Origin of the sequence: Niveispirillum irakense DSM 11586 (assembly GCF_000429645.1) — a bacterium.
Lineage (GTDB): Bacteria > Pseudomonadota > Alphaproteobacteria > Azospirillales > Azospirillaceae > Niveispirillum > Niveispirillum irakense.
In genome coordinates this window covers 151427-197563 of sequence record NZ_KE386936.1, presented here as the reverse complement: position 1 = coordinate 197563, position 46137 = coordinate 151427, and the positions used below count along the sequence as shown (strand labels likewise).

The 46137-nt window shown below is 62.0% G+C and carries 30 protein-coding genes (1 of these 30 running past the window's edge); 11 read left to right on the top strand and 19 right to left on the bottom strand.

Features of this window, described 5'->3' with window-relative positions; translation table 11 throughout:
• Positions 1-700: 700 nt before the first annotated feature.
• Positions 701-2134, top strand: a complete 1434-nt coding sequence (locus G473_RS0124010; RefSeq protein ID WP_029015190.1) for a mannose-1-phosphate guanylyltransferase/mannose-6-phosphate isomerase — start codon at positions 701-703, stop codon at positions 2132-2134.
• Here G473_RS0124010 and G473_RS28720 read toward each other — a convergent pair.
• On the bottom strand, positions 2119-3177 hold the full coding sequence (locus G473_RS28720) for a glycoside hydrolase family 113 (RefSeq protein ID WP_154667572.1): 1059 nt from the start codon (positions 3175-3177) through the stop codon (positions 2119-2121). The genes G473_RS0124010 and G473_RS28720 overlap by 16 nt on opposite strands.
• Before the next feature lie 74 nt (positions 3178-3251).
• Between G473_RS28720 and G473_RS0124000 the strand changes: the two genes are divergently transcribed.
• Genes G473_RS0124000 through G473_RS0123980 form a run of 5 tightly spaced genes read left to right on the top strand, consistent with a single transcriptional unit; the run spans position 3252 to position 10442 of the window.
• Positions 3252-5246, top strand: coding sequence for a hypothetical protein (locus G473_RS0124000; RefSeq protein ID WP_029015189.1), 1995 nt, complete (start codon positions 3252-3254; stop codon positions 5244-5246).
• A 21-nt stretch (positions 5247-5267) separates the two neighbouring features.
• Positions 5268-7139: a glycosyltransferase gene (locus tag G473_RS0123995; RefSeq protein ID WP_035709270.1), complete on the top strand. Its 1872-nt coding sequence runs from the start codon at positions 5268-5270 to the stop codon at positions 7137-7139.
• Complete coding sequence (locus tag G473_RS0123990) at positions 7136-8698, top strand: hypothetical protein (protein ID WP_029015187.1); 1563 nt, start codon at positions 7136-7138, stop codon at positions 8696-8698. Before G473_RS0123995 ends, G473_RS0123990 begins: the two co-directional genes overlap by 4 nt.
• Positions 8695-9639 (top strand): response regulator, encoded by a 945-nt coding sequence (locus tag G473_RS29700; RefSeq protein WP_051330676.1) that lies wholly within the window; start codon positions 8695-8697, stop codon positions 9637-9639. Before G473_RS0123990 ends, G473_RS29700 begins: the two co-directional genes overlap by 4 nt.
• Entirely contained in the window at positions 9639-10442 is an 804-nt protein-coding gene (locus G473_RS0123980; RefSeq protein ID WP_029015186.1) for a hypothetical protein, read from the top strand. Before G473_RS29700 ends, G473_RS0123980 begins: the two co-directional genes overlap by 1 nt.
• Before the next feature lie 51 nt (positions 10443-10493).
• On the opposite strand, the gene G473_RS0123975 is transcribed toward G473_RS0123980, so the two are convergent.
• The 5 genes from G473_RS0123975 to G473_RS0123955 form a co-directional block, all read right to left on the bottom strand.
• Positions 10494-11720, bottom strand: a complete 1227-nt coding sequence (locus G473_RS0123975; RefSeq protein ID WP_029015185.1) for a histidine-type phosphatase — start codon at positions 11718-11720, stop codon at positions 10494-10496.
• A gap of 36 nt (positions 11721-11756) precedes the next feature.
• A complete protein-coding gene (locus G473_RS0123970) occupies positions 11757-14741 on the bottom strand; it encodes a TonB-dependent receptor (RefSeq protein ID WP_029015184.1) in 2985 nt (994 codons plus the stop codon).
• On the bottom strand, positions 14722-15708 hold the full coding sequence (locus G473_RS0123965; protein ID WP_029015183.1) for a FecR family protein: 987 nt from the start codon (positions 15706-15708) through the stop codon (positions 14722-14724). Before G473_RS0123965 ends, G473_RS0123970 begins: the two co-directional genes overlap by 20 nt.
• Positions 15708-16220: an RNA polymerase sigma factor gene (locus G473_RS28710; RefSeq protein ID WP_051330674.1), complete on the bottom strand. Its 513-nt coding sequence runs from the start codon at positions 16218-16220 to the stop codon at positions 15708-15710. The genes G473_RS0123965 and G473_RS28710 overlap by 1 nt, the downstream gene beginning before the upstream one ends.
• A 289-nt stretch (positions 16221-16509) precedes the next feature.
• A complete protein-coding gene (locus tag G473_RS0123955; RefSeq protein WP_035709265.1) occupies positions 16510-19251 on the bottom strand; it encodes a TonB-dependent receptor in 2742 nt (913 codons plus the stop codon).
• A gap of 425 nt (positions 19252-19676) precedes the next feature.
• Between G473_RS0123955 and G473_RS0123950 the strand changes: the two genes are divergently transcribed.
• From G473_RS0123950 to G473_RS0123935, 4 genes are all read left to right on the top strand, one after another.
• Positions 19677-20429, top strand: coding sequence for an ImuA family protein (locus G473_RS0123950; RefSeq protein ID WP_029015181.1), 753 nt, complete (start codon positions 19677-19679; stop codon positions 20427-20429).
• Complete coding sequence (locus G473_RS0123945; RefSeq protein WP_029015180.1) at positions 20344-21867, top strand: DUF6504 family protein; 1524 nt, start codon at positions 20344-20346, stop codon at positions 21865-21867. The genes G473_RS0123950 and G473_RS0123945 overlap by 86 nt, the downstream gene beginning before the upstream one ends.
• Positions 21864-25022, top strand: coding sequence for an error-prone DNA polymerase (locus G473_RS0123940; protein ID WP_029015179.1), 3159 nt, complete (start codon positions 21864-21866; stop codon positions 25020-25022). Before G473_RS0123945 ends, G473_RS0123940 begins: the two co-directional genes overlap by 4 nt.
• A gap of 1234 nt (positions 25023-26256) precedes the next feature.
• Positions 26257-32181, top strand: coding sequence for an autotransporter domain-containing protein (locus G473_RS0123935; protein ID WP_154667571.1), 5925 nt, complete (start codon positions 26257-26259; stop codon positions 32179-32181).
• A gap of 342 nt (positions 32182-32523) precedes the next feature.
• On the opposite strand, the gene G473_RS31245 is transcribed toward G473_RS0123935, so the two are convergent.
• The 12 genes from G473_RS31245 to G473_RS0123880 all read right to left on the bottom strand — a co-directional run bounded on the left by G473_RS31245 (position 32524) and on the right by G473_RS0123880 (position 44271).
• Positions 32524-32661, bottom strand: coding sequence for a helix-turn-helix domain-containing protein (locus G473_RS31245; RefSeq protein WP_161631039.1), 138 nt, complete (start codon positions 32659-32661; stop codon positions 32524-32526).
• A gap of 589 nt (positions 32662-33250) precedes the next feature.
• Positions 33251-33901 (bottom strand): transposase, encoded by a 651-nt coding sequence (locus tag G473_RS30100; protein WP_210163398.1) that lies wholly within the window; start codon positions 33899-33901, stop codon positions 33251-33253.
• Complete coding sequence (locus tag G473_RS31240; protein WP_425411592.1) at positions 33858-34250, bottom strand: transposase family protein; 393 nt, start codon at positions 34248-34250, stop codon at positions 33858-33860. The genes G473_RS30100 and G473_RS31240 overlap by 44 nt, the downstream gene beginning before the upstream one ends.
• A gap of 145 nt (positions 34251-34395) precedes the next feature.
• On the bottom strand, positions 34396-35553 hold the full coding sequence (locus G473_RS0123920) for a lipopolysaccharide biosynthesis protein (RefSeq protein ID WP_245580326.1): 1158 nt from the start codon (positions 35551-35553) through the stop codon (positions 34396-34398).
• A gap of 272 nt (positions 35554-35825) precedes the next feature.
• Positions 35826-36401: an acyltransferase gene (locus G473_RS30935; protein WP_084438627.1), complete on the bottom strand. Its 576-nt coding sequence runs from the start codon at positions 36399-36401 to the stop codon at positions 35826-35828.
• 41 nt (positions 36402-36442) lie between these two features.
• Complete coding sequence (locus G473_RS0123915) at positions 36443-37129, bottom strand: HAD family hydrolase (protein ID WP_029015176.1); 687 nt, start codon at positions 37127-37129, stop codon at positions 36443-36445.
• A gap of 76 nt (positions 37130-37205) precedes the next feature.
• The gene (locus G473_RS0123910; protein ID WP_154667570.1) at positions 37206-38063 is read right to left on the bottom strand and encodes a phytanoyl-CoA dioxygenase family protein; all 858 of its coding nucleotides are present in this window, start codon (positions 38061-38063) and stop codon (positions 37206-37208) included.
• Between the two features lie 54 nt (positions 38064-38117).
• Complete coding sequence (locus G473_RS0123900; RefSeq protein WP_084438623.1) at positions 38118-39203, bottom strand: class I SAM-dependent methyltransferase; 1086 nt, start codon at positions 39201-39203, stop codon at positions 38118-38120.
• Positions 39204-39265: 62 nt separating this feature from the next.
• Positions 39266-40159, bottom strand: a complete 894-nt coding sequence (locus G473_RS0123895) for a class I SAM-dependent methyltransferase (protein ID WP_084438621.1) — start codon at positions 40157-40159, stop codon at positions 39266-39268.
• A 168-nt stretch (positions 40160-40327) separates the two neighbouring features.
• Positions 40328-41944 carry an N-acetylneuraminate synthase family protein gene (locus tag G473_RS28700; RefSeq protein WP_210163396.1) on the bottom strand — a complete coding sequence of 539 codons (1617 nt, stop codon included), beginning with the start codon at positions 41942-41944 and terminating at the stop codon, positions 40328-40330.
• A 68-nt stretch (positions 41945-42012) separates the two neighbouring features.
• A complete protein-coding gene (locus tag G473_RS0123885) occupies positions 42013-43107 on the bottom strand; it encodes a Gfo/Idh/MocA family protein (protein ID WP_035709259.1) in 1095 nt (364 codons plus the stop codon).
• Between the two features lie 213 nt (positions 43108-43320).
• Positions 43321-44271, bottom strand: coding sequence for a Wzz/FepE/Etk N-terminal domain-containing protein (locus G473_RS0123880; protein WP_029015171.1), 951 nt, complete (start codon positions 44269-44271; stop codon positions 43321-43323).
• Positions 44272-44467: 196 nt separating this feature from the next.
• Between G473_RS0123880 and G473_RS0123875 the strand changes: the two genes are divergently transcribed.
• The gene (locus G473_RS0123875; RefSeq protein ID WP_029015170.1) at positions 44468-45190 is read left to right on the top strand and encodes an acylneuraminate cytidylyltransferase family protein; all 723 of its coding nucleotides are present in this window, start codon (positions 44468-44470) and stop codon (positions 45188-45190) included.
• A 63-nt stretch (positions 45191-45253) separates the two neighbouring features.
• Here G473_RS0123875 and G473_RS28695 read toward each other — a convergent pair whose 3' ends face one another.
• Positions 45254-46137 carry the 3' portion of a WcaI family glycosyltransferase gene (locus G473_RS28695; RefSeq protein ID WP_245580323.1) on the bottom strand. The gene runs 421 nt beyond the window's last position, so the window shows 884 of its 1305 coding nt (coding positions 422-1305); its start codon lies off the right edge, out of view; it ends in the stop codon at positions 45254-45256.

Sequence of the window (46137 nt, the reverse complement as noted above, 5' to 3'; positions counted from 1 at the left end):
CCTGCCGCCGGAAGGCATCCGTAAACGCCTCCCCGAGCTTCAATGAGGCCCCGGCATTTCAGCCGGGGAAAGGGCCCCCCTTGGAACCGCTTACAGGACAACAAGAAATTGCCGGATTTGCGAGCGGGTCTTCAAGGCAGGGGGTTTGGCATGGCCAACGGGGCATCAAAAAGATGTACCATGTCCAAGAATCGCAGCAATCCCAATCACTTGGGCGCTTGCGAGCGGGTCCCGGGTTTTGGCGGGTATTGAGCCGCTCGCGCCAGCGACCGGCAGAAACCCCTGACATCACCCGGACTGCGGTTTGATTGCCCCCGCGTTTACCGCCTGGCTTTCGCGCCGCTTCTCCACGCCATCGGCAGTGCCGGTGCCGCAGACCCGGTTGTGATCTTCCGATGCCTTGATCTCCCGGTCAAGCCGTATGGACTGGCGACGGGACTGAAGGAAAGAGAAATCGGCCCTCCGGCCTGCCCGGTCCGGGGCCAAGCGCCAGCCTATCTGGAAAACACCCGGAACCCCCTGACCTGCAAGATCTGGTTCGATCTATCCCGCCGGATAGGGGTTTCCACGTAGAACCACAGGCCTTAACCATGGTCTAATTCACACATCACATCATAATATTATTGGCTATATCGGTATCCATTTTCCAATAATTCATGATCATTGAAAAAATGGATAATGGTATTGAATTGGGGGGCGCATGACTGGCATTGACACTGATATCGTGACGCCGGTGATTCTGTCCGGGGGCAGTGGTTCCCGGTTGTGGCCCCTGTCGCGAGAGAATTATCCCAAACAATTTCTCCGCCTCACTTCCAACCGTAGCCTGTTGCAGGAAACGGTTATCCGCTGCCGGGATGCCGGGTTTGGCAGCCCGATGCTGGTGGCCAGCGATGCCCACCGCTTTGTTGTGGCGGAGCAGTTGCGCGAGATGGACCTGGCATCGCGCGCGCTGGTGCTGGAGCCGATTGCCCGCAATACCGCGCCGGCCATCTGTGCCGCCGCCCTGCTGCTGGCGGAAGAAGACCCCGACCGGTTGATGCTGGTGCTGCCCGCTGATCATATCATCGCGGATGCCCCGGCCTGGACCGATGCCATCCGCCGGGCCGTGGCGCCGGCGCGCGATGGCATGCTGATGACCTTCGGCATTGTGCCGGAACGGGCGGAAACCGGCTTTGGCTGGATCCAGCGCGGGGAGGGGCTGCCCGGCGGGGCCGGTGCCTTCCGCATCCAGGAATTTGTGGAGAAGCCGGTCAAGGCCAAGGCGGAAGCGCTGCTGGCGGGTGGGGAGCATGTCTGGAACAGCGGCATGTTTCTGTTCAAGGCATCCATGCTGGTTTCGGAACTGGAACGGTTTGAGCCGGCGCTGGTGGCGGCGGTGCGGGCCGCCGTGACGGGCCGGCAGAAGGATATGGATTTCGTGCGGCTGGCGCTGGACGCCTTCGCCCAGGCGCCGTCCATTTCCATTGATGATGGCGTGTTTGCCCGCACCGATCATGCCGCCATGGTGCCCTGTTCCATCGGGTGGAACGATATCGGCTCCTGGGCGGCGCTGCATGACATTGTGGAGCGCGATGCGCAGAACAATGTCGCCATCGGCGATGCGCTGATTGAACGGTCGGAAGGATGCTATGTCCGCACCGATGGGGTGCTGACGGCGGTGGTGGGCCTGCGCGATATCGTGGTTGTCGCCACTTCAGACGCCATCCTGGTCGCGCACAAGAACGAGGTCCAGGACGTGAAGGCCATCGTGCAGCGGCTGAAAAAGGCCAAGCGCACGGAGGCGGAAAGCCGCCCGCGCCAATATCGCCCCTGGGGCTATTTCCAGCCCGTGCATGCCGGTGACCGGTTCCAGGTGAAGCGGCTGATGGTGAAGCCGGGCGAGAAATTGTCGCTTCAGAAGCATTTCCACCGGTCCGAACATTGGGTTGTGGTGAACGGCACCGCCCTGGTGACGCGCGACGGGGAACAGTTCCTGGTGCGGGAGAATGAGTCCGTTTATCTGCCGCTGGGCAGCACCCACCGGCTGGAAAATCCGGGCCGCATCCCGCTGAACCTGATTGAGGTGCAGTCCGGGGCCTATCTGGGTGAGGATGATATTGAGCGGATGGCGGATGATTATGGCCGGGAATAATCCTTGGCTGCTTCAGCCAGGGTCGCCGCCCACGGGTCGCAGCGGCCGGTGAACCAGCAATGAAGCACGTCCTGCGCCCGCTTGCCCTGGATGGTGAAATCGGTGTCCGTCGGGCCGCCGATACCAGGATCGCTGAACCAGCGATAGACCAGCATGTCGCCAATGCCCCGCTGGTCCAGCGCGGCCAGCCAGCGGGCCAGCACGCGCGCCTGCACATTTTGGTCGGGTATGGCCTCGCGCTCCTCCGGGCTTTCCCAGGGTTTTACCTGGGCGGCCTGGGCGGAGCGCAGGCCCAGTTCGGCCACCCAAAGCGGTTTGCCGATGCCATCACGCCATGCCACCAACTGGTTGGCATGGCGGGCAATCGCGCCTTCAATCCCGGCCTCATCCGCCCCCAGCGGCGGGTACAGGCTGACGGAAGCCGCATCCAGCAGGCCCCAGAAGGGCACGCGCGCCACCTCCCCATCCCAATGGGCGACATAGGTCAGCAGGCCCGGATAGAGCGGGCGCAGGCGGGCAATCAGGCTTGCCCATTCCGGGCGATGGCTGGTGCCGCGCAGTTCCGTGCCGATGGCCAGCGCTTCCGCCTTTTCCGCCGCCGCCAGCCGGGCCAGCGTCTCCAATGCGCTGCCATAGCCGCCAAACCAGTCCGCCCAGCCCTGTTCGCCGCCCTGCGGCTCTACGGCACCGGCCCAGGTTTCCGGCACCCAGACATGGGGCTTGACCATCACTTTCAGCCCGATGGCGCGGGCCTGACGGATACCGACGCGCAACTCCTCCAGCCCGAAATCACTGCCAGGGCCGATCTGCGTGGCCTGCGGGCTCGCCTGCCACAGGAACGGGATCAGCGCCACACTATCGGCCCCCAGATCCTTCAACGCCTGCAGCGACCGGCCACAGGCATCGCTTCCCAAGGGGGCCTGGGGGGTGCGGGTCAGGTTGGCCCCCCGCCAGGATGGGGGCGGCGGGGCCATTCCACCGGCCCGCACCGGCAGGGCCAGCAACGGCAAGGCCCCCAGCAACACCCGACGCCCGATCGCCATCTTTGCACCCATCCTTTTCCCTTCCGCCTGCATCGCCGCCCGGCCGCCAGGACCTGCCCTACAGGAACAGCCCCATGAAGACCATGTTTCAGGCCGTGCTTCTGCTGACCGCCGCCGCCATCGCGCTGCCGGGGGCCGCCCTTGCCGCCCCGCCGACCGCCAAGCCATCGCCAACCGCTTCGGTGGTGACCGCCAGCCCGGCATCAACGGCGCGTCTGGTGGAACGCACGGTGACCCTGGCCGATCTGGGCTTTGCCGAGGGGATCAGTTTCACCGGCTTTTCCGGTCGGCGCGACCTTTATTTCCCCCTGCCAGTTGGGGTGCCCGTGCGGGATATCAAGCTGGCCGGCGGGATAGAGGCACAGGCGCCGCAGCCGATCCGGGCATCGATGCAGATCCTGGTGGATGACCGGCCGCGCTGGAACGCCATGCCGGCGGAAGGGGGCGGGGTGCAGCCGCTGGCGCTGGATATTATCCATGGCGATGCCGGGCGGCCCTTCGTGAAGGTCAGCTTCCTCTATGGTGCCGCGTGGAGCGAGGATCGCTGCATGGATCAGCGCCTGCCCGGCGGTTACGCCACGCTGCGCCCGGATACGGTGCTGCACTATCGCTTCGACCCTGCCGCCATCACCAGCGTGCGCGATGCGCTGGCCGTGCTGCCGCGCAAGGTCCGCATCGCCCTGTCCGCCGGCAATGCCAGCCGCGACCATTATGAAGCGGCGCTGGCGCTGGGGCTGGAACTGACGCGCCAGGGCCGGACGGTGGAATTTGTGCGCCTGCCGACGGTCCCGGCGGCGGGTATTGCGGCAGAATTCGCCATCGCGCCGATGGCGGAACTGGCGGCCCTGGTGGGCACGCTGCCGGCGGGGGCGGAAGCCAATGGCACGGTGCGGCTGGTGGGTACCGGTGGCCTGCCCGTCATTGCCCTGACCGAGGGGGCCGATGTCGGTACGGTCGGCTATCTGGCCAGCGGCTGGCACCGGCTGGCCGGTGGCGCTGCATTGACCCCGCATGCCGGGCAGGGCGTGCCGGCGGAAAAGGACCGGCTGGGCTTTGCCGCCCTGGGCCTGGGCGATGGTATCCGGGAGGTGGCCGACCGGGGCGAATGGGATCTGCGCTTTGATTACGCCGCCGTGCCGAAAGGGCAGAAACCGTCCGCGCTGGACATTACCCTGACGCCGGGGGCCGCCATTGGCGGTGACCCGCAACTGGCGCATATTTTCGTCAATAACCTGCTGCTGCGCAGTGTCAGTCTGGCCGATGGCGGGGCCACGCGCCGCCTGTCGGTGCCGCTGCCCGACGGGCTGGTCGGTCGCAGCAATGCGCTCCGCGTCGTGCTTCAACGCCAGACCAAGGGCGGCGACTGCAAGGAAGCGCCAATCGCGTCGCCGGCCCAGCTTCTGCCCGATAGCGGTGTGGTGATGGCAGGCGATACCGGCGCGCCTGGTGATTTCTTTGCCCTGGGGGCCGCCTTTGCCGATGGGCTGGATGTGGTGGTGCCGGCGGCGGTGCTGGCCGATCCTGCCGCCACCCTGGCCCTTGCCACCCGCGCCCTGGACGGGCTGGTGCAGGATAGCGAGGGGCTGCGGGTGGTGGTGGATGATGGCAAGGGGGCCGCGACCGGCCGCCCCTTCCTGCTGCTGCCGGGGGTGAAGGTGCCGGCGGGCCTGCCCGTGGCGCTGGACCAGGGGGCCGTGAAGGTGGTGGACCGCCAGGGCCGCACCCTGCTGGATGTCACCGGCGCGCCGACGCTGCTGCTGGCCCAACTGGCGCAGGAAGCCGGGCAGGCGGGGCTGGTTTTGCAGGCAACCGGTGCCGGGCCCGTACCGCTGCCCGAGACATTGCCGCTGGATCGCGGCACCGTCGCCTTTGCCGATACGGATGGCCTGCTGATGGCCATCGACACGGTGCGTGAACGGGCGGTGAAGGTGGAAATTGGCGATAACAGCGCCTGGGCCGACTGGCTGGACCGGTTCCGTATCCTGCTGGTGGCCGGTATCTGGGTGCTGCTGACGGTGCTGGTGGCCGGCGGCTTCGCCAAATGGTATCGCGCCCGCAACAAGTCCTGAAGCCGGGAAGGGCTTGCCATCATGGATTTTGCTCCCCCGATCGGTGAATTGCTGGTGGCGCGGGACCTGCTTCGGCTGGATCAGCTTGAACAGGCGCTGGAGCTGCAGAAGAAATGGAAGGTCCGCTTTGGCGATATCGTCATCTCCCAGGGGATGGTGAAGCCGCGCGACTTCTACCGCACCCTGGCCGACCGGTTCGGTCTGGCCTATCTGGACCTGATGGAAAACCGGCCCGACCCGACGCTGGCCAAGCCCGAACTGATGCAGGATTATGCCCGCCTGCTGGTGCTGCCCTGGCGGCACCAGGGGGACAGGGTGATTGTTGCCACCGCTGATCCGGGGCCGGAAACGCTGCTATTTGCGCGGCGTCAATTCGGCCCCGATGTGTGGATGGTGGTGACATCGAAATTCGATATCCTCTGGAACCTGCAGCGCACCTTTGAGGCGGAATATAGCCACGATGCCGTGTTCGGGCTGGCCGACATGGACCCGGAAAATTCGGCCAAGCAGGTGGTCACACCCCAGCAGGGCCTGTTCCTTTATGCCTGCCTGTCCATGCTGCTGGCGGGGCTGGCCTTTGCCCCCATCGCCACGCTGATCACGCTCAATCTGGTGATGGCGGTCTTCTATCTGGGCAATTTCCTGCTGAAGACGGTGCTGGTCTGGTTCGGCTCCAATGCCAGGGTCGTTGACCGCAAGGTGACGGATGAGGAGGTCCGCGCCCTGCGTGACGAGGAACTGCCCGTCTTCACCGTGCTGGTGCCGATGTATAAGGAGCCGGAGGTGCTGCCCATCCTGGCGGCGGCGCTGCGCCGGCTGGATTATCCGATGGCCAAGCTGGATATCAAGCTGGTGCTGGAAGCCGGCGACCGGGAAACCATCGACGCCGCCAAGGCCCTGGGCCTGGAAGGCTCGTTCGAGATCATCCGCGTCCCGCCCTCCAAGCCGCAGACCAAGCCCAAGGCCTGCAACTATGCCCTGCACTTCGCCCGGGGTGATTTTCTGGTCATTTTCGATGCGGAGGATCAGCCCGAGCCGGACCAGTTGAAAAAGGTGGTGGTGGCGTTTGAGAAGGCGGGGCCGCAGGTCGCCTGCGTGCAATGCCGGCTGAACTATTTCAATGCCGATGAGAATTGGCTGACGCGGATGTTCACGCTCGATTACTCGCTGTGGTTTGACTATATGCTGCCGGGGCTGGAACGGCTGCGCATCCCGATCCCGCTGGGGGGCACATCCAACCATTTCCGGATGGATGTGCTGCGCAAGCTGCGCGCCTGGGACCCGTTCAACGTGACGGAGGACGCCGATCTGGGCGTGCGCCTGACCCAGAAGGGCTATCGGGTCGCCGTCTGCAACTCCACCACCTTCGAGGAGGCGAATGTCTCCATCCCCAACTGGGTCCGGCAGCGGTCACGCTGGATCAAGGGCTATATGCAGACCTATCTGGTGCATATGCGCCATCCGGTGGATCTGTACCGGTCGGTGGGGGCAGGCGGCTTCTGGGGCTTTCAGTTCTTTGTCGGCGGCACCATGCTGTCGGGTATCCTGAACCCGATCTTCTGGGGCTTTTATCTGTTCTGGCTGCTGGTCGGCGGCACCTTCCTGGACCCGCTGTTCCCGACGGTGCTGCTTTATCTTTCCCTGTTCAACCTGCTGGCCGGCAACGGACTTTTCACCTACCTGTCCATCATCGCCCCGGTGAAGCGCGGCTGGATGAACCTGGCGCCCTGGGGGCTGACCGTGGCCGGCTACTGGGCGCTGATGTCGGTCGCCGCCTATAAGGCGCTGTGGCAATTGATCCGCAACCCCTTCTATTGGGAAAAGACCCAGCATGGCCTGTCTGCCGTGACCAAGCAGGAGGTGGCCAAGGCGATGGCCAGCATGAACCAATGACGCCATCGCAAGCATTGGCCCCAGCCACCGGCACCACACGACATCCGGCGCGTGCCGGCTCGCTATGGCCGCTCTGGTTCGCGGCGGGGCTGCTGCTGTGCGGTGCGCAGGTGCTGTGGACATTGCAGGCCGGTTTCCTGACGCCGGTGGCGACCGACCGGTGGCGGACGGCCCTGGTCGCGCTCTCCGATGCCGCCGCCTTCCGTGAGCTGTTCGCCGTCACCTTCCCGCCGCTGCTGCTGTCGGCGGATATGATCGTGGCGCTGCTGCCGGGTACGGGATCGGTGCCGGTGCCATTGCTGGTCAATGTACTGGTCGGTGGCGCCCTGGCGGCCGCCTGGGCGTCGATGCTGGCCGATGGCGGCTATGGCCGCCTCACGGCGGGCCTTGCCGCCCTGCTGCTGGTGGCGCACCCCACGCTTCAGCAGGCCATCGCCGCCGGGGAAGGGGTGCCGCTGGCGGTGCTGGCAATGACCCTGCTGACCCCGGCCGCCCTGCGCGTGCGGCAGGGGGGCGAGGTGAATGCCATGGCCGTGATGGGTGCGGCCTTGGCCCTGATCCTGTTCTCTGCTGCGTCCGGGGCTTATCTGGTCCTGGCGATGCTGCCCTTTCTGGTGGCGCTGTCGCCGCCGGTCCTGGTCGCCCGCTCATCCGGCGGGGTGCTGCTGGTGCTGCTTTTCCCCGTTGCCTTCACCCTGGCCGGGTATCTCTATACCAACTGGATTTTCGGCGGGTCGGTAACGGCCTTCGCCCAGGGGGTCGATTCCGCGATCCGGGGTGCTTCCGGCAATCTGGGCGCCTATCCCTGGCTGATGGGCTGGGGGCGGGGGGCTGGTGGGGCCTTCCTGGCCGGCAGCCTGATGATCCTGGTTGCCTGCCCCCTGCTGCCTTTCATCCTCTGGCGGGTGCGGAACCGGCAGGCCCGGCTGTCCCTGGCCCTGCTGGCCGGGTCGGTGCTGGCCGCGATCATCATCGCGTCCCTGACCCATTATCTGGACCATCCGGGCCGGTTGCTGCCCTATCTGCTGCCCGTCGCCATTGTCGGTGCCGCCGCGATGCGGCCCGGCCTGTTGCCGTCGCCGCTGTTGCTGCTGCTGGCCACCCTTGGGCTGGGTGGCGGGTGGCTGTCCCAATCCATCGCGCCGTCGCCGAACATGACGGCTTGGCATAGGGCCCTTTCCGGACAGGACGTATCAAGCGTTGCAGCGCAGGAGGATGCCGCATTCGGCGTTCTGCTGCGCGGGCTGGATGATGTTGCGATGGATGCCGACATGTCCGGGCTGGTGGTGCCTGCCCGTGGCGGGGCGGAGGGGCTGGTGCTGACCAGCACCGACCGGCTGAAGGCCGATATCCTGACCCGTCGCCTGTCCACCCGCTATATCGCCCTGCAGGACCCGCAATCGCCCCGCGGGCAGCGCGACCGGATCAGCCGCGCCCTGCCGGATCTGTGGCGCGATGGGCCGCCCGGTGGCCGGTTGGTGGCCATGCGTGGCCCCTGGCGATTGTGGGAACAAACGGAACGCGTGGATGCTTCCTTCCGGGAAGGGGGACAATCATGATCCTGATCGTCGATGATGTACCCGAAACCCTGATGCTGATTGAGCATATGCTGGCAGCCGGCGGCCTGGGCCCGGTTGTCACCGCCTCGTCAGCCGAGCAGGCTTATGCCTTGCTGGAGGTGAACCGCCATGATGGTGCCGCTGCCACCGTGAATGCCATCCTGATGGATATCCAGCTTCCCGGTGATGACGGGATCGACGCGATCTGCACCATCAAGGCCAACCCCCGGCTGGCCGAAATCCCCATCATCGTCGTCTCTGCCTGCGAGGATGAGGAAAGTCTGGTCAATGGCTTTCTGGCCGGCGCCGTCGATTATGTCGTCAAACCCCTGTCGATGGTGGCGCTGGTCACGCGCGTGCGCGGGGCGCTGCGGCTGGGGCTGGAAGCGCGCCGGCGGATGGCGCTGGAAGCGTCGTTGCGGCAGGCGCCCCCGCCAGCCGCGCATCTGGCCGATCCGATAACCGGTTGGCCCGGTGCGGATGCCCTGGCCGCCGTGCTGGCCGCCCGTAAGGGCCCCGGCCGGCTGCTGCGGGGCGAGATTGATGGCTGGGCCAACCTGACCTTGAGGGCTGACGGGAAGCCCGATGCCGTGAAGGCCCGCGTTCTGGACCTTCTGGCCGGGATGGCAGGACGCCTGGGTGACCTGCTGTTCAGCCTGCCCGATGGCGGATTTGCGCTGGTCACGGGGCAGGCCGATGCCGGCGCAGCGGGCGCCTTGGCCGAGAACATGCGGGAGACCATCCTGGCGGCGGATATTCCCCATCCCCGTTCCAGCGGCTGGCCCTGCATCACGTTGAGCATTGGCCATGCGGCGTTGGGCCGTGACGCCGGCAGGATGGCCACCCGCGCCCTGGACCGCGCCAAGGTGGATGGGGGCAACCGCGTTGCCGCCGGCGATGAAACCGACCGTGGGAACGGTCCTGATGATGGAAATATCTGATGAAGCGATTTGCCGCCCTTTTGCCCCTGCTGTGCCTTGGCATGCTGGCATCGGCTGGCCCGGCGGCGGCGGGCGCCTGGCCGCAGGCAGAAGGGACAGGCCAGCTTATCACCACGCTGGCCACCTCCACCTCCGACACCGGTTTTGACGGGCGCGACAGTGGCCGGACCCTGGAATTCCGCAAATGGGAACTGACGCCCTATTTCACCTATGGGGTGGGGCCGGACAGCAGCCTGTTCCTGAAACCGACGATCCAGCGCCTGTCCGCTGACCGCACCGGCGGCGGCACCGATCATACATCGGGCCTGACCGATACGGAGGTCGGCGGCACCTTCGCCCTGTGGCGGGGGGAGGGGTCGGTTTTCTCCCTACAGCCGATGGTGCGCCTGCCCTTCTTCTATGACAAGGATGACAGCCCGGCCCTGGGCTCCGGCCATGTCGATCTGGAGATGCGGGCGCTTTATGGCACCAACCTCACCTTTCTGGGCCTGCCGGGCTTCTTTGATGGTCAGACGGCCTGGCGCCAGCGCACCGGCGCACCGGCGGACGAGGCCAGCCTGGACCTGACGCTGGGCCTGCGCCCCAATGCCGATTGGATGGTGCTGCTGCAGAATTTCAACACCATCTCCGTCGGCGATGCCGGGCCGGGCTATGGCGATTTCCGCCGCTACAAGGCCCAGTTCTCCGTCGTGCGTCGCCTCACCGACACTGTCAGGCTGCAGGCGGGCGTCAATCAGGCGATCGGCGGTCGCAATGATGGCGACGAAACCGGCTTCCTTCTGGCCTTATGGCTGGATTTTTGACGGGCAGGTCGAGCCTGCCGGATGCTGCCCGCCCGTCACCGGATCTCCTGATCAGCGGCTCACTAGCGCCTGTCCGATCAGGGTGGTGAACCGGTCGATCCGGCAGAAATCGCCCGTATCGGCACAGCCGGGGATGGGCAGGATTTCCGTGAAGGGCGGCTCGGTCCTCGAAAGCGGGGCCAGATGGCGGATCTGGTCCGGCGTCTGGGCCACATAGGCCAGCCGCACCCACACGGCACCCGCCGGATCGCGCCAGCGTTCAAAGCGCAGGCCGCCGCCGATGGGCGGATCATCCTGGCCATAGCCATCGACCTGGAAATGCACATCCAGCAGGCTGGAGAGTGCGGCGACATTATTATCATGCCCGATCAGCAGGGTCAGGGCCGGGCCCTTGTCCGCCGACAGGGCGTCCAGCACGCGCGGGGCCATCTTGAAAGCCGTGTGGCGGGCCATGTAATGCGGCCTTGCATAAACCTCGAACAGCAGGGCATGCAGACGGGAAACCCGCGCCAGTTCGCCCGCATCCAGCCGGCCCCAGGCCACATCCTTCATCGGCAGCCCTTCCAGATATTGCAGCAGGAAGACCTGGGCCGTGCCCGAGGTGATATAGATCGGCCCGAGCATGTCGATCCCTTTGCCATCGGCGGACAAAGACAGCGTGGCCTTGGTGCCGGCAATGTCACAGGGCGGGCTGCGGCGGTCGCAGCCAAGGGCCTTTTCCATCAAGGCGATTTCCGCCTTATAGGGCGCGGTGATGCTTTGCGGGTCGCCTTTTTCCGCCCGGATGGATGCAATAGCCTCTTCCGGCTTGAAGCCCGTCATCTCGCTGGGTGGGCTGAACAGCGGATCGCGGGTGCCGGGTGGCAGGTGGGAAACCTTGACATTGCAGCCAGGGGCCAGCCCTTCGGCCAGGGCTTGCCCGGTGCTGATCGTGCGCGCGGCGCTGTTGGTCCAGATATCGACCGTGCCTTCCGCCGGGCAGTCATTGGCCGGCAAAATCTGGCCCGCGGCGGTCCAGTCGCGCAGATAGGCGCCCAGCAGGCGGGTGGCTTTCACGCCATGTTCCGTCAGCAGGCTGGCGGGTTCCTTCCAGGCCGGCAGGGGCAGGTCGTTCAAGCCGGTCACCGCGGCCTCTGTTTCCAGCGGCGTGCGCAGCCCATGACGCAGCAGCAGCACCGACCGTTCCAGTTTCCAGCCCGGACCCGGTGCGGGGTCGGTGGCGGCCAGGGCAGGGGCGGCGACAAGGGTGGCCAGCACGGCCAGGACAAGGCGTTTCAAGACAAGGGTTTCCTTGATCATGGGGAAAAAGGGGGGTCAGAAGTCCAGCCGCAGCACCATCTGGGCGCTGCGGCCGCTGGCGATGGTTTCGGGCACGGCATCACTGTGCCGACCGATGGTGGCGCGATAGGCAAGGTCGTTCAGCAGGTTGCGGATGGAAAATTCCAGGGCGACATTGGGCGACATCTGCCAGTCGCCCTGCAGGTCCAGCCGTTGCGACGGGCGGACCCAGACATTCAGCCCACTGCCATTCATGGGGCTGCCGCTGCCAGACAGGCCGTGCAGCCCATATTTCTGGATATAGGCGTCCGACCAGGTGTAACTGGCTGACAGGGACCAATCCTCGGCCGCATAGCGAAGGCGGCTGTTGATCTGCCAGTCGGGCGCATATTGCAGCCGCTCCACCGGGGCCAGTTCCGGCATGTGCAGATGGACGCGGCTTCGCTGGCTGTTCAGGCTGGCTTCCAGCACCAGGGCGTTCAGCGGGTCGGGCAGGAAGGTCAGCGCCTGGGCCGCCGCCAGCTCCGCCCCCCAAAGCTGCGCCGTGCCACCATTGAAGGGTTTGAGCAGTCGCAGCCCGCTTTCCCCACCATCGGCAATGCCATTATAATTGGCGCCGGCATCATAAAGATAATGCCGTAACCGCTTGTGATAGAGCGACAGGCCGGCATGGCCGCCGGGCCAGCGCCATTCCCCGCCCAGATCGACATTCAACGCCGATACGGCCTTCAGGTCGGGATTGCCCTGGATAAGGGTCAGGGTGCCATCGGCATCGCGTCTGGCCGTGGCACTGCCCGAAAGCTGGTACAGGGCAGGGCGCACCTGCCCGGTCCAGACGGCCAGCCGGTAACGCTGATCCTTATCGGGCGTATAATTGACCAGCAGGCGCGGCAACCACGCCTTATAGCGGCTTTCCCCCCGGTTCCAGCCATAGGGGACATTGCCCGCCGGCACACCCTGGTTGCCGGACAGCCAGTAGAGCGTATTGATCTTCGCCCCTTCCACCCGCAGACCGGGAAGGAACTGGAAGGGCCCCTTTCGCAGGTCGGCCTGCAGATAGGCGGCGGTGACCTCCTCCTGCCCGCGCATGCTGTTGCCGTTATATTCATCCGGGGTCCAGACGAAGCCGGCTTCATTGGCGCGGAACCGGGCCAGCAGCAGTCCCTGGTCGATCAGGGGCACCTGATAATCATAAAGCCCCTTGGCCACTGTCACCCAGGCCCCGTCGGACAGGCCGAGCGCGGCCAGATCGCCCAACCTTGTGCCGGGGGGCAGGGCGGCGGCACCGCCGCTATCCTGGGGCCGCTGGTTGCGGCGGGTGACGCTGTTGTCGCTGCGCACCCGCTTGACGCCGGCTTGCAGCTTGGCTGTCTCCGTTCCCGTCTCCATATCCAGCCCGCCGCCATCCTTGGTCTGACGGCTGGTCAGGGTGGTATATTCCCCCAGATTGGAGGCGGGAACCGAAGCGGCATCAGCCAGCAGGGCCAGCATTTTCGGCCCCAGCAGGGGGGTGGGATAGCCACCCTGATCGGCCATCACCAGCCCTTCATCCACCGTGGTGCCGCGACTGTTCCAGAATGACACTTCGATATGGCGTGGCTTGTCGTTGCGGCCCCAGCTATGGAACAGGTAGGGGCGCAGGGTCAGGGGGCCGGCTTTGATTTCCCCGCCGCCCTGCAGGGTCAGCAGTTCCGCCTCGTCCGGGTTGGTCTGGAACCAGTAATGCAACTGGTTCTTCACGCTTTGTGTCTGGTACAGCCCATTGCCGATGGGAAGGCGGGTGGTGAAACTGGCATCCCGCCCGCCCTGGAACCCCACCTGATAGACATCCTGTTCGGTATCGGCGCGGTTCCACCCGGCGCGCAGAAAGGCGCTGTAGGGCGCATCGGGCTGCCAGTCCAGGGCAAGCGATGCGCCACGCCGTTTGGTACGGCCCCGCACGAACTGCGCGTTCAGGGACGTGGCAATCAGGTTTTGGCCCGCATCCATGCCGGCCGGATTATTCCCGGCGGCATCGGTGATGGCATAGTCGAACTGACCGGTCTGATAGGTCTGCTGCAGGCTGCTGAAAGGACGGCTGTCGGCATGGGCGCGCAGCACCAGCCCGATGGCATTGTCCCGCCCGAACAGGCGCGACCCTTCCATCTCGCCTCCGCCACCGGACCCGGACAGGTGATAATCACCCGTGCGGGAGGCCCAACTGCCGCGCAGCGTGATGCGGGTCCGTTCCGGCCCCAGATCAAAGGCGCTGGCGCTGCGGAAATCGATGATGCCGCCGATGGCATCGCCATCCTTGTCCGCCGTCAGCGCAGTTTCCAGATGCAGCGCGTCGGGGCCGAAGGGGGGCAGCAGGCTCAATTGCACATCCCGGCTATAGGGCATGCTCTGGGCCATGTTGATGCCATCCATCAGCACCTGGCTATAGGCGCCGCCCAGGCCCCTGATGGCGACCGACTGTCCTTCCGCCCGGGCCGCGCGGTCGATGCCGCCCAGATCGCCCTGCAGGGAGGTCATCATCACATTGACGCCGGGCAGGCGGCCCAGCAATTCCGCCATGTTGCGGTCGGCGGCGCGGTTGAATTCCGTTGCCGGCAGGATATGGGCGGGCAGGGGGGAGCGCAGTTCGGCGGCAAACCGGTCCTGCGGTCGCTGCCCCATCACCAGAATTTCCGCTACGGGTTCGGGTGGGGCCGCGACGGGCCGGTGCGGCGGGGCGGGCAGGATAACGACGGTGCCGTCGGGCTGTTCGCGGTAGGTCAGGCCAGTGCCGGCCAGCAGCAGGTCCAGGGATGCCCGGAAGCTGGCCCCTTCCGGTAGGGCCGGGGCCTTGCGCGGCGGCAGGGCGGCCCCCTTAAACAGCAGGTTGCGGCCTGATTGCCGTGCCAGCGACAAGAGCGCATCCGACAGGGTATGCGGCTGCCCCGGCTCAGCATAAGCAGCGCCCCCCGCCAGCAGGGCGGCCCCCAGCGCGATGGCCGCGACCGTGCGGCCAGGGCAGGGATCAGCGCCGCCGCGGCTCAAGCTGATACTCCCCCGGTGCCGTCTGGCGCCAGGATAGCGGGTGCAGTAGGGTCAGGGCGTTGAGAAAGCCGCTGATATCGGCGGTGTGGAAAACCCCGCTGACCTTCAGCGCGGCAAGCGCTGGATCGGCCAGCCGCATCCGCACGCCGGTGCGGGCCTCCACCTCTGTCAGCGCTTCAGCAAGGGGGGTGTCCTCAAACACGGCCTGCCGGTCGCGCCAGGCCAGCACCCGGCCCAGATTGGCCGCCGACAGTCGCAGCGCCGCCCCAGGTGCCTTGCTTTCCACCTGCTGGCCCGGTTTCAGCACCGACAGTACGCGCCCATTCTGACCGTCGCGCACATCGGCGGCCCCTTCCAGCAGCACGACGCGCACCTTGTCCGCCCGGTGGCGGACGGTGAAGCGGGTGCCCAGATCATGCACTACCAGATCGCGGGCGGCGACCGTGAAGGGGCGCAGTTTCTCATGCGCCACGTCAAATTCCGCTTCCCCCTGATACAGGGTGACCTGACGGGACAGGGGGTCGATGCGCACATGCAGCCTTGTGCCGGCATCCAGCCGCACCGATGTGCCATCGGCCAGTTCGATACTGTGCCCCTCGCCAGGGCCGCTGGCATAATCAGCCTCCGTCACCGATCCCTGCCAGCCGATCACGGCCAGCAGGCACATCGCCGCCATGCCGAAGCCGGCCAGCACCGGCCCCCGCCAGGAACGGCGGCTGCCGGTGCTGCGGGCGATGCGGAAATTGCGGGCGCGCAGCATGTCGGGGCGCATCCGGCCCTGATCATTGATGGCGCCGGCAGCAATCCAGGCACGCGACACGATATCCATCGCTGCCACATGGTCCGGACTGGCGCGCAGCCATGCTTTCAAAGCCGTCTGCTGGTCGGGGCCCAGCTTGCCGGATGCTGACAGGCGCATCCATTCTGCTGCCTGATCCAAAATCTGTTGTTCCGGGTCGCCCGTCATCACTGTTCCGTCTCCGCCATAGAGCGGCCCAGATGCACCAGCGTGCGGTCCACCAGCCGTGTGACCGTCCGCGTATCCATGCCCAGCCGTTCCGCCACGTCGCGATGGCGCATCCCATCGACACGCACCAGCAGGAACACGTTGCGGGCTATGGGATCAACCTGCTTCAACGCCTCTTCCAGGCGTTCCAGATTCTCGCGCCCGATCAGCGCCTGTTCGGGGCTGATCGCCTGATCGTCGATCAGCTCCCCGGCCTCATCCAGTTCCTGATGCTGGTCGCGCAGCCGGGCACGGTCGCGGCGGAACCGGTCGACCAGCAGGCTGGACGCAACACGCAGCAAAAAGCCGCGCCAGTTCCCCACCCGTTCGGCCGGGGCAGCACTCAGCACCCGGACGAAAACGTCCTGCACATAATCTTCCACATCACTGCCGCCGCCGATCTGGCGGGTGAAATAGGCCCGCAGCATCGATTGATGCTCGGCATCCGCCAGGGTCCGGGATTGATCCGCCATTCTTCCGCATCCAGCCTGGGCCTTGCGGCCATGCATATTGGCGTGTGTGGTCCTAGCGGATGCGGGTTGCAGTTTGATGACGGTGGCGGACATGGCAGCTCTCCATCGGCGCAGGGCGGCTGTGTCACGCGCGCAAACGCCGGGCGATCAGAGAAAATGGCCGGCCCCGGTGAGGGGGCCGACCGTAACACAACCAAGCTCTTACCCACGGTCATGCCCTATGACCGTGGGCACGGCGGCAACTGCCGCCGCGCCGCTCGTGCGGTGTTTGAGGCTCCAGCTATTGGGATCAATACGTGTATTTGACGGTCAGCAGGCTGGTCGTGCCGCTATCCACCACGTCGGAGATGGCCAAGCTCTTCTTGCCCACATGCGACCAGTAGGTGTAGTCGCCCAGCAGGTTGGACACCGAGAGATCGACGCTGAAGCCATTCTCGAACTTATAGCCCGTATGCAGGTCAAGACGGGTGTTCGGACGGACCCAGAGATTATCCCAGGTGCCGGGCTGGTTCAGGTAGTTGTAAACGGAGACGTAGCTGCCGGTGTAATTATAGATGATGTCGAAGGTGAAGCCTTCATATTCATAGAACAACTGGGCATTGGCCAGCCATTCCGGCGCATTCTGGATGCGCTGATCACGGCCCACCGTGTCGTTACCCAGGTCCACCTTGGTCCATTGCCGGGTCAGGTTACCGCCGATGCCGAAACCATCAAACGGGGCCGGCAGATCCTTGAACTTCTGCCGCAGGCTCAGTTCCAGGCCATAGACATCGCCATCGCCGCCATTCTGCGGGGTGATGGTGCGGGTGCGACCGCTGCCACCCAGGGCCGCGTTCACGCCGTCGGAGCCATTTTCATAGAGATAATCCGACAGGTGCTTGTAATAGCCGCCGAAGGAGGCGTAGCCGCCCCAGTCGCTGCGCCATTCACCCGACAGATCGACATTCAGGGACCGGATCGGCTTCAGGTCCGGGTTGCCCATGGTGATGGTGGTGACGCCATCATCCGACAGGTCATAACGGGCGCCGCCGGCCAACTGCACAAAGGCCGGACGGGTGTAGGAGGTCCAGACCGCCGCGCGGTACACGCTGTCCTCGTCCGGGCGCCAGTTGGCGTGGAGGCTGGGCAGCAACTCATTATAGGTCGTGTCGGTCTTGGCCCAGTTGCCGCCGACGCTGCTGCTGGCCGGCAGTTCCCAGAAGGTGTTCTTGATCTCGGTATGTTCAAAGCGCAGGCCGGGGATCAGTTCCAGATCGCCCAACTGCCACTGGCCCATGACATAGGCGGAGCTGACGGCCTCGCTGCCCTTCTGGGTGTTGCAGTTCATATTGTCCACATAGGGGCGGCCCGCACCGCAGCTATCAAAGCTGGCGGGCGTCTGGTACTGGCGGAACAGTTCCAGCATCCGGTCATGGTCGATCTTGGGCACCGACCAGCTATATTTGCCGGGGAAAATCTCGTCATAGGTGCCATTGGCGATGCCCAGGCTGGCCCAGGTGGGACGGCCGCCGACCAGATCGGAGAAATAGGCGTTGGTCCAGTCGCGGTTGGTCACCTTGCGCTGGCTGTCGATATATTTCGCACCGAACTTGACGTATTTCAGGCTGCCTTCGTCAAAATCATGCTGGATGTCGATCTTGCCGCCGCGCTTGTCCTGGCCGCTATATTGCGAGGTCAACTGACCGGCGCGGCGGGCGAACAGGGCCGTGCCGGCATTATCCAGCGCATTGAACATTTCCGGCGTCAGCAGCGGGATGGGGAGGTTGTTCTCGTACCCCATGGAAACGCCGCCGCCATAGTTCCAGCGGTCATTGGCGCTGAACTGGTCGTTACGGACCGAGGCTTCCAGATGGTCCGGGCGGTTATTGTTACCCGTGCTGTAGAAAAGCTGCGGGGAGATCGTCCAGTTGCCGACCTTCTTGTCAGCGCCCAGTTGATAGGTGGAAAGGTCGGCCTTTTCCGGGTTGGTTTCATACCAGACCGAGGTACGGAACTTCTGGATATCCAGGGCATACAGGCCGCTGGGCTGCCGGATGCGGCCCTTATTGGTGCTGACGATCTGGCTGAAGGTGCTGTTCTGGATCGTCTCGGCAAAGGCGTAGGAGGCGCGGAAATAGGCCTGCAGCGTATCATCCGGGCGCCAGTCCAGCGACAGGTTGCCGCCGTACCGTTCGGTGCTGCCGTTGGACACGCCAATATTCACGCCCGTCTGCACGATGTTGGATAAGGGGTCCAGGCCGGGCGCGCTGGTGGAGCCGCCGGCATCGCTGGTCAGCGCATAGGCCCAGCCCCCGTCTCCGCGGGCGGCCATGGCACCTGCCATCTGGCTGTTGGCGAAGTTGCGCTTGTCGTAATAGGCGCTGACATAGACGCCGAACTGGTTATCCTGGCCAAACTTGAAGGCCAGATCGCCGGCGGCACCGGCGCCCAGGCCGCTATCATCATAATCGCGGGCCCGGCTTTCCATCCGGCCGGACAGGGTCATGCTGGCACTGACATCCTGCTTGAAATCATAGGCCGTGGGGGTACGGAAATCGATGGTGCCGCCGATGGCATCGCCATCCATATCGGCGGTGGAAGTCTTGTTCAGCGCAATGGTTTGCAGGCCCGACGGCGGCAGCAGGCTCAGCTTCACACCGCGGCTGTAGGGCATGCCCTGGGCCACGGTGACGCCGTTGATCATGTTGACATTATATTCGCTGTTCAGGCCGCGCACGGCGGCAAACATGCCCTCACCACGCGCCGCACCATCAATGCCGCCAAAGAAGGACTGGCCGGTATTCACCACCGTCACGCCCGGCAGCAGGCCCAGGGCTTCGGCCACATTATGCACAGCCGTATGTTCCAGATCCTCGGTAGAGAGGATTGAGACGCTGTTGGTGGACTGCATCTGGACGTCGGTCGCCTGATAGCGGTTGGCGACGACCAGAATTTCTTCCAGGAGAACGGGTTCATCCGCATGGGCGGCGGCGAAGGGGGCAAGCGCGACGGCGGTGGCCAGCAGCACCGATTTCAGGGCGGGGCGATGCATGATGATCCTCAAAGGCTCCGTACTTGGGTTTGGAGGGATGGCATCACCCCTCACCAGCCAAGACGCATCCCGCACCGCAATAACCGCGTGTCACAGAACTTTCTTAAATTAAATCAAGGCGTAACAGAACTGACACCTTCTGGCTGGAAGCGCAGCCGCCCCCGCAAGCTCACCCGGTGACATTTCTAACTGGCACCGACATGTGCCGCAGAGATTTGTTTCAACAGAATTGAACTGTCAGTGTCTGCCGCTGCCTCCAGCAGACCGCGTCGGACGAGGTCATCGGCCACAAGCCTGGAAAGCCGGATGGATCCTGCGGGATGGCCGGTCATCTGGGCATGTCGGTTCCGGGCATCTATTCGCTGCTTGACTCTTTCGGGCTAAAATAGAACATAAAGGGAACATTTTGCCCCCTGGAGACCCCCTTGCGGAACGCGTCCGCCATAGCGAACCTGCGTGCGCAGATCGCCCAGATTGAAGGCCAGTCCCGCCCGAATGGCGGCGTGCTGCCCTTTGGTCTGCCGGTGGTTGATGCCAGGCTGCCCGGCGGCGGACTGGCGCTGGGGGCGCTGCATGAAGTGACGGGTGGCGGGCAAGGCAGTATCGATGCCGCTGCCGCTGCCCTGTTCAGCGCCGGCATCGCGGCCCGTACCGAGGGGCCGGTCTTCTGGATTTGCACCCGGCCGGACCTGTTCGCGCCATCGTTGGCCCAGGCAGGCTTGCCGCCAGACCGGGTGATCTATGTGGAGGCTGGGGACGATAAGACGGTGCTGGCCTGTGCAGAAGAAGCGCTGCGCCATGGCAGCCTTGGCGCCGTTGTGGCGGAAATCGCTTGTATGACCATGACGGCCTCACGCCGGCTTCAACTGGCGGTGGAGGGAAGCCGAACCATCGGTCTTGCGCTACGGCGCTGGCGCCGACCGGCGGATGCGACCGATTTCGGTCAGCCCACTTCTGCTGTGACCCGCTGGCGCATCTCCTCCCTGCCATCATCCCCGTTGCCGGTACCCGGCGTGGGTCGGCACCGCTGGTTTGTTGAATTGGTGCGTACCCGTGCCGGGGAGAGTGCTGCGTTTGAACTGGAGGCTTGCGATGAACAGGGTCATCTCGCTGTACCTGCCGAACTGGCCGATCGACCAGTTGCGACGGGCGGCTGGGGACACAGCGCCGTCGGCTGACCAGCCCCTGGTCCTGGCGAGCCGGCAACAGAATCGCCGCACCGTTACAGCGGCCTGTCCAGCAGCGCTTAATCTCGGCATCCGTCCCGGCATGGCGCTGGCCAAGGCGCAGATGCTGGTGCCGGGCCTTTCTATCCATGACGCGGCCCCCGCAGAGGATGAGGAGGGGCTGCACCGGCTGGCGCTCTGGATTTTGCAGCGCTTCTCCCCGCTGGTTTCCGCCGACCCACCCGACGGGATCGTCATCGACAGTACCGGTGCAGACCATCTGCATGGCGGGGAAGGGGCGATGCTGGACGCCATCATTGGCCGCCTCGCCATGTCAGGGGTTGAGGCCCGCGCTGCCATCGCGGACAGTTGGGGGGCCGCCCATGCCCTTGCACGCCATCTGGCCCGCTCAACCTTTGTGGCTGAGCGGGGTCGGACCCTGTTTCTACTCTCGCCCTTGCCGCTGGAGGCTTTGCGCCTGCCGGTGACGATGACGGCTGATCTCCGGACATTGGGTTTCCGGACCATCGGCGATCTGCACCGTCAGCCGCGGGCACCGTTGGCCCTGCGCTTTGGCCCGCAACTGGCCCGGCGGCTGGATCAAGCCCTGGGGGAGATGGCAGAGCCCATCGACCCTATCCAGCCTCTCGGCCAGATTGAGGCCCGTCGCGTCTTCGCTGAACCCATCGCGGCGGCGGAAACCATCGCCCGCTATATCGGTAAGCTGGTGACGACACTGTGCGCCGCGCTGGAGGCCCGTGGCCTGGGAGCGTGCCGGCTGGACCTGCTGGTCCACCGTGTCGATAATCGCCTGCAGGCTGTCCGGGTGGGCATGGCGCTGCCTACGCGGGATGCAAGACGGCTGACCCGGCTGCTGTGCGACAAGATCGAAACCATCGACCCCGGCTTCGGGATTGAGACGATGGTGCTGGTTGCCGCCAGTGCCGAACCGCTGGCGATGAAGCAAGCGGCCAGTAGCTTGGTCGAGGCGGCACGGCCCGACATATCGGGCCTAGTCGATACGCTGGCCAACCGCATCGGCGGTCGGGCGCTCTACCGGATGGCCGCCGTGGCCAGCGATGTGCCGGAAAGGTCGGTGCAGCGTATCCCCGCCATGGCGCCGGATACGGGCAGTGGCTGGCCCGATCATTGGCCCCGTCCTGCCCGGCTGCTGGCCCGGCCGGACCCGATTGAAACCATGGCCCTGCTGCCCGACCATCCGCCGGCCTCCTTCACCTGGCAGGGTGTGCGCCGGCGGGTGCGCCGGGCCGACGGGCCGGAGCGGGTTTTTGGAGAATGGTGGAAACGCGATGCCGAACTGGAAGCCGTGCGCGACTATTTCCGGGTGGAGGATGAGGCGGGCGAACGTTACTGGATCTACCGCGCCGGGGATGGGGAAGACCCAGCCACCGGTTCCCACCGCTGGTTCCTGCATGGGATATTCGGATGAGCGGCCCGCGCTATGCCGAGCTGCAGGTGACGACACATTTCTCCTTTCTCCGCGGCGCGTCTTCGGCGGAGGAGCTGTTCACCATGGCGGCCCATCTGGGTATTGAAGCGCTGGCCGTGGTTGACCGCAACTCCCTGGCCGGCATGGTCCGCGCGTGGGAGGCATCAAAGGCAACGGGCGTGCGGCTGGTCGTGGGCTGCCGCCTGGACCTGACCGATGGTACGGCGCTGCTTGTCTACCCGACGGACCGGGCGGCCTATTCCCGCCTCTGCCGTCTTCTCTCCCTGGGCAAGGCCCGTGGTGGCAAGGGGCGGTGTCTGCTGGACTGGTCCGATGTCGTCACCCATGCCGAAGGGCTGCTGGCGGTGCTGGTGCCCGACGAAGCCGATGAGGAAGGGGCGCGGCGGCTGCGCCGGCTGCGCGACGCTTTTGGCGACCGGGCCTATATGGCCCTGACCCTGCGCCGCCGCCCGAACGATCAGATGCGCCTGCATGATCTGTCGAACCTCGCCGCCCGCCTGCGGGTGCCGCCCGTGGTGACCAATGACGTGCTGTTCCACGATCCCGGCTGCCGGATCCTGCAGGACGTTCTCTCCTGCATCCGGCATAATATTGTGATCGACCAGTTGGGTCATCGGCGGGAGCGCCATGCCGACCGTTACCTGAAACCGCCAGAAGAGATGCATCGGCTGTTCACGCGCTATCCCGAGGCGCTGGCCCGGACCCTGGAAATCACCCAGAGGTGCCGTTTCCACCTGGGGGAACTGAGCTACCAGTACCCGGAGGAACGGGACGATCCCCGGCTGACCCCACAGCAGACCCTGGAGCAACTGACCTGGGAAGGCGCTGCTGACCGCTATCCGGAAGGGCTGCCTGAGGACGTGGTGGCGACCCTGCGGCATGAACTAGGGCTGATCCGAAAGCTGGATTACGCCCCCTATTTCCTGACAGTGAACAGCATCGTGCGCTATGCCCGCGCCCAGGGCATTCTCTGCCAGGGGCGGGGATCGGCCGCCAATTCTGCTGTGTGCTATGTGCTGGGCATTACCAGCATCGATCCCGTCCGCAACAATCTGCTGTTTGAGCGCTTCGTGTCGGAAGAACGGCGGGAGCCGCCGGATATCGACGTCGATTTTGAGCATGAACGGCGTGAGATCGTCATGCAGTGGGTGTTCGACACCTATGGCCGGGATCACGCGGCGCTTTGCTCCACGGTGATCCGCTACCGCACCAAGGGCGCCTTGCGGGATGTGGGCAAGGCACTTGGTCTGCCGGAGGATCTGATCCGCACCCTGTCCAGTCAGGTGAAAGGCTGGTCGGAAGGGTTTGAGGAGGAGCGCCTGAAAGGGCTGGGGCTTGACCTGTCCGATCGGCGCCTGCGTCTGGCATTGGACCTCGCGCGCCAACTGGTGGGCTTTCCGCGTCATCTTTCCCAGCATCCGGGCGGCTTTGTGCTGACCCGTGACCGGCTGGATGATCTGGTCCCCATCGAGCCGGCAGCCATGAAAGACCGGCAGGTCATCGAATGGGATAAGGACGATATCGACGTCCTGAAATTCATGAAGGTCGATCTCCTGGCGCTCGGCATGTTGAGCTGCATGCGCAAGGGCCTGGAGCTGCTGGCCGACCATAAGGGCATCCCACTGGATCTGGCCAGTATCCCGGCCGAGGATGCCATGACCTATGACATGATCTCCAAGGCCGACACGCTCGGCACCTTCCAGATTGAAAGCCGGGCGCAGATGTCCATGCTGCCGCGCCTGAAGCCGCGTGAATTCTACGATCTGGTGATCCAGGTGGCCATCGTCCGGCCCGGACCCATCCAGGGCGACATGGTTCACCCCTATCTGCGCCGGCGGAATGGGTTGGAGCCGGTGAACTTCCCCAGCCCGGAACTGGAAAAGGTGCTGGGCAAGACATTGGGCGTGCCGCTGTTCCAGGAACAGGCGATGCGGGTGGCCATTGTCGGCGCGGGCTTCACGCCGGGGGAGGCCGACCTGCTGCGCAAATCCATGGCCACCTTCAAGATGACGGGCGGGGTGTCGGCGTTCCGGGACAAGCTGATTGGCGGGATGGTCGCCAATGGCTATGCGCAGGATTTCGCCGAACGGACCTTCCGGCAGTTGGAAGGGTTTGGCAGCTATGGCTTCCCCGAAAGCCACGCGGCCAGCTTCGCGCTGATCGCCTATGCCAGCGCCTGGTTGAAATGCCGGCATCCGGATGTGTTTTGTGCTGCCCTGCTGAACAGCCAGCCGATGGGCTTCTATGGCCCGGCCCAGATCGTCCGCGACGCAATTGATCATGGCGTACAGGTCCGCCCGGTCTGTGTGAATGCGTCACGCTGGGACTGTACGCTGGAGGAAACCGGGGAGGAGGGGCGTCTTGCGGTGCGGCTGGGGCTGCGCATGGTGAAGGGGCTGGCCAATGGCCATGCGGCCTTGATCGTGCTGGCCCGACAGGACCGTGCTTTCGCATCGGTGGATGATCTGTGGCGGCGGGCCGGGGTGCCGCAGGCAGCCTTGGTGCGCCTGGCGGAAGCCGATGCCTTCCGGTCCGGCATGGGGCTGGCCCGGCGGGATGCTTTATGGGCGCTCAAAGGGTTACGGGACGCGCCGCTGCCCCTGTTCGCCGCAGCAGCGGAGAAGGAAAGGCAGGCCGTGCCGGAACTGCTGGAACCTGAGGTCGGGCTGCGTCCCATGACGGTAGGCGGGGAGGTGCTGGAAGATTATGTCCGGACCGGATTGTCGTTGAAGGGGCACCCTGTCGGGTTCCTGCGGACCGACCTAAGACGGCGCGGCATGGTGACGTGCCGGGACGCGATGACGGCACCCGATGGCAAATGGCTGGAAATCGCCGGTCTGGTGCTGGTCCGTCAGCGGCCTGGCACCGCCAGCGGGGTGCTGTTCGTCACGCTGGAGGATGAGACCGGGGCAGCGAACCTGGTGGTCTGGAAAGACCGGTTCGAGACCTACCGCCGGGACATATTGGCAGCGCAGCTTATGGCGGCGAAGGGCAGGGTGCAGCGGGAAGGGGAGGTCGTTCACCTGATCGTGCAGAAGGTGGCGGACATTTCAGCGGACCTCGGGCGGGTGCCGGCAATTGAGGACCGGGACACCAGCGAACTGTTACGCGTGCCCTCACGGAATTTCCGATAATACCAGTCCGCCTTGAGTTTGAGTCATGGCGGACTGGTATAAGCTCTCCATTGGAAAGGCGGCATATGCTTCTTCATGCGAAGAAATGCAATGGATGATCTCCCTCTCGTAACCGTTCCGGTGCCTGTGTCTCATCGGAAAATTGTTAGAAACGGGCCACCCAGATTATCCGGTTACAAGCCGTTTCTCGATGGATACTGCCTGTCTTATTTTTAAGGGGGAGCCGCCATCCTTCATGCGCGGAATTTTACTCACACGCAATATTTTTTTATAATAAAATTTTAAAATCAACTGATTATAAATGAAGCAATAATAAAATGAATGCATATATAATTTTTCTAACAAATAATAATTATTTGCTAAATTTTGTGATTTGTTTTTGTTTGCATTGTAATTAATTGCGCTATATTGAAAATATAGGTCAAAAAGTTTTAAAATATGATAATTGACAAATTTGTAGGCGTGCCAAATATTGGTGATATGGGGGTACCTCAAATTTGGGGTGTGTCCAAAAAGGGGTATGTTCGATCCGGGGGTTCCCGTTTGGAAGCTGTGGCTCCTTTTTAAAATTTCTTTAGGGGTGGGATACATATTGAAGATGTCTAAGCTCACGCGGAAAAGCCTTCTGATGTCTACGGCCGTGGTGTCGGTCGCCGCCATCGGGGCTACGGGTGCCCATGCGAATCAGGTGTTCGATCCGGCAACGGGCGTGCTTACTGTCACCGGGACAGAGGGCACTATTTTGGGGTCGTTTGCTGCCACAGCAGCGAATTTCACCGCCAATATCGACAAGGACGCGACGGTAGCGGGCCTAGCCCCACGCATCACCGTCAGCGGCACCGGCGCGACGGGTCCGGTCACGATCAATAATAGCGGCAAGCTGAGCCATCTCAGTCTCTTCCAAGTTGGCACTAAGGGCGGTGCGGCTGGGGATATCACTCTTACCAACAATGCTGGTGCGCAGATCGGGTTAACCAAGACCGATACGCAACCTGCGCAGTATGCGTATGTCTATTTGAATGCTGCGAAGGGGCAATCGACTGAAGAGACGAAAGCCAATATTTCCAATTCTGGATCGATACTGGCAAATAATTTGAGTGTTCGTGCGTCAACCGTTAGCTTTGCCAATAAGGCTGGAGGCACCCTTATCCTGCAAGGGAATAGCTTAATTTACGCGTATTCGAGTACGTACACGGCCGGCACCCCGCAAACAAAGGACGGTGTCACCACAACGGTGAACACCCAGACAGATTCTGGCACTGCCGCCAGCCTGACCAATGCCGGGACGATTGATATTACCCCCAACACCGCCCTTACTCTCCAGGGCGTGACGATGGCCAGCCTGGAGAACAGCGGCAAGCTGGGCCTGGGTGCGGACACGGCTACCGGGACAACGGGGCTGGGTAATATTAGCTTGCAGTCCGGCGGCTATTCCCAGACCACGACGTCGCAGGTGACCCCGTCGCGTACAACCACCGAAGGGACGACGACCACCACTTCCTCCTTGTATTCTCAAAATACAGTACAGGCTGGTATTGCCAGCAAAGCTGATCTGACCAATACCGGCAGCCTGACGGTCAACAGTCTGAGCCTCTCTGCCTTGTCCTCGGTACAGAATTTCGGCTCGAGCAATACGACCAAGATTACTGCTGTCACCACGGACCGTGGCACGATCACTACCACAGAAGACACTTTAGTCAACTCAACCACCGCTGTGGCAGTGCCTGACGGCAGCGCCACAGTGACCAACGCCGATGGCGGCACCCTGTCCCTGAACTCCCTTTCCATCCAGGGGCCGGTGGCCAGCCTGACCAACCAAGGCAAAGGTTCCCTGCTGCTGGGTACAGGGGATAGGCCCGGCTCCCTGTCGATTCAAGCGAGTGGGCAGCGTTGGGGTAATAGCTATACGCAGAGCAACATCTCCGTCAGCGATTCGACTGGGCTGATTTCGCGGGACTCTACGTTCACGAATAAATCTGCCAGCGTGGCTTTTGCAGGCAAGGCCGATCTGGTCAATGCTGGCACTCTGGACGTTGCTGGCGGCAGCACTGTGACTGTCACGGCCATGGGCGATGCCACGGTTGCCAATACCGGTATGCTGGGCCTGGGGCTGAACACCAAGACCGGTGCGCGGACCAATGGCACCAATAACGGCCGCGGTTCCCTGAACGTCAAGGCCGGCACCTCGCTGAACGATAGCACCACCACCACCACCAGCCATTGGGATACGGTCACCAAAGATAAGGTGACCACGCAGAACAGTTCCAACAGCACCGATCAGGTCAACAAAACGACGGTGCTTGCCGGCAAGGCCAGCCTGACCAATGGCACCGATGGTGCTATCGCTCTCAGCAGTGCCTCCCTGTCTGGTCGTGGCGATACCAGCCTGACCAATGCGGGCACTGTTTCCATCACCGGGAACCTGTCCCTGAATACCGGTGACACTTATCAATCTTCTTACATATCTTCGGATAAAATGGACCAGACCATCGTTACCGATGGCAGCGTCACCGGTCAGACGACCAATACTGTCACAAGTTCGTCCCGTGGCTCCTCCAGCTCTGCCTTTAGCGCCGTTGCCGGCAATGCGAAGCTGGATAATCAGGGCGCGGGCACGCTGCTGTTGACCGGCACTGTCAACCTGTATACCGCCGCCGGTATCGCCAGTGTAACGAACACCCAGGGCGGGGTTGTTGAAGCGTCCTCCCTTACCCTTGGTGCGGGAACGACCGTCTCCAGCAGAACCAGCGATTCCACGTCGAGGGCGGTAAGCAGCACCCTGATCAAGGGTGGCAATACCACCATCACCGGCCAGTCGGAATCGACGAGCAAGAATAGTTCAGTATCTACCGCGACCGCTGGCAGCGCCATCCTGGACAATGCCGGTACGATCCGGAATGCAAAGGATAATAATGGCGCAGCCATCAACCAGTCGATTACGCTGACGGGCAATGATGGTGTCGCCGTCACCAATGCGGGCAGCATCAGCGGAACGGTCACCGGCACGGCTGGCGCGAGCACCTTTAAATACACTAATGAAACCACCATCACGGATAACTCTACCACCGTCAATGGGGTCAGGGATGGCACCCGGACGGAGGTACGCAACAGCACCTCGCAAAATACGGTGGTTGCGGCAGGGGCAACCCTGGAAAACAAATCCGGTGCCCAGATCGGTGGTGTTTCGCTGGCAGGCGTCGGCAGCACGGTCTCGCTGACCAATGCCGCCAACGCAACCATCGGCGGCCAATATGCCACCAACCCGAACGTCACCCTCACCGGGCGGGGGTCGCAGAACTCGTCCTATGATAGTGCCATCACGACAAGCACGGCGACGGTGAAGGGCACGGATACCGTCACCGAAACCGGCACGGTGAAATATACATCCCAAGCGGTGGAAACGACCCTGGCCCTGACCAATGCCGGGCGTATTGGTACCGCCATTGTGGATACGAATGGGAACATCACACCCGTTGGCGGGATGGTTACCCTGAACGGGGCTGCCTCGAAGATTGAGGTCACGAACAGTGGTCTGATTTCTGGTGGGATCAATGCCAGCAGCCTCTACAACGGCTCCGATGCGTGGAACGAAACCTCTACCGAAGTTGGTGGCACCGTCACGGCGCGGACCTATGACGAAACCACCGAAAACAAGGCTGGTACCGTCACCCTCCGCAATACGGGGACGATCGGTGAATCCCTGATCCCGGGTGGGCAGTCCAACCCGCTCAACAGTCAGGGCTCTATCTCCGTCACCGGGGGAACAGTGACCCTGACCAACGAGGCCGCCGGCATCATTAATCTGGGTGCCACACCCTCCACGCTGCAGGGTGGCGCTGGTTCTGTCGATAAGTATACGCAAACCATCGCCACAGAAGGCAATAACACCGTTACGGTGACTGAAAATATCAGCATCCTGACTGTCGGCGATGCCACCCTCACCAATAATGGGAAAATCCAGAACCTGACCGGTTCGACTTCTACCCTGGAGGTTCGTGCAAGCGGCACAGCAACGCTGGCCAATACGGGCACGCTTGACCTCCTGACCGAACCAACAAAAAGCAAAATTACCGTCGGTGGCGTTGGCTACACCAACGATACCACCAAGACCACAACCGTCCAGTCCAACGCAAAGGACGGTCTCGGACGTCCTGTTGCCCCGACGGTGACCACGGAGGAGAACACGCGTCAGGTCATCCAGAATGTGGCCAAGGTCAGCAATTCCGGCGTCCTGGCCGCAGGAACGATGAATGTCGAGGGCTATACTGCCAGCCTGGACAATAAGGCGGGCGCGACGGTCAAGGTTTCGCCGAACACGCTCAACGTTACGGCCAATCAGTCGGTTGAGACCAGCCGCTCTGAGGTGAATGACGGAACGAGCACCCGCACCAGGACGACCACCAACAATCTCGGCGGTCTGGCCAGCCTGACCAATGCCGGGCTGGTGGACGCCCAGAGCGCTGCCGGCCAGATTAATGTCAGTGGCCGCAATGGTGCCCTGGTCAGCAACGCTGCGACGGGCACCATTCAGGGTGGCGTCACTGTCACCTCCCTGTTCACCGACACGGTGTCGGATGTCACCACCGGCCTGCTGGGGGGTGCCGGCAGCATCAATCAGACCAGCACAAAGGTCGGCGGCGTTGCCAAGATGGATCAGCTTGGCGCGATCACCGGTGATGTTACTGTGACCGGTCTTGCTGAATCCTACCTTAACAATGCCGGTACCATCGGGGGCTCTGTCACCATCGGCAGCACCGACAAGACCGCCAGCGGCACCAATGCCGGGCAAACAGCTTTCTCCAACATGACCAACGCCAATGGCGCGATCACCCTTTCCCTGGGCAAGGCCACGGTCGCGCCACAGGAATTGGGGCTGATTGCCGGGCCGCAGTCTTCCAAGGTGGATGGGCTGAATGACGCCATTCTGTTGAACGGGGCCACGGCCACCATCGGCGGTAACGTGAATATTGGTGCCGTCAACAATGCCTATGTGGACAATAAGGGCAAGATCAGCGGCACCGTCACCATCGCCGCGTTTGACACCACACCCGGCGCGATCGGGACCGGCACCATCGTCAATACCGGTACCCTGAGCGGCATCCAGACGCTGGAAGGCAATCACACCCTCACCGTGACCGGCAAGGATGCCACGGTAGGGGCGGTCACCTTCGGCACGGACGCAGGCCGTGGCAAGGAGAGTGTCAATGTCCTGAATGTTGCCAATCAGGGGCAGGTTAACGGATCGGTTTCCGGTGCCATGACCGTTGATGGCACTTATCTGACCAACAGCATCGTCAATTACGATGTGGCCGCGGATCAGGTTGGGGTTTTGCGGAACGTGTCCGGCATTACCGCCATCAATAAGACGGGCGCCGGTACGCTGAACCTTGTCGGTAACGAGCTTAACTTCAAGGCGCTGAACATTTCGGGTGGTTATGTTGGCCTCGGGTCTGGCGGCGATGCCACCTTTACCGGCAATTTCACTGCTGGGTCCGGCAGCTTTGCCATTGGCTCCGCGGTGGTGGCTGCGGACACGACCGCTAACAACCTGATCTCTGGCCAGTCCGCCGGGCTTGTCTTCCAAAACCGTGGCACGACGCTGACGGTGCGGGGCGATTACACGGTTGGCGCAGATGCTACCCAGGTGGTCTTTGCCCAACCCAACCTCACCCGCACTGTCGCCGCGGCAAATTCCGATGTTCTGGCCGAGCCGGGCAGCATCGCCCAGTTTGGTCTGGCTGTTACGCCGTTCCGGACGGATGCCGATGCCACGTCCGGCCTGGCCGTGGTGACGGGTACCGCCACCATTGCCGGCAAGGTGCAGGTCGTCTTCAATCCCTACACCCTGTATGAAGACAAGCAGACGCTGGCTCTGGTGAAATCCACCGGGGCACTGGATGTTTCCAAGGCCACGCTTGTTCAGTCGGAGGCAACGCCGTTCCTGAAGACGACGCTGACAACCGGCAAGGACGCCGATGATCTGAACGTGGCCACCGTCACCATCAGCCGCATGGCTTTTGCCACCCAGTCCGATGGCAGTGAGAACCAGAAAGCGGTGGCCGATGCCCTGAATAGCGGCCTCACCCCCGCCGCCAATCTGGTCCGCGGCGATAATTTTACCAGCGTTAACAGCTTCAACCTGGCGCAGGACTTCCTGTCCGTGGTGACAGCCTTCGATTATCACTTGAACACGCCGGTCACCACCCAGGCCGGTCTGGCAGACCTGAACGGGTCTTTCCTGGCCAGTCTGAACAATATCGACACCTCGGCCGGCTTCCTGTCCGATCTGGGTAACAAGCTGGCGGGCCGGAACGTGACGACCAGCGGGGAGGGCGGTTTCCTCACCTGGGCTGAGCCATACTATGTCCGCTCCGATCTGGAGGGGGGTGATGGCCAGGTTGGTCTGCAGGCCAAGACGGCGGGCATCAGCTCGGGGCTCGGTTTCCAGAACCAGAGCTTCACCGCAGGTCTGGCTCTGGGCTATAGCAGCACCAATGCAGATGGCGGTAACAACCACGCGGATGTGAGGAGCTACCAGTTCGGTGCCTTTGTCGGCGGCGGTTGGGATGTGAACGATGCCGGTAAGCTGAAGGCTGGCCTGCGGCTCTCCTACAGCATGAACGATATCGGCTCAGCACGGTCCATGCCGGCCCTGGCACGTAATGCCAGCGCCAAATATGACGGTAAAGACCTGAATGTTGCGGCCAACCTGTCCTATGAGATGCAGATGAATCGCTGGAAAGTGACCCCGGCGGTTGATCTGCGCCTGCGTGACCGGTCGGTCGATGCCTTCATGGAGCAGGGTGCCGGTGCTGTCAGCCTCAATGTCGACAAGAACAGTGCCAGCATCTTCTCCGGCACCGTGGGCGTGGACGCGGAACGCACCTTCAAGATTTCGTCTGTGGCGTCGGTGACGCCGCTGATCGGGATTGCCTATCGCCTTCAACAGGATGCGAAGGGTGATATCGATGCGCAATTCGCCGGCGGTGGCGAAGCGTTCACGCTGGAAGGGGTGGAGCCGGGCAACGTCTTCATCCCGCGTGCGGGCGTCACGCTGACTGTTGCTGACGGCGTCAACGCGTACCTTGGCTATACGGGTGCGTTTGGTGACAGGCAAACCGGTCATCAGGCGACGGGCGGTATCCGTATCTCCTGGTAATCGGTCGTCACGACAGCAAGTCTTGATCGCAAGCTGCATGTTATTTCCTACCCATAGCATGCAGTTTGCGGTACCCCCCCCCATCGCTTTGGCGATGGGGGCTTTTGAATAGAATGTGAAATTTAATTAAAATGAATAATTATAATGACAAGAATTACAACATCTATCGCCCGAAATAGGTTGACTGCATTCAAGTTTTTACAACCAAGATGGTCCTTGTTGCCGCAGCAACTTAACCCGGCCAGAACGCCGCCGACGCTTGGCCATCGTGTTCGCCATCATGCAGTAATAACCCCGGTAATCGTTGCCGAACCGATCCCGGAAACGCGTGTGGTAAAAGTTTTAGTTTATCTCACGATGGATTGTCCCGTGATGCCGGCCAAGCCGCGTTGCGATCTCCCGAACCGGGATCAAAGCCTGGAACATCTCTTCAATCACGTGCCGTTCCACCAAACTCAGGTGCGAATAGTGCTCTCCCATGGCAGTCTCCATTGCTAACCATATGATTATAAAGAGGAGTCGTACTTCAAAATAGAATCCACCGCGCCTACATCAAAATGAGTAATAATATTAATTATGGAAATACAAGGAGCGATTTTGGCTGTGTAAGGGACGTAAACGACGTTGGGATTCTGGCACATCGAGGCACGTCGTGGACATTGATATCCGTAGTGTTCACGATGGCTTGCATGCGCGACCGAGGTCCGGCGCGCGGCGCCTCAGCGACGCAAGCGCGCCGGGACCGGTCGGCGCCGCACAACATTTCGATCCGACCGGACTCAACTGCCCCTGACGGGGTAAAACTTCTCAGAGTGGCGAGTGAAAATTCCCCAGTTTTGGCAGAGGGTAAGGCCTTGGGGGCATGCCCTCTTCCATCCCGTCTCCTGCTGTCTGCGTGGAGGATGCCGGTGATCAGGCTTGGGGACCTTGTCATGATCCTGGACCTTGCCCGCCAACGAACCCCAGCCACTGCGGCTGTCGCTGTTATCCCCCTATGAGCCCTTTTTACGCGAATGGCGTTTGGCCCTGCCCCGGTTTTGTTCTGGTCATTTGAGAGCGATACTCGCGATCAAGAAGATCGGATATGGCAGCGATACATAGAGAGGAGTTCAAGCGGGATGCGGTTCAGAGCTTTCCCTCGTCCGGAGATATCCGCTGCCTGTCCCCGAAGGATTTTCCGCACCAGCCCGCGGCTGTGACCGGTCCGGCGAACGATCTCCTTGATGGAAATGCCGTCCTTGGCCAGTTGCTGGATCGCGTTGTTGGTATCCTCGCGCCGCAGATATCCTTCGTACTGCAGGCGCTCGGCTGCCGTGAGAAGGGCCGGATTGATGCTGGTGGCACCGACGGCCCTGCGGATCTGCCGCATCGATTCCCGGACCGCATCGAGAAATGCTCGGCTTGCGTTCTCCATCAGATGCCAACGGTCCGCCACCTGGGTAGCCGCCGGCAGTGCCCTGGAGACTGCAAGCGCATAACCACCGGCGCGGTCGCGGGCGACGATGCTCACCTGCGGCTGTTGTTCCAGCCAGGCCTGTGTCGTTGCCGGCTCACGATCCGGCAGCAAGGCGATGGTCCGACGTCGTCCCAGATCACAGATCAGCGTTCCATAGCGATGATTGCGTCGCCACGCCCAATCATCCACGCCGATTACCGCGGGCGGCACGATGCGCGGGCTACCCTGGCGGCGCACCACACGCAGCAAGGTGTCGTTGCTCACCGGCAGCATCAACCGCCGGGCAAGGGTCGCCGCCGGCCGGCCTCCCAGCGTCAAACCGAATCTGACCCAGCCGGGCCGTCCGGCGGGCCCAGGGCGCCAGAACCTTCGGATCGAAGCGCTCCGTAAATACACGACGCCCACAGAGCACGGCATCACAGAAGAACCGGCTCGCCAGCAGCACAATCCCAACTGGCCTGCCGGTTGCCGGCAGGTCCGCCAGTCGCCGATGATACCGACTATGGATCCGACCTGACCCCGTTCCGCATCCGGGACAGGTGCCTATAGCCGTGACCGGGCTGATCGTGACCCGCACCACCCCATCATCGTCGACGATGTCCGTAACGGCCATGCCGGTGATGCCAAACATTGAGCATCTGAAATCTGTGCGCATCGTACCGACCCCTATGGAAAAACCACCCCACAGGAATTTCGAAATTCACCAAAAGTGCGTCAGAGCCAAAATTCAATGCCGATTGACACTTTAGACGGATTTATTAAATATCCAGCCCGTCTTTCTCTTCCAATGCCACGCTCTTGTCCGGAGGGGTAACCGGGGCGGATTGGGACCTGCGCTTTATCCACATCAAGCCGACATAGCCGCTGATCACCATCAGGATTGAACTGACGACAGTCGCCCAGGCCGCCCCCGTGGCCCCAAAGGCGTACGTCATGCCGAGCATGATGATCAGGCTGGGCACGCCAGCGCTGATTGTCATGATCGAGATGGCGCCGGGATAGCCAAGGGAAAAGCCGGTCGCCCAGCACAGCCCCGCCACGACCATGCCGATTGTACCAACGCAGACAATGACAAGAAGGGGGGCGGCATCGCGGAGTGCTGGGCCATAAATGAAGGTGATCAAAGGGTCGGCAATGAAATACAGGACGCAGCAGCCGGCCGCCATGATAGCGACCCAGGATAAAGTGGCTTTGCGCAGATAGGCCGTATGGGACTTGCCTCTTTTTTTGAGATCGATGACGTTGTTCTGATAAATCGTCGTGTACATGTTGGCCGGCGTCTGCGCCAGTTCACGTAATGTTGTCGCAATGGAAAATGCGGCCAGCGCCGCTGGTGGCAGAAGGGTGGCAACGATGACCCGATCCAGGCGGGAAACAGCCACCTTGAATAGAACGCCCCAGTGAACCCGGGCCCCATAGGAATAATAGTGCCACTGGGGACGCATTGTCTGGAACCCGCAATCCCGGCACCGTAGCAGGCCAAGGGCAAGGGCGAGGACGCCGCCAATAGCCTCAGCCCACGCCATTTGTCGCATCAGAAGTGTCGCCGGCAGGGCGCCCGCCTGGCTGTCAATCACCAGCAAAACATTGAAGATCAAGACCGGCATCACCGCTACGATCGTGCTGACCATGAAATTGCGATCCGCAACAAACATGGCGAACACACTCATACTGAACATGCTCGACGCGATCAGGATGGTCAGTTCCACCATATGCTCGCCGGCAACCAGATTTGTCGCCGGATCCTCAAAAGGAAAAAACCTCAGCCCATAGATGGAAAGGGCGATGACCGGCAGCACCGCGAGGGTGTGAACCAGCAATGTTGAGAGGGCCTTTGCGAAGCTGTTGCGATCATGCCGGATGTCATAGGCAAAGGCATGGGACAAGGACATGTCATAGACCCGCCCCAGCAGCATCGGAATTGCCAGGATACCCAGGAAAATGCCCATATCCGTCGGCCCGGCGAAACGGGCGATCAGGATATTCTGGATGAAACGCAAGCCAAGGACACCCAGTGTACCCGCGTAATAGACGGCGTTGGACTGCCCTAGGCGTTTCCACATGATCTAATCCACTCGATTAATCAACATAACGGTTTTCAATCTTATTATTTTCATAATTTCTGATTATTAAGATTTACACCGGCGACAACTTGATAAGCACAATTCAAGTCGTTCTGTCCAATGATTTACCGCGCTTCATTGCCGGTGTCTGGTGCCAATGATTTGAGGAGCCGCGCCGGCACTCCACCAATGACGGAGTGGTCAGGAAACGACTTTGTGACCACACTCCCCGCCGCAACCACACAGTTTTTTCCCAAAGTCACACCAGGCAGAACACATACATTGATGCCCAACCATGTCCCACTTCCAATAAAGACAGGTTCGGGCACGGATCTTCCTTGCCGCAGGACCGCGAGGTTCGGGTTTCGGTACTCATGACTGTAATCGGCAATATAGCATCGGGCGGCAACAAGAACCTCATCTCCCAACGTTACTTGAGAGGCACAGGAAATAACCGCGTCCGAGCCTATGCGGCTATGTGCGCCAATGCGCAAGGTGGCATTCTCAACGACACTGATGGATGCCCGGCTGTGAATAACGACAGACGCCCCAATATCAATATTTCCGCGCGCATATAAAACCAGACCTGGCCCGATATAATAGCCCGACAGCAGTCCCTTAAGACGGAACAGGACGCTGTGAAAGCGCAGAACGAAGAAATTGAAGGATGTACGTAAATAAAATTTCGCTGATCTGATCACATCACAGCTCCCGTTCCCGATATCCGCCGGATATCACAAAATTATCCGCGCTTCTGTGTAAGATGTGGGCGCAGAATTGCGGGAAAGCCTGTCAGGTCGGCGATGATCGCTGACGGTCGTTGGGCAAAACGGCTGAATGAATTCTCCAGAGCCAGGAAGGGACAACCGATCAGCTCGGCGCCAACCCTATCCGGCTCGCCATCGCCCACCATCAGCAACTGGTCCGGACCCACGCCTTCCAGGTCCATGATAATCCTTAAATTCTCAGCCTTGCTGGCCGGCCCGCCATAGATGCCCTTGAATAAGGGGGCAAAACGACTCTGCGCGATAATGCGTGTCAGCGGGCCGGATGGGGTGGCGGAATTGAGATATGCGGGGATGCCCGCATCATCAAGCCACCGCAGGCAATCACTCGCACCGGGTATCTCTGCCGCCTTCAGGACCAGTTCCTCTACCATGGCCGTATAACGGTTGGCGAGATCAAGGCCCCCCGGCACATCGCCAGCGCCAGGGACGCCCCCTGCGGCGCGCAGGGCATGGTGAAAGCTGTCCATCACCCGGTACCGGTCACCCGCATCCGGTCGGGCGAGAATCTCGGCCATCAGCACGGCACCGCCGGGAAACGCCTCGGCCACCGCCAGGAATGCGTCACGCTTGATGCCGTTGGAATCAACGATGGTGCCATCGAAGTCAAAGACAACGCAGCGAATATCGCTGATCAGATGCATTCCCCCAGCGTTCACAGAAAAACCTTCCATAGCCGTAAGCAGTCAGTCCGTGGCTGCGTCGGCAGCGACCTTGACTTCAGTCGATGCCCAGCACCCGTCGTTGTAAAGGCGACCATTGCCAGTCCCGGACAAATGTCTGGCCCCAATCACGTTCCCGCGGTTCCCGCGCAAACCCGCTATTATAATAAACAATAAGGGCATACCGCGTTTTCCGGACACGACTGCCGTAATGAAAACATTTGCCCGTATCGACGAGGGTGCGTGTACCGGCGGGCCCCTTCACCCGTATCGTCTTTGCAGGATCGACGTACCGTGCCATATCCTCATCGGTGAGATAATGCGGCACAATCCCACGAACATTTGCGCTGTCCTTGAGGGATATAAACCCTAATGGTCCCTCATCATCGCCAACGTCATTTACATAGAGAAATTGTTTGATGACCATGGAGTCGTTACGATCAACATGCCAGTTCTGGCTGCCTTCAAGGATATCAGTGCCGGGAAGGCTGGCCAGCAGATGGACATTTTGCAGATAGGGAATGCGTCCACAAGCAACAGCAACCGTCGCCAGCGCCTTTTCATCCAAGGCAAGCCGGAGGATGTCGGGATAGGCCTCAAGCGCGGCATCATCCAAAAGCTGCATGAAAAATTTCTTCTTCATGCGCTCGGCTGTTGCCTCCCGGGCGCTGATGACCTGCCGGCAGGCCATAACAGCGGCCTCTACATGGGGCTGTTCAATCCCTGGCAGGAATGCGTAACCGTCATCGCGAAGGTCATGAGCGGGTTTCTGCCATTCCGCAGACGGGTCGACAAAGGCAATAGCCTCTTGCCGGCGGGCGTCATATTCCCGGCGGTTGGATAATATCCTCACCTGCTTCTGAATTTCTGTTAGCGATCGGTGATAAAGCTGCCTAATCAAGGCCCGATCCAACATGATATTCCTCGCATGTAAGGTTATGAAAAATAAAACTTAAAATATCAAAGCAGATTAGGAGTGTCCATAACGCCGCTCCAGATATGCGGCTCCTATTCGTCGCATCAGAGCCGCTGGAATCCGTCCACCCGGCAGTGAGCGTAACTTTAACACTGCACCGTGGATACGTTCACATTTTAGAAGATAGTCCACGATGCCCGCAGCATGGGCCGGGTCTTGGCCCCAGGTCGGTTGCTGGCTCGCACCCGTATCGGACCGCCGTGCAACCAAGCGCACCATCTCATCCGCGTATGCAATCTCAAACCCGGCCATCCGGACCGCAGACGACAATGTCTGGGCTGAGAATGTGAATGTGTGAGCCCCCTGCATATAGCGCATGGGATCGGCATTCCCCCGGTGGATCCGGTAAACCCCCGGAACCTCGATGAGCAATAAACCACCCGGCCGAAGGGCCGCCGCGATTTTTGCAAGCTCCGCAGCCGGGTCAAGGAAATGCTCTACGACATGGGAAAGCAGCACGACATCTGCTTCGGCCACGGCTGCAAGGGCACCATCCAGAAATCCGTGCCGCATATCCAGGCCCAGTTGATCGCGGCCGCCCTGCAGATATTCCGCGTCCACATCATAGCCGATACGTTTCCAGCTTGTCGGCAATCCAGCGAGATTCCAGCCGCCGCCTGCCCCGATCTCCACAATCGTGGGGGTGGCGTTCGGCCCCCCATAATGCTGGACCGATGACATGATCCAGTTCGCAAGATCTTTAGCTGGCGACGAGGAAGCAACCTGGACAATCCGCGTCGATTTCTCGATCTCGATCGGATTGTAAAGGTCGCGATATTCATGCGCGTAGAAATGATTATAGCGGTCCTGGGTCCAGCGATGTTTTACGCGCAGCAGGCCGCATCCCTTGCAGATGACCTTCAGATAGGGCAGGCCATAACGATCAACCCGGCTGATGACTTGGTCGTCTTTTGCCCCGCACGCGCAATCCACGTCTTCCCAGTGGCTTTCATGATCGGCCGCCAGAATGGAATCGCGGACCGCTTGTTGCCTGGGGGTCAGCGTGTAACCGTAACCGGCTTCGGCATATCGCTTCCCCAAAAGTGGGAACTGACCAGTCTGCTGAATATCAGATCCCATCACGCCACACCCGTTACAGTCAAATCCGCCATGGCAATGCCGGCTATCATGCTTTTCAAGGATTAAGGCTTCCGCAGCATCAGATACACGCAGTCGGAACGGCCCGCACGCTCCAGATACGCGGTCCAGAAGCCATCCGCCAAGCTGTCTATGCCCGGCAAGCGGATATCGCCGGCCGGTTTGCGGTCACGCAGCCAGGTCAAGGCATTCGACAAAGGATAGCGATGCACGTGATGCACGGCATCCACCGTGAACCCGGCCTCTGCCGCGCAACGGGCCAGACTATCGGCGTTGAAGTACCAGCGATGAACCCGACGATAAAAGAAGGCGGGATAGGTGTCCGGCAGCAGATCCAGCAGGATATCATCGGCATTGGGCGTGCTGATCAGCAACCGCCCGCCGGGCTTCAGCAGGCTATGAATATCCTGCAGGAAACTGCGCGGATCTGCCGTATGCTCAATGACAAGCTGGCTGACCGCTAGGTCCACGGTGCCGGCATGGTCCCGGGCAGCATCACTGGCATAGGGATAGGCTACATAGCCCTGGCCAGTCAAAGTTTCCCGATAACGGTCGTAAGGCTCGACGCCCAGCAGGCCGGCTGTAATGCCGCGCAGGTGATCCAGCAGGCTGCCACCACCGCAACCAATATCGGCAAGGGTCATGTCGCGCAGCTTCTCCATGGCCAGCAGGGACATGGTAAAACGCTGCAGCGTGTCATGCTTCAGCTTGTAGGAACGGTTATCCAGCTCCTGCCCCAGGGTGCTGCGGTAGGCATCACTCTGATAATCTGCATCGGTCAGACAGAAGCGCTCATCCAGCCGCTCCACCCCGCACCCGCCACAGCGCCTGACCGTCGCCTCTTCAATAATCCGGCCAAAGGTACCGTCGCGCACAGGCCCCGTATAGGAAACAGTCCAGGACGCGCTGCCGCAGATTTCACAAGGGGCTGTACTCATACTGGTGTGGCTTTCCTTCGACGCGGGGCATGGTGCCGTGTGCGGCCGCCAATGAGGGATTCCGACGGCAAACCGGGCGGCAGGCCATAGCCCCCCGCCCGGTCACCGACCATAGTATCCATGCTGGCGCCCCGGCAATGTGAAGGGGGCGCCAGCATGACAGGGGTATCACTCAGCCACGTGGCTCATCACATGCTCTGCGGAGGGGGCGGCGTTATTGCCGCCGCCAGCGCCCTGAGCCGTATTGATGGCCTTGTCGATCAGTTCGAAACGCCCCCAATGGTTGACCATGGTCTTCCGCTCGGAGCGCTGCAGCTTGTTGATGGCCTTGTCCTTGTAGAAGCTGTCATCATTATAGTGCGTGGTCGAGATTTCCTCGAACACGCAGCCATCATCGCTCCAGAAGCTGTGCCACACGCCGGGTTGGACGAGCGCCGTCTCACCGGCATGCATCGTCCGGATGTGGCCGTCGATATTCACCTTCAGCGTGCCGTACAGCACCTGGAAGGTCTCTTCCTTGCGCTTGTGGAAGTGCGGCGGGTGCTTCTGGCCCGGCACCATCACAATGATCTTCTTGCAATAATCGCGATTGATGCAGTTGATGATCGTGGCACCGAATTCCCGGAAATTGGCGATGCCGTAATGGTGGGAGAATTCGGCCTGGAAGTCGCTGTTCAGCACGATACGCGCTTCGTTCAGCGTTGCCTTGATATCGTGGATGGCGGACTTGATCACCATCCAATCCGGATTGCCGGGGACGATCGTCTGATCGACCATCAGCGCTTCGTTCGGCTTCAGCGCCGTCTTGGTGACGATGCCGTCCTTCCAACCGCCGCTGTCCAGGCCACCTTCCTGATAGGGCATGGCGAAGAAGATATCGTCACGGCTGACCGTGGCGCCGGCGGGAATTTCACGACGGGCGAAGACGCCGCGGCGCAGGGTGTCCAGGCTTTCCTTCTCCGCCGTGGAAGCCGGGCGTGGCACCGGGCCGCCACACAGGGCCTTGGCATAGCTCCAGGCTTCGATCCACCGATCAACCTCTTCCGGGGTGGAGGAATAGGCGTTCAGCTTGATCTCGTCGGTCACCACGCCGACATGGCGCTCGAACATACGCGCACCCTTGGCGACGGCAAGGCCCACCGGCACCAGATCGGTCGGCACTTCGTGCGTGGACCAGCCGATCGTCGTATTGGGATAGCGGTTGATCATGTAATCGATCTGATCCAGATGGAACTCATCCCGCGGGATGGGATAGATCGCCACGCAATACATCATCGCATAGTCAACGCCACGATGATCAAAGAAGCTGGTCACATCGTCGATATTGTGGATCGACAGCCCACCCGTGGAGAAGACGACCGGCAGGCCGGCATCGGCGATCTTCTCCAGCAGCGGCCAGTCCTTGGAGGAGCAGCTTGCCACTTTCAGGATGTCGAAGCCCATTTCGGTAATGACGTCCACCGACTCCTCGTCGAAGGGCGTGCACATGGCGAGCAGCCCTTCTTCGCGGACCACATCATAGAGCTTCTGGAAATCCTCGCGCTTCATCTCCGTGGAGAGGAACCGGTGCACATGCTTGTTGGAGCTCTGCGCCCGGTGGTCCGGATGGATGAAGGTATCGAGCTGGCGGAACTGGAACTTGATCGCCGCGCGCACATTGTGCTTGCGGCAAACGGCCGCCATTTCCCGGATGATCCGCGTGCCATGTTCGACACTGCCCTGGTGATTGTTGGCCAGATCCAGGACGAACAGGTCGCGAAAGTCAAAGGAGGGACCGATATTCACTGAAAGCTCCATTGCATGGTGGACGGCACGCGTCCTGAAAGAAGGCACAAAGCTGTGGACGCGTTAGCTCAGACCAGTGCCTCAGGTCGGAAGCCTTTCGTGTAATCAATCGACACGGTCCGCTTCTCAGCCGCGCTTTTATGGGCTGCCGCGACAACCATCATGCTTTCCAGCCCCCGCTCCAGGGAGATCGGGGAGACTTCCACCGCGCCCGTCAGAACCGCCTCAATATGGCGCAGTTCCTCGACGAAATCATCCGGCCGCGTCTTCTGAACATTCACTTCCGTGGCTTCCCCGTTCTCCAGCTTCTGGATCACGGTATCCTGGCCGGGCTTGCTGCCGCATACCCATTCCAGCGCGCCAACGGTGCCTTGGGCCCGCGCCCATTTCCGGGTCGGCTTTGTCACCACATCCTGAACAACACGCCCGATCAGCCCCGTCTCCGTCTTTACGTTGAGCAGGCACAGGCTATCATAGTCAATCACGCCGTCATTCACGTACTCAAGCGTACCCGTAACCTCCGCCACGCGGCCAAAGCCACCAGCATGGGCGAAAGCCTGCCACAGATTGATGGCATGGGAATGCTCGCCACAGGCGCCACCACCGCGACGCCAATAGCCCAGATAGCTGTCCGAGGGGCCGCTCAACCAGGGATGAGCGGCGAAGATGCCCCCCCAATATTCACGGAACTCCACGTCCAGAGTCTGGGTCTGGCCGATCGCCCCAGCGACCAGCAGTTCGGCAAAACGACGCGCTGCCTTGCCCACCACGTGATCGTAACCGGTGAAAGCCTTGATTCCCAGCTCGCCACAGCGCTCATGCAATGCCTGCGCCCCTGCCAGATCGGGGGTGCAAACCGGCTTCTCCACCAGGATCGCCCTCGGACGCTCCTCAACCGCTTTGAGCGCCAGCGGAATATGGCTGTCCGGCGGCGTACCGATGCAGATCAGGTCATAACCACCGACGGGTGCATCCTTCGCCTCATACAAGCCGATTTTCTCATCCCAAGCGCCGTATCGGCTCGGATAAATCTGCTCGCGGGTGCGTTTAAGAGCTGCCGGATCAAGGTCCAGCATATCCACGCTCCACCCCATGCGCCGAGCTGCATTGGTCAAATGGTTCCCGATGGAACCTGCGCCAATGACCTTTACGCGGTACGACATTTCACAGTTCCAAATCAGCTGTTAATGGCGGAAGGGTGCATTTGTTCAATGAAGGCAGTGACCAGTTCTTGGAATGAACGGCGATGCCCCCAGTTGGATTTACCCTTTCAGATGTTCATCTCTATATCCTACGCCGCATGCCTCTGCAATCTCTGTCTGATCCCGGCGCATCGTATGCGTGTGACAGATAAGAAGCATTTTCTCGCAACCCCCTTAAGCTTCCCGGCGGAGGCCGCTGACCAGCAATGCCACCACCAGCCCGGCCACAGTGCCGAGAATGAGGGCGACGAAGATGGTCAACAGCGGTCGGGGTGAGACGGGCAGGCTGCTGGCATAGGGCGGATCAATCACTGTTGCTGCGTAGGGCAGGGCGGGGTCCAGGAGCAAAAGGTCCCGCTGCTCCTGCTCCAGCAGGCTGAGGAGTGCGTTGCGGTGAACCCCCTGGGTCGTCTGCTCAAGCCGCTGTTCAAGCTGCCGGATGCGTATTGTCGCCGCCGCCGTGGCTTCATCCCGCAGATAGGCATTCACCTCGGCATGAAGCAGGGTCAGAAACTCCACTGCAAAGGCCGGATCGGGATTATTGTAAACGACGCGGACAATCGTGGAGCGGGGACGGGAAACCAGCGTGACCTGGCTGGCAATATATTCGGCCAGGATAACGCTGGACGGTTCGGCATAAGGGGGCAGGCCAAACAGGCTGGAAATGCCGCCGCGGATATTATTCATCAAGCCGTCGGGGGGAAGCCAGCGCTTATTCGCTGCGTCCCACCGGCCCGGCATAAGACGCTGTAGAAGCTGGTGACGCTTTTGCAGCCGCTCAGCGATCACCACCGAGGACATGCCCTCCTGATAGCGGGTGAACTTGTCGTCGCCGGGTGAGGCCTGCAGGCCGCCGAGCAGGGAAGCGCCCAGCCCCCTGCTGGTATCGAATCCCTTTTGCGGCTCCGGCGGCATCACCACCATCGTGGCGGAGTAGATGGGCGTCGCCCGCGCCAGCATCAGCAGCGCCAGGGCGACGACCAGCGCCAGCGTGGCCAATCCCCACCATTTCGAGCGCCAGGCCAGAAGGGCCAGTTGCTTGAGGTCGGTTCCACCCTGCGTGACCTGTTCGATCCCAGGTCCGGGCGTGGCCTCCAGTGCGGGGGGAATATGCGTATCGTACAAGCGACCTCTCCGTGTGAGGAGCGATGACGCATGACCGGTTCATCGACTGGCGGTCGCGTTTGAATGCTATAGAACGCAACGGAACCTGAAAAGCAAGCATCGAGACGCCCCATAGGCTAATCCGAACCAGCTTGCCGCTATCTCGCAGAACTGGTAGGCGTGCAATTATCCGTCATATTTTTCCAGGACATCGCACATGATCCAGGGGCGCCGCGTACTGGCCGTCTGCCCGGCACGGGGGGGAAGCAAGGGTATCCCCATGAAGAACCTGCGCCCCATTCTCGGACGCCCGATGGTCTCCCGGGTGGGGGATGTGGTGCGGGCCGTGCCGGCCATCGACCGTGCCGTCATTTCCACGGATCATGATGGTATCGCCCAGGTGGCAGAGGAAGCAGGCCTGGCCGCCCCCTTCCGCCGTCCCGAGGACCTGTCAGGTGATCGCGTTGCCGACCTGCCCGTTCTGATCCACGCCCTGCAGGAGATGGAGCGCCAGGATAATGTGCGCTATGACATCATCCTCATGCTTCAGCCCACCTCACCCCTGCGCCGTCCCGAACATGTGCAGGACTGCCTGGACCGCCTGGTAGAAGGCGGCCTGGATAGTGCCTGGACCGTGTCGGAAACCGACAGCAAGGGGCATCCGCTCAAGCAGTTGACCATCAAGGATGGCCGGCTTGACTATTATGATCAGGCAGGCCGTCAGATCATCGCCCGGCAACAGCTTGGCACCGTCTATCATCGCAATGGCGTGTGCTACGCCATCACGCGGGAATGTCTGCTGGAGAAGAACTCGATCGCCGGGGACGCCTGGGGCGCTGTGGTGATTGATGAGCCTATGGTCAGCATCGACACGGAATTCGACATTGCCCTGGTGGAATTCCTGATGCGGTACCGGGATGGGGCCGGTTCGCAGGGCTGATCCTGACCGGCCCTGCCCTGTCCGGTGTGAATGTTACGGGGATTATTACTGGACGCCCCTCGGTTAGCCGCCCTTGGATTCTATGCCTGCATTATTATCGCGGGTCTGAGGGACCAGAGCCTCCGCCTGGCGGACAAAGCGCCCGAGGATGGCATCCCGATCCCACGCGCTGCTGGCCCGTTCACGGGCGGCAGCGCCGAAGGCGGCGCGGCGGGCAGGGTCATCTGCCAGCCTGTCGATGGCAGACACCAGCGACTCGTCATCCTCCGGCGTGAAGCACAGGCCACAGCCGGCAACGGCGTCGAACAGGTCCGTGCCAGGGCGTGCCCCGACCAGCACCGGACGGCCACTGGCCAGCATCCCGCCCAGTTTTGACGGCAGAACGGAATCCGCTGCCCCGTCCTTCTGTGGCAGCACATGCATATCGGCCAGCCCCAGGAATTCGTTCAGATGTTCGCGCGGCTGCAGGGGAAGGAAGGTGACATTCGCCAAACCCGCCGCCCGCCCTTCAAGGGCCTCCCGCGCCATTCCATGGCCGCAGAGCACGAAATGCACATCCGGCCTGTTCACCATGCGCCTGGCAGCATCGACAATGGTTTCCAGCCCTTGTTTGAAGGCCATGGACCCGGAATATAGCACCACCTTGCAATTGTCCCTCAGCCCCAGTTCCGCCCGATAGCGGCTGACATGGGGCAGCGGCGATATCTCGGAAATATCCACCCAGTTGGGCAGCATTTCCACATCACCGGCGGATGCAAGCTTGGCCACTGCCTTCCGGCACATGGCTGGCGAGATGGAACTGACCCGATCAAATGCCCGCATCAGCAGCCGCTCATAAGCAACGGCCAGCCGGCGGGGCATCTGCCCTTTCAGGATGCCCAACTCGAAGGCGGCGTCGACCTCGTAATCCTGCACATGCAACCAGGAGCGTGCGCCGCAGAGCTTGG

What these genes read in the sequence shown, in the direction of transcription:
- G473_RS0124010 (WP_029015190.1), top strand. Translation starts at nt 701, where the DNA reads ATGACTGGCATTGACACTGATATCGTGACGCCGGTGATTCTGTCCGGG.
- G473_RS28720 (WP_154667572.1), bottom strand. Translation starts at nt 3,177, where the DNA reads ATGGCGATCGGGCGTCGGGTGTTGCTGGGGGCCTTGCCGTTGCTGGCC.
- G473_RS0124000 (WP_029015189.1), top strand. Translation starts at nt 3,252, where the DNA reads ATGAAGACCATGTTTCAGGCCGTGCTTCTGCTGACCGCCGCCGCCATC.
- G473_RS0123995 (WP_035709270.1), top strand. Translation starts at nt 5,268, where the DNA reads ATGGATTTTGCTCCCCCGATCGGTGAATTGCTGGTGGCGCGGGACCTG.
- G473_RS0123990 (WP_029015187.1), top strand. Translation starts at nt 7,136, where the DNA reads ATGACGCCATCGCAAGCATTGGCCCCAGCCACCGGCACCACACGACAT.
- G473_RS29700 (WP_051330676.1), top strand. Translation starts at nt 8,695, where the DNA reads ATGATCCTGATCGTCGATGATGTACCCGAAACCCTGATGCTGATTGAG.
- G473_RS0123980 (WP_029015186.1), top strand. Translation starts at nt 9,639, where the DNA reads ATGAAGCGATTTGCCGCCCTTTTGCCCCTGCTGTGCCTTGGCATGCTG.
- G473_RS0123965 (WP_029015183.1), bottom strand. Translation starts at nt 15,708, where the DNA reads ATGACGGGCGACCCGGAACAACAGATTTTGGATCAGGCAGCAGAATGG.
- G473_RS28710 (WP_051330674.1), bottom strand. Translation starts at nt 16,220, where the DNA reads ATGGCGGATCAATCCCGGACCCTGGCGGATGCCGAGCATCAATCGATG.
- G473_RS0123955 (WP_035709265.1), bottom strand. Translation starts at nt 19,251, where the DNA reads ATGCATCGCCCCGCCCTGAAATCGGTGCTGCTGGCCACCGCCGTCGCG.
- G473_RS0123945 (WP_029015180.1), top strand. Translation starts at nt 20,344, where the DNA reads ATGAACAGGGTCATCTCGCTGTACCTGCCGAACTGGCCGATCGACCAG.
- G473_RS0123940 (WP_029015179.1), top strand. Translation starts at nt 21,864, where the DNA reads ATGAGCGGCCCGCGCTATGCCGAGCTGCAGGTGACGACACATTTCTCC.
- G473_RS31245 (WP_161631039.1), bottom strand. Translation starts at nt 32,661, where the DNA reads ATGGGAGAGCACTATTCGCACCTGAGTTTGGTGGAACGGCACGTGATT.
- G473_RS31240 (WP_425411592.1), bottom strand. Translation starts at nt 34,250, where the DNA reads ATGGCCGTTACGGACATCGTCGACGATGATGGGGTGGTGCGGGTCACG.
- G473_RS0123920 (WP_245580326.1), bottom strand. Translation starts at nt 35,553, where the DNA reads ATGCTGCTGGGGCGGGTCTATGACATGTCCTTGTCCCATGCCTTTGCC.
- G473_RS0123915 (WP_029015176.1), bottom strand. Translation starts at nt 37,129, where the DNA reads ATGCATCTGATCAGCGATATTCGCTGCGTTGTCTTTGACTTCGATGGC.
- G473_RS0123910 (WP_154667570.1), bottom strand. Translation starts at nt 38,063, where the DNA reads ATGTTGGATCGGGCCTTGATTAGGCAGCTTTATCACCGATCGCTAACA.
- G473_RS0123900 (WP_084438623.1), bottom strand. Translation starts at nt 39,203, where the DNA reads ATGGGATCTGATATTCAGCAGACTGGTCAGTTCCCACTTTTGGGGAAG.
- G473_RS0123895 (WP_084438621.1), bottom strand. Translation starts at nt 40,159, where the DNA reads ATGAGTACAGCCCCTTGTGAAATCTGCGGCAGCGCGTCCTGGACTGTT.
- G473_RS0123885 (WP_035709259.1), bottom strand. Translation starts at nt 43,107, where the DNA reads ATGTCGTACCGCGTAAAGGTCATTGGCGCAGGTTCCATCGGGAACCAT.
- G473_RS0123875 (WP_029015170.1), top strand. Translation starts at nt 44,468, where the DNA reads ATGATCCAGGGGCGCCGCGTACTGGCCGTCTGCCCGGCACGGGGGGGA.